Source organism: Pseudoalteromonas sp. SG43-1 (genome assembly GCF_014164415.1).
Lineage (GTDB): Bacteria > Pseudomonadota > Gammaproteobacteria > Enterobacterales > Alteromonadaceae > Pseudoalteromonas > Pseudoalteromonas distincta.
In genome coordinates this window covers 1-57,136 of the sequence record NZ_JACJFD010000004.1, presented here as the reverse complement: position 1 = coordinate 57,136, position 57,136 = coordinate 1, and the positions used below count along the sequence as shown (strand labels likewise).

General features: G+C 39.2%; 62 protein-coding genes (1 of these 62 cut by a window edge). 29 read left to right on the top strand and 33 right to left on the bottom strand.

The annotated features are described in order from the left end of the window. The 3 genes from H5159_RS05150 to H5159_RS05140 all read left to right on the top strand — a co-directional run. Positions 1-2,020: the 3' portion of a hypothetical protein gene (locus H5159_RS05150; RefSeq protein ID WP_182779843.1), read on the top strand. It extends 1,019 nt beyond the left edge of the window; only the last 2,020 of its 3,039 coding nucleotides appear in the window; the start codon falls outside the window, past its left edge; it ends in the stop codon at positions 2,018-2,020. Positions 2,021-2,082: 62 nt separating this feature from the next. Continuing rightward, the gene (locus H5159_RS05145; RefSeq protein WP_182779842.1) at positions 2,083-3,174 is read left to right on the top strand and encodes a hypothetical protein; all 1,092 of its coding nucleotides are present in this window, start codon (positions 2,083-2,085) and stop codon (positions 3,172-3,174) included. A 9-nt stretch (positions 3,175-3,183) separates the two neighbouring features. Continuing rightward, positions 3,184-5,064, top strand: coding sequence for a hypothetical protein (locus tag H5159_RS05140; RefSeq protein WP_182779841.1), 1,881 nt, complete (start codon positions 3,184-3,186; stop codon positions 5,062-5,064). 78 nt (positions 5,065-5,142) lie between these two features. Here the strand turns inward: H5159_RS05140 and H5159_RS05135 are convergent, their stop codons facing one another. Continuing rightward, positions 5,143-5,784 carry a CPBP family intramembrane glutamic endopeptidase gene (locus tag H5159_RS05135; RefSeq protein ID WP_002961594.1) on the bottom strand — a complete coding sequence of 214 codons (642 nt, stop codon included), beginning with the start codon at positions 5,782-5,784 and terminating at the stop codon, positions 5,143-5,145. Between the two features lie 66 nt (positions 5,785-5,850). After that, positions 5,851-6,426: an inner membrane-spanning protein YciB gene (locus tag H5159_RS05130; protein ID WP_033028426.1), complete on the bottom strand. Its 576-nt coding sequence runs from the start codon at positions 6,424-6,426 to the stop codon at positions 5,851-5,853. Between the two features lie 191 nt (positions 6,427-6,617). Between H5159_RS05130 and H5159_RS05125 the strand changes: the two genes are divergently transcribed. Then, positions 6,618-6,887 (top strand): HU family DNA-binding protein, encoded by a 270-nt coding sequence (locus H5159_RS05125; RefSeq protein ID WP_007375441.1) that lies wholly within the window; start codon positions 6,618-6,620, stop codon positions 6,885-6,887. Positions 6,888-7,245: 358 nt separating this feature from the next. Then, positions 7,246-7,824 (top strand): type 1 glutamine amidotransferase domain-containing protein, encoded by a 579-nt coding sequence (locus H5159_RS05120; RefSeq protein ID WP_024595007.1) that lies wholly within the window; start codon positions 7,246-7,248, stop codon positions 7,822-7,824. Between the two features lie 64 nt (positions 7,825-7,888). Here H5159_RS05120 and trpA read toward each other — a convergent pair whose 3' ends face one another. From trpA to H5159_RS05090, 6 genes are read right to left on the bottom strand one after another with little or no spacing between them, the layout of a single operon-like run. Beyond that, a complete protein-coding gene (gene trpA / locus H5159_RS05115) occupies positions 7,889-8,710 on the bottom strand; it encodes a tryptophan synthase subunit alpha (protein ID WP_024595006.1) in 822 nt (273 codons plus the stop codon). Then, positions 8,707-9,891, bottom strand: a complete 1,185-nt coding sequence (trpB, locus tag H5159_RS05110) for a tryptophan synthase subunit beta (protein WP_002961582.1) — start codon at positions 9,889-9,891, stop codon at positions 8,707-8,709. Before trpB ends, trpA begins: the two co-directional genes overlap by 4 nt. Positions 9,892-9,898: 7 nt before the next feature. Then, entirely contained in the window at positions 9,899-11,263 is a 1,365-nt protein-coding gene (gene trpCF, locus H5159_RS05105) for a bifunctional indole-3-glycerol-phosphate synthase TrpC/phosphoribosylanthranilate isomerase TrpF (RefSeq protein ID WP_182715309.1), read from the bottom strand. Next, on the bottom strand, positions 11,256-12,293 hold the full coding sequence (trpD, locus tag H5159_RS05100) for an anthranilate phosphoribosyltransferase (protein WP_182779839.1): 1,038 nt from the start codon (positions 12,291-12,293) through the stop codon (positions 11,256-11,258). Before trpD ends, trpCF begins: the two co-directional genes overlap by 8 nt. A gap of 11 nt (positions 12,294-12,304) precedes the next feature. Beyond that, positions 12,305-12,907 carry an aminodeoxychorismate/anthranilate synthase component II gene (locus H5159_RS05095; RefSeq protein ID WP_182715310.1) on the bottom strand — a complete coding sequence of 201 codons (603 nt, stop codon included), beginning with the start codon at positions 12,905-12,907 and terminating at the stop codon, positions 12,305-12,307. A 1-nt stretch (position 12,908) separates the two neighbouring features. Continuing rightward, on the bottom strand, positions 12,909-14,477 hold the full coding sequence (locus H5159_RS05090; protein WP_182715311.1) for an anthranilate synthase component 1: 1,569 nt from the start codon (positions 14,475-14,477) through the stop codon (positions 12,909-12,911). A 464-nt stretch (positions 14,478-14,941) separates the two neighbouring features. On the opposite strand from H5159_RS05090, the gene rnm reads away from it, so the two are divergent. The 5 genes from rnm (at position 14,942) to H5159_RS05065 (ending at position 18,537) form a co-directional block, all read left to right on the top strand. After that, positions 14,942-15,796, top strand: a complete 855-nt coding sequence (gene rnm, locus H5159_RS05085) for an RNase RNM (RefSeq protein WP_138488940.1) — start codon at positions 14,942-14,944, stop codon at positions 15,794-15,796. After that, entirely contained in the window at positions 15,793-16,413 is a 621-nt protein-coding gene (locus H5159_RS05080; protein ID WP_002961576.1) for an L-threonylcarbamoyladenylate synthase, read from the top strand. Before rnm ends, H5159_RS05080 begins: the two co-directional genes overlap by 4 nt. 6 nt (positions 16,414-16,419) lie before the next feature. Next, the gene (locus tag H5159_RS05075; RefSeq protein WP_039489969.1) at positions 16,420-17,256 is read left to right on the top strand and encodes a ScpA family protein; all 837 of its coding nucleotides are present in this window, start codon (positions 16,420-16,422) and stop codon (positions 17,254-17,256) included. Between the two features lie 146 nt (positions 17,257-17,402). Next, entirely contained in the window at positions 17,403-17,954 is a 552-nt protein-coding gene (locus tag H5159_RS05070) for a cytochrome b (RefSeq protein ID WP_002961572.1), read from the top strand. 1 nt (position 17,955) lies between these two features. Then, the gene (locus H5159_RS05065; RefSeq protein ID WP_182779837.1) at positions 17,956-18,537 is read left to right on the top strand and encodes a YceI family protein; all 582 of its coding nucleotides are present in this window, start codon (positions 17,956-17,958) and stop codon (positions 18,535-18,537) included. Positions 18,538-18,620: 83 nt separating this feature from the next. Here H5159_RS05065 and H5159_RS05060 read toward each other — a convergent pair whose 3' ends face one another. Further along, positions 18,621-19,463, bottom strand: a complete 843-nt coding sequence (locus H5159_RS05060; RefSeq protein WP_182674237.1) for a transporter substrate-binding domain-containing protein — start codon at positions 19,461-19,463, stop codon at positions 18,621-18,623. 139 nt (positions 19,464-19,602) lie between these two features. Next, the gene (locus tag H5159_RS05055; protein WP_002961566.1) at positions 19,603-19,770 is read right to left on the bottom strand and encodes a hypothetical protein; all 168 of its coding nucleotides are present in this window, start codon (positions 19,768-19,770) and stop codon (positions 19,603-19,605) included. A 371-nt stretch (positions 19,771-20,141) separates the two neighbouring features. Between H5159_RS05055 and H5159_RS05050 the strand changes: the two genes are divergently transcribed. Then, complete coding sequence (locus H5159_RS05050) at positions 20,142-20,693, top strand: hypothetical protein (protein WP_182779836.1); 552 nt, start codon at positions 20,142-20,144, stop codon at positions 20,691-20,693. On the opposite strand, the gene H5159_RS05045 is transcribed toward H5159_RS05050, so the two are convergent. Beyond that, positions 20,690-21,493, bottom strand: coding sequence for a hypothetical protein (locus tag H5159_RS05045; protein ID WP_182779834.1), 804 nt, complete (start codon positions 21,491-21,493; stop codon positions 20,690-20,692). The genes H5159_RS05050 and H5159_RS05045 overlap by 4 nt on opposite strands. Before the next feature lie 188 nt (positions 21,494-21,681). Between H5159_RS05045 and icd the strand changes: the two genes are divergently transcribed. Beyond that, positions 21,682-22,950, top strand: a complete 1,269-nt coding sequence (gene icd / locus H5159_RS05040) for an NADP-dependent isocitrate dehydrogenase (protein ID WP_138488944.1) — start codon at positions 21,682-21,684, stop codon at positions 22,948-22,950. Between the two features lie 12 nt (positions 22,951-22,962). Here the strand turns inward: icd and H5159_RS05035 are convergent, their stop codons facing one another. The 4 genes from H5159_RS05035 to H5159_RS05020 form a co-directional block, all read right to left on the bottom strand. Beyond that, positions 22,963-23,394, bottom strand: a complete 432-nt coding sequence (locus H5159_RS05035) for a hypothetical protein (protein WP_002961558.1) — start codon at positions 23,392-23,394, stop codon at positions 22,963-22,965. Between the two features lie 411 nt (positions 23,395-23,805). Further along, positions 23,806-24,012: a hypothetical protein gene (locus H5159_RS05030; RefSeq protein ID WP_007375422.1), complete on the bottom strand. Its 207-nt coding sequence runs from the start codon at positions 24,010-24,012 to the stop codon at positions 23,806-23,808. 29 nt (positions 24,013-24,041) lie between these two features. Next, complete coding sequence (locus H5159_RS05025; protein ID WP_182711346.1) at positions 24,042-24,491, bottom strand: N-acetyltransferase; 450 nt, start codon at positions 24,489-24,491, stop codon at positions 24,042-24,044. 82 nt (positions 24,492-24,573) lie between these two features. Then, a complete protein-coding gene (locus H5159_RS05020) occupies positions 24,574-25,521 on the bottom strand; it encodes a LysR family transcriptional regulator (protein ID WP_182711345.1) in 948 nt (315 codons plus the stop codon). A gap of 381 nt (positions 25,522-25,902) precedes the next feature. On the opposite strand from H5159_RS05020, the gene aceK reads away from it, so the two are divergent. The 3 genes from aceK to H5159_RS05005 all read left to right on the top strand — a co-directional run bounded on the left by aceK (position 25,903) and on the right by H5159_RS05005 (position 29,016). Beyond that, positions 25,903-27,675, top strand: a complete 1,773-nt coding sequence (gene aceK, locus H5159_RS05015; protein WP_182779833.1) for a bifunctional isocitrate dehydrogenase kinase/phosphatase — start codon at positions 25,903-25,905, stop codon at positions 27,673-27,675. A 64-nt stretch (positions 27,676-27,739) separates the two neighbouring features. After that, entirely contained in the window at positions 27,740-28,702 is a 963-nt protein-coding gene (locus H5159_RS05010) for a zinc-binding dehydrogenase (protein ID WP_024595341.1), read from the top strand. Between the two features lie 62 nt (positions 28,703-28,764). After that, complete coding sequence (locus H5159_RS05005) at positions 28,765-29,016, top strand: DUF2999 family protein (RefSeq protein ID WP_007582532.1); 252 nt, start codon at positions 28,765-28,767, stop codon at positions 29,014-29,016. 81 nt (positions 29,017-29,097) lie between these two features. Here the strand turns inward: H5159_RS05005 and H5159_RS05000 are convergent, their stop codons facing one another. Beyond that, positions 29,098-29,598, bottom strand: coding sequence for a fasciclin domain-containing protein (locus H5159_RS05000; RefSeq protein ID WP_007582534.1), 501 nt, complete (start codon positions 29,596-29,598; stop codon positions 29,098-29,100). A 184-nt stretch (positions 29,599-29,782) separates the two neighbouring features. Between H5159_RS05000 and lepB the strand changes: the two genes are divergently transcribed. After that, positions 29,783-30,433, top strand: coding sequence for a signal peptidase I (gene lepB, locus H5159_RS04995; protein WP_182768950.1), 651 nt, complete (start codon positions 29,783-29,785; stop codon positions 30,431-30,433). A 183-nt stretch (positions 30,434-30,616) separates the two neighbouring features. On the opposite strand, the gene metG is transcribed toward lepB, so the two are convergent. Continuing rightward, on the bottom strand, positions 30,617-32,638 hold the full coding sequence (gene metG / locus H5159_RS04990; RefSeq protein ID WP_024597613.1) for a methionine--tRNA ligase: 2,022 nt from the start codon (positions 32,636-32,638) through the stop codon (positions 30,617-30,619). Between the two features lie 187 nt (positions 32,639-32,825). Here metG and apbC point away from each other — a divergent pair, with 187 nt between their 5' ends. Continuing rightward, on the top strand, positions 32,826-33,902 hold the full coding sequence (apbC, locus tag H5159_RS04985; protein ID WP_182779832.1) for an iron-sulfur cluster carrier protein ApbC: 1,077 nt from the start codon (positions 32,826-32,828) through the stop codon (positions 33,900-33,902). 6 nt (positions 33,903-33,908) lie between these two features. Further along, entirely contained in the window at positions 33,909-34,493 is a 585-nt protein-coding gene (gene dcd / locus H5159_RS04980; RefSeq protein ID WP_002959670.1) for a dCTP deaminase, read from the top strand. 16 nt (positions 34,494-34,509) lie between these two features. Here dcd and H5159_RS04975 read toward each other — a convergent pair whose 3' ends face one another. Both H5159_RS04975 and H5159_RS04970 read right to left on the bottom strand, forming a co-directional pair. Further along, entirely contained in the window at positions 34,510-35,295 is a 786-nt protein-coding gene (locus H5159_RS04975; RefSeq protein ID WP_033021010.1) for a CLCA_X family protein, read from the bottom strand. A 24-nt stretch (positions 35,296-35,319) separates the two neighbouring features. After that, positions 35,320-35,916, bottom strand: coding sequence for a tRNA-uridine aminocarboxypropyltransferase (locus H5159_RS04970; protein ID WP_182715319.1), 597 nt, complete (start codon positions 35,914-35,916; stop codon positions 35,320-35,322). Between the two features lie 137 nt (positions 35,917-36,053). Between H5159_RS04970 and H5159_RS04965 the strand changes: the two genes are divergently transcribed. Together H5159_RS04965 and H5159_RS04960 are read left to right on the top strand one after the other, a co-directional pair. After that, positions 36,054-36,398, top strand: a complete 345-nt coding sequence (locus tag H5159_RS04965; RefSeq protein ID WP_002959674.1) for an Hpt domain-containing protein — start codon at positions 36,054-36,056, stop codon at positions 36,396-36,398. A gap of 367 nt (positions 36,399-36,765) precedes the next feature. Beyond that, the gene (locus H5159_RS04960; protein ID WP_024597609.1) at positions 36,766-37,983 is read left to right on the top strand and encodes a pyridoxal phosphate-dependent aminotransferase; all 1,218 of its coding nucleotides are present in this window, start codon (positions 36,766-36,768) and stop codon (positions 37,981-37,983) included. Positions 37,984-38,049: 66 nt separating this feature from the next. Here H5159_RS04960 and H5159_RS04955 read toward each other — a convergent pair whose 3' ends face one another. From H5159_RS04955 to H5159_RS04940, 4 genes are read right to left on the bottom strand one after another with little or no spacing between them, the layout of a single operon-like run. Then, the gene (locus tag H5159_RS04955; RefSeq protein WP_002959676.1) at positions 38,050-38,517 is read right to left on the bottom strand and encodes a glycine zipper 2TM domain-containing protein; all 468 of its coding nucleotides are present in this window, start codon (positions 38,515-38,517) and stop codon (positions 38,050-38,052) included. A 55-nt stretch (positions 38,518-38,572) separates the two neighbouring features. Then, positions 38,573-39,193 (bottom strand): penicillin-binding protein activator LpoB, encoded by a 621-nt coding sequence (gene lpoB, locus H5159_RS04950; RefSeq protein ID WP_182779831.1) that lies wholly within the window; start codon positions 39,191-39,193, stop codon positions 38,573-38,575. A gap of 11 nt (positions 39,194-39,204) precedes the next feature. Then, the gene (locus tag H5159_RS04945) at positions 39,205-39,630 is read right to left on the bottom strand and encodes a YcfL family protein (protein WP_002959678.1); all 426 of its coding nucleotides are present in this window, start codon (positions 39,628-39,630) and stop codon (positions 39,205-39,207) included. A gap of 8 nt (positions 39,631-39,638) precedes the next feature. Next, positions 39,639-41,003, bottom strand: coding sequence for a COG3014 family protein (locus H5159_RS04940; protein ID WP_024595111.1), 1,365 nt, complete (start codon positions 41,001-41,003; stop codon positions 39,639-39,641). Positions 41,004-41,227: 224 nt separating this feature from the next. Here H5159_RS04940 and H5159_RS04935 point away from each other — a divergent pair, with 224 nt between their 5' ends. The 4 genes from H5159_RS04935 to H5159_RS04920 all read left to right on the top strand — a co-directional run bounded on the left by H5159_RS04935 (position 41,228) and on the right by H5159_RS04920 (position 44,268). Further along, the gene (locus H5159_RS04935) at positions 41,228-41,686 is read left to right on the top strand and encodes a hypothetical protein (RefSeq protein ID WP_024595110.1); all 459 of its coding nucleotides are present in this window, start codon (positions 41,228-41,230) and stop codon (positions 41,684-41,686) included. Positions 41,687-41,756: 70 nt separating this feature from the next. Further along, a complete protein-coding gene (locus H5159_RS04930) occupies positions 41,757-42,587 on the top strand; it encodes a DUF692 domain-containing protein (RefSeq protein ID WP_182779830.1) in 831 nt (276 codons plus the stop codon). Continuing rightward, positions 42,584-43,357: a DNA-binding domain-containing protein gene (locus tag H5159_RS04925; protein ID WP_024595108.1), complete on the top strand. Its 774-nt coding sequence runs from the start codon at positions 42,584-42,586 to the stop codon at positions 43,355-43,357. The genes H5159_RS04930 and H5159_RS04925 overlap by 4 nt, the downstream gene beginning before the upstream one ends. Before the next feature lie 41 nt (positions 43,358-43,398). Then, on the top strand, positions 43,399-44,268 hold the full coding sequence (locus H5159_RS04920) for a DMT family transporter (RefSeq protein ID WP_182711338.1): 870 nt from the start codon (positions 43,399-43,401) through the stop codon (positions 44,266-44,268). Between the two features lie 6 nt (positions 44,269-44,274). Here the strand turns inward: H5159_RS04920 and H5159_RS04915 are convergent, their stop codons facing one another. From H5159_RS04915 to H5159_RS04885, 7 genes are all read right to left on the bottom strand, one after another. Continuing rightward, positions 44,275-44,973 (bottom strand): M15 family metallopeptidase, encoded by a 699-nt coding sequence (locus tag H5159_RS04915; RefSeq protein WP_182779829.1) that lies wholly within the window; start codon positions 44,971-44,973, stop codon positions 44,275-44,277. Beyond that, positions 44,973-46,103 (bottom strand): succinyl-diaminopimelate desuccinylase, encoded by a 1,131-nt coding sequence (gene dapE, locus H5159_RS04910; RefSeq protein ID WP_039489937.1) that lies wholly within the window; start codon positions 46,101-46,103, stop codon positions 44,973-44,975. The genes H5159_RS04915 and dapE overlap by 1 nt, the downstream gene beginning before the upstream one ends. Beyond that, positions 46,100-46,447: an ArsC family reductase gene (locus tag H5159_RS04905; RefSeq protein ID WP_154903257.1), complete on the bottom strand. Its 348-nt coding sequence runs from the start codon at positions 46,445-46,447 to the stop codon at positions 46,100-46,102. Before H5159_RS04905 ends, dapE begins: the two co-directional genes overlap by 4 nt. 4 nt (positions 46,448-46,451) lie before the next feature. Continuing rightward, positions 46,452-46,949, bottom strand: coding sequence for a PTS glucose transporter subunit IIA (locus tag H5159_RS04900; protein WP_002959694.1), 498 nt, complete (start codon positions 46,947-46,949; stop codon positions 46,452-46,454). 3 nt (positions 46,950-46,952) lie between these two features. Then, entirely contained in the window at positions 46,953-47,339 is a 387-nt protein-coding gene (locus H5159_RS04895; protein WP_002959696.1) for an ACT domain-containing protein, read from the bottom strand. 227 nt (positions 47,340-47,566) lie between these two features. Further along, a complete protein-coding gene (pta, locus tag H5159_RS04890) occupies positions 47,567-49,726 on the bottom strand; it encodes a phosphate acetyltransferase (protein ID WP_002959697.1) in 2,160 nt (719 codons plus the stop codon). A 1-nt stretch (position 49,727) separates the two neighbouring features. Beyond that, on the bottom strand, positions 49,728-50,942 hold the full coding sequence (locus tag H5159_RS04885; RefSeq protein ID WP_182779828.1) for an acetate kinase: 1,215 nt from the start codon (positions 50,940-50,942) through the stop codon (positions 49,728-49,730). A gap of 283 nt (positions 50,943-51,225) precedes the next feature. On the opposite strand from H5159_RS04885, the gene yfbV reads away from it, so the two are divergent. Continuing rightward, entirely contained in the window at positions 51,226-51,672 is a 447-nt protein-coding gene (yfbV, locus tag H5159_RS04880; RefSeq protein WP_182779924.1) for a terminus macrodomain insulation protein YfbV, read from the top strand. On the opposite strand, the gene H5159_RS04875 is transcribed toward yfbV, so the two are convergent. From H5159_RS04875 to xthA, 3 genes are read right to left on the bottom strand one after another with little or no spacing between them, the layout of a single operon-like run. Next, entirely contained in the window at positions 51,669-52,484 is an 816-nt protein-coding gene (locus H5159_RS04875; protein ID WP_182779827.1) for a putative RNA methyltransferase, read from the bottom strand. The two genes, yfbV and H5159_RS04875, sit on opposite strands and share 4 nt — an antisense overlap. Further along, positions 52,481-53,128: an energy-coupling factor ABC transporter permease gene (locus H5159_RS04870; RefSeq protein WP_182711335.1), complete on the bottom strand. Its 648-nt coding sequence runs from the start codon at positions 53,126-53,128 to the stop codon at positions 52,481-52,483. Before H5159_RS04870 ends, H5159_RS04875 begins: the two co-directional genes overlap by 4 nt. Positions 53,129-53,133: 5 nt before the next feature. Then, positions 53,134-53,940, bottom strand: a complete 807-nt coding sequence (xthA, locus tag H5159_RS04865; protein WP_182779826.1) for an exodeoxyribonuclease III — start codon at positions 53,938-53,940, stop codon at positions 53,134-53,136. 240 nt (positions 53,941-54,180) lie between these two features. Here xthA and H5159_RS04860 point away from each other — a divergent pair, with 240 nt between their 5' ends. From H5159_RS04860 to rluB, 4 genes are all read left to right on the top strand, one after another. After that, a complete protein-coding gene (locus H5159_RS04860) occupies positions 54,181-54,612 on the top strand; it encodes a hypothetical protein (RefSeq protein WP_007582577.1) in 432 nt (143 codons plus the stop codon). A 227-nt stretch (positions 54,613-54,839) separates the two neighbouring features. Next, positions 54,840-55,361, top strand: a complete 522-nt coding sequence (locus H5159_RS04855; RefSeq protein ID WP_002959711.1) for an EF-hand domain-containing protein — start codon at positions 54,840-54,842, stop codon at positions 55,359-55,361. Between the two features lie 151 nt (positions 55,362-55,512). Then, the gene (scpB, locus tag H5159_RS04850; protein WP_182672229.1) at positions 55,513-56,103 is read left to right on the top strand and encodes an SMC-Scp complex subunit ScpB; all 591 of its coding nucleotides are present in this window, start codon (positions 55,513-55,515) and stop codon (positions 56,101-56,103) included. After that, a complete protein-coding gene (rluB, locus tag H5159_RS04845) occupies positions 56,100-56,972 on the top strand; it encodes a 23S rRNA pseudouridine(2605) synthase RluB (RefSeq protein ID WP_182779825.1) in 873 nt (290 codons plus the stop codon). The genes scpB and rluB overlap by 4 nt, the downstream gene beginning before the upstream one ends. The last annotated feature ends 164 nt before the right edge of the window (positions 56,973-57,136 follow it).

Sequence of the window (57,136 nt, the reverse complement as noted above, 5' to 3'; positions counted from 1 at the left end):
TACAATGTTACAAACAGCAATTACAAATACTGCAAACATTTTTGTTGCTGTAGCAACGGGTGATGAAACTGCAATTGAAAACGCTTTAAAAACGGCATTCTCTATTAACAACCCTAATGCAACACAAGCACAAATTGATGCGTTTGCCGCTAATTCAGTAGGTATTGCTAAAAAAGCAAAAGCAGCTAAAGACAAAGCTGTTAAAAATGGTGCAGCAACTGATGCCGGCCTTGCAGCCGCTGCAGTAAAAGTTAAAAAAGCACTAGAAGTAATTGGTTGTACTGGTGCAGAGTGTACAGTTGGAGATGATTTTTATACAGCTCTAGCAGCTGCTTTAACAATAGAAGTTACAGCTTCACAGACTGCACTTACTGCATTAGAAATGGATATTGAAACAGCTCAAAGTTCACTTGCTGATGTTCAAGCAATGGGTGGCGATGCTCTTACGGCTGATAACGCAGCTGCATTTGTAAGCGCTGTAACATTACTGAAAAATGAAGCTGCTACTGCTGGTTTAACAGCTAAAGCGGGTTCTATTTTTGTTAAATCACAAGGTTATGTAACTGCTGCAAAAGCGTTAGTTACTCAAAGCTCTGATTACCAACAGATTCTTGATTCTGCAACGTCTTTACAAACAGACGCAGGTGTTGCTGTAACTGACACCGTTGCATACGACGCTGCATTAGCTGCACTAGTAGCGGAAGCAGAAGCAGCGATTGAAACGTTTGATATTGCTCTTGCTGCTGCAAAACTAGTTGCTGAAGACACTGCAGACGTTGCTGATGAGAAAAAATCAGCAGCAGACACAGCTGAAGCAGCTTCTACAAGCGCACTTGCTAACGCAGAAGGTGCAATGGTAGATACAGCCGCAAACGCAACTGAAGCTCTTGAGCTTGCTATGACTGCTGTTACTGCTGCGTCTGATTTTGCTGCTGCTGTTGATGCACTTGAAATTGCTATTGAGCAAGCACTTGTTGCTGCTAATGCTTACCTAGACCTTGAAGGCGAAGGCGCACAAGCAATGATTGATGCGCTTACAGCTATGCAAACAGCTGCTGTAGCTCAAGGTGACCTAGCTAGCGAGCAATTTGTAACAGCTTATAACCTACAACTTGTTGCTGAAGCGGCGGTTGCTAAACTTGAAGTACTAACTTCTGTTAAAGCTACATCAGAGTCATTATCGACTATGACTGTGCTTACTAACACTGGCGGTCAAGCGGTTATCGATGCAGCAGACGTTCTTGCTGACGTAATTGATGAACTAGCTGAAATGGGTAACTCAGGTGAAGGTACTTCTACTCGTCAACCTGATTGGTCATATAACTATGACTTAGATGCGTTAGTTTTAGAATTAGAGAACGAAACTACCGGTGAAATGATCAGTGCTTCAGCTTCATACCAAGGCGAGCAATTAGTTGTTGCTTGGGGCGCTACATTAATGGGTGAAAATGACGCAACTGTTTCACTTGTTACGGGTGAAAGTCGTACTGCAGCTCTAGAAGAGTGTGAACTGTTTGCTGACGGTACGATTATTGATCCTACGCAAATTGATTCATGTTTAATATTCACATTTGATGGTGCAGTAAATGCTGACACAGTTGATGACGCTGAAATTGTTAACACTGAAGCTTGGAACCACGTTGAAATTATGGACGGTGATTCTGGTTTCACTGGTATGCTAAACATTACTGCAACTGAAGAATCAGATTCTTCAAGTATTACACTTGAAGGTATGTCTGGCGACTTAGACTTTAAAGTAATGGGTATGGTTGACAGTAGTGGTGATGAAGATGAAAGTACATTAGAAGTTATGGTTAAAGGTGACGCAGCAATGGGTTACACATTATCTCTAACTGGTATGGAATCTACAGGTTACACTGGTGATGTTAAAGCTATGTACAATGGCGAAATGATGTCATTTGGTACTGCTTCTAAAGTTACTAACGGTGTATCTATCACTTACATCGATGGTGATGTAGTGCCTTACACTGATGTTGATTTAATTGATTCATCTAAGTAATATTTAAACTATAAAAGGGGAAAGCAGCGCTTTTCCCTTTTTTTATAGAAAGCGATTAAATTATGAAAAAAAAAATTCTCTTGTTAGGATTTTCAACAGCTTTTATTTCTCCTCTTGCTTCCGCAGATAACCAATTTCAAATATTTACTCATTTTGACGCAGAAATTTATACTGAAGCACAACCAGTACAAGCCTTTGTAGATGATTTTGATGCACCATTAAAATCGGGTGACAGTGCATTTACCTATAATATTTTTGAAGTGGGTGTTGGCTACGGTAATTTTAAAGTGGGTTTACAAAGTCGTTATGACTATGTTCTTAACTTTGATCCTGATACAGCTAAATATACTCATACCGAAAAGAATGATTTAGAGTTTGAAGATAGATTTTATACCTATTACCTCGATGCTAAACAAGCAACGTCTAATGGTGTATTCGTATCTTATGATTTTAAATTTTTAGATAAAAATGCATTAACAATAACACCTAAGCTTTCTGTTTTTGCCAGCTCACACTATCAAGATGCCACTGTAAATGGTGAAATTTTTAGTGATGAAGTTGAAGGTGCTGTAACTGTCGATTACAACTTTTCAAAAGATATTTTATTTAAAGAATTTACACCTTCACAAAAGCCTGAAGGGCTAGGCTATAGCCTAGATATTTTTGCCGATTGGCAAGTAAATGATGAGCTTAAAGTTGGTTTTAGCGTAAAAGATTTGCTGTATAAAATAGAGTACGAAGACAGCGGCTCTGTAAAGGGTCAAACGACTGAAATTCCATTTAGCGAAGATGATAACGGCGATATTATTACTCAGCCAACAGTTTCATTAAAAACATCTGCATTTGGAAATACGGTATCTCATGATTTCGAAATGGAAATGCGACTACAAGCATTTGCCGATTACAGAATAAACGACCGATTTTCGACTCAGTTAACTTTAAAACGTTACGATAAAGACACGTTTAGCCAATTAAAAGGCCGTATTCACTTTTGGGATCATTGGCGAGTACAAGCAGGCTACGAAACAAAAAGCGAAGCATTTTTAGTTGGTATAGAAAACGAATATTTTGGTCTTAATTTACAAACTGATAGCCTAGATTTAGATAAAGCCTATTATGCGAATGTGAATTGGTACGTGAACATTAAGTTTTAAGGAATGAAGATGTTAAAACAAATTATACCTTTAGGGGTCGCTATTGCATTGGCAGGTTGTGGTTCTTCATCAGACAGTGACAGTTCAGAATCTGTTGCAGTGAGTGAAATTGCTACATCTTCTTCTGTGAGTTTTTATGTATCTAATTGGCAATCACCACAGGGCACGCTTAATGTTTTAGATAGCGATGGGGTGGTGCAAGAATCAATTGAAGTCGAAAACATCAATACTGCGAGTGTAAGTGTAACTCCACTTACTTTTAATAGTTTTGAGTTTATACCTAGCGATACAGCTCTACCTTGTCCGCGATTTACAGGGTGTGGCAGAACTGTGCGTGGTGATGTAAATGACTTAAACGCAAACCGGTTAATCGACTACCAAGAATTGACAACCGTTACCCTTAATTACAAAGCGGATGCATTTAGTGCACCGGGAGTAAATAAGGTTTATTTATCACCATTGAGCAAAGCAATTACAGAAGAAGGCTTTAGTGCTACACAGGCGAGTTTATCAGCCACGCCTTTTTATCATTTAACGCACAGTAATTTAAATGCAAGTGTTGAAGCAGAAATGGTGACAAATGCCTTCACCTACGCGGCAATTTTAGCTGGTGTTGCTGATAGTTCGTTTAGTGTTGAAAGTGCTTTTAATGCATTTACTAACTTGGAGACTGACCAGCAAGCTTGGCAAGATTACAGCGACTTAGCAGCGCAGTATGTTACAGACAACTTATTTAGCGACCAAGGTAATGCTTTGTTGAAAAATGTAGCTGGTCAAGTTAAGCAAACGATTGCAAGTGTAACTACATTTACAAATTGGCAGGCTCGCTCAGCAGAAGTGCAAAGCTTAGACTCAAGAGAGTTACTTGTTGATACGCGAAATATAATTGGTGTTGCAAGACTTCAAGAAAAAAGCTATTCAGATGAATTAGACGCAAAATTTACTGAGCTTGAAGGTGCGTTTGATGAAGATACACAAAGAACCCTTGATGCACTTAGTAATGCTTTAAACGAAGTTATCACAAATTATTCACCACTAGCTGATGGCTCTACACCATCAGGGCAATATAAGCTTCGTGATTTAGATATTGATTACAACCAATCACCTTATACTTGGGCTATTACTGGCACATATGATGAGTTACCTATAACCATTGATTTATCAATTCCAACTTTCAGAGTAAGTGGTGTATTAGGTAATAAAATCGAAGGTGTAATGAGCGCAACGGTCACAAATGGTACTACGGTATTAAGTGTGGATGTAAGTGAGTTGCTGATTGAGTTTGATGGCATAGATGCTCAAAGTGAATTAAACCCAGAAGCCGATACGGGTATTACACAGGTAACGACCAACGTAATTATCAATAAAGCAGCGGGTAAACTCGAAGGTGATTTATCAGTAAACTTAAATCGTTTTGTTAATTCACTAGGTGAGGAGTCAACCACGTTATCTACTTTTGATTTTAATGGTGATTACGTAAGTGACATTCAAAGCACTGCATTTCATATCACAGCAGTAGAGGCTTCGCCTTTTGTTGGTGAAGATAATGACGATTTAGCATTTACTTTTGAATTAGATTTTCCATTGAGTGGTGCAAGCGATTTTAAATTTGCGTACGTAGGCGACGTGGAAAACTTATCAGAACTTACTTCTACAGATATATTTGTTAGCATACAAAATCGCGCGTTAGATTTACGTATTCGTGATGTTAGTGGCAACATTAATCTAATAGCGAAAGGCGAAAATGGACGTTGGTTAGATGTTAAGCAGAAGGGCCGTAATTACAGTGGCGGTTTATATTTTGGTGATACTAAACTAGCTGATGTTACTGCGGTACGTGGTATTCCTGGTGTTTTATTTCCAAATGGTGAGTTTGAGTCGTTATTTTAACCATTAGTTAAGTGGTTTTAGAAATATTCAAAATCCGATATTAGTTTTCTAGTATCGGATTTTTTAATGTTTGTTATATTAGTTAAATGCGCCTGAATCGAGGTAGCTGCCAATCCCGAGTGTAAACATCCATAGCCCCCATAAGCTGTGTTCAATAACACACACGACCGTTGAGCGGCTTTGTGCGTAGGTATACGCAAACAGTAAACCGCCCAAAAAGGCTAAGGCTACTGCAATCCAATTTGCATACACAATATGCGCCAGCGCAAATACACTCGCACTGACTACAATACGCACTGCTTTTTTTGGCATGATGCGTTTATAACGATGAAAAAAATACGTTCGGAATATTAATTCTTGAGGAATAACCGACAGTATTGGATACAGCACCAACAGTAAAAGCCAATCATTAAACGAGTTACGGGGAAGGGTAAACCAGTTGCCTTGATGAATAATCCCGTAAAACATGCCTGAGAACAGCGCACCTAAAAAAAAGAAGCTAAACACACGCCTTTTAACAGCAGAAAATTGCCCAAGGCTTGTGAGTCTAAACCGTTTAAAATGGGGATCGCCCAGTAGCAACATACAACACACACTCATAAGTATAATAAGCGCAGGGATAAGCCAATTAGCTAAATGCTCGCGTAATCCAAAACCCAACAAGGGCAGCAATATAAAAATGAGGGTAAATTCAAACCAGCGGTATTGGTTAGCGTTCAAGGTCGTCTCAACTTGCTTTTTTTAATAAGCTAACAAGCTAAGACGACACTTTTATGACGAGGGGGCTTACTTTGCTGTTTCCTCTTCATCAGGGAGGTACTTGTACAAGGCAATAATGGTGGCAAAAATGCTTACAAAAGTAATACCCATTAAACCAAACACTTTAAAGTTAACCCAAAAGTCGAGCGAAAAATTATATGCAATATAAATGTTTAGTGCTGCGATGCCAGCAGTAATTACAACCCACATTAAATTAAGCTTATCCCATAACGGTTCTGGGACAACAATGGCTTGCTTTGTATCATTAGCGTTTTCGAGGATTGAGCTAAGCGCTTTTTTAACGAGATTTTTATTAAGTACATAACGGCTAACAAGTAACGTTAAACTTAAACCTGCATATATCAGTGTTGCTTTCCATTTAATGTATTGCTCATCATGAAGTACCAGCGTTAGCGTACCAAACACGGCAGCAATGCCAAAAAATATCCAATGACGAGTAGGTACATTGCCATGTTTAAAGTAGCTATAAGCAACTTGAATAAGCGTAGTGGCCATCAATAAACCGGTAGCCCAATAAATATCGACGAGTTTAAACACTGCAAAAAACAGTATGAGTGGAATGTATTCAATTAATGCGTGCATATACTACCTAAATTATACAAAAAAGAGTCAAAGGCTTTTTACCACATAAAGCTTAGCAACTACAAGGTTGACTTGTTGCCCTGTAACCCTTAGCCTGCGTGGCTTTATTACCAATTTGGTTTGGTATTTTTCATATCATCATATTCCCACGCTTAACCAACACTGATTTGGCGTGTATTTAGGAGCCTAAAATGAATAAAGCAGAACTCGTTGCTGCCATTGCACACAAAAGTGAATTAACAAAAAAAGATTCTCAAGCGGCACTTTCAAGCTTGCAAAAAGTCATTACTAAATCGCTTTCTGAGGGCGATCAAGTTCAAATTAATGGCTTTGGTACCTTTGCGCTAAGTTATTACCCAGCGCGTACTGGGCGTAACCCACAAACAGGGGCTGCAATTGAAATAGAAGGCGCAAATAAAGCGGTTTTTAAACCAGCTAAGGCGTTAAAAGATCTGCTTTAAATAGCATTACTTAGCTTGGTCGTTGATTGAGCTTTGCGTGGAGTTATTAAACATAAAATTATGGGCTTTGCCCATCACGCCAACAAGTTGTGCGTCTACAAAATAAACATAATGCCGAGCGTTAGTTGTAGGCGTTGAGCTTGCTCACGCGAGAAGCGAAGCTTCTGTATTTAAATCACCAAGTAGCAAAGCTATGTCTGATCTATGTAGTTTTTTCATCCCTTCTAAATGATTTACATGGCATTATAAATCCTACTTAAATTAACTCCTTTATTTTCAATTGCTTGTTATCGGCACGCATCGTGCTTTTTTGATTGTGTATTTTAAATATACCTTTTAAGAAAATAAGGAGATCTCAATGAGTACATTACAAACAAGCACACGTTTACAAGGCAAAAAAATCGCAATTTTAGCCACTGATGGATTTGAGCAAAGTGAGCTTTTATCTCCACGCAGCGCATTACTTGATGCTGGTGCAAACATCGAAATAGTATCAATTAAAGAAGGCCAAATTACTGGCTGGGATGAAGACAAGTGGGGCGATAAAGTAACAGTAGATAAACTAGTTACAAACGCGGATCCTGCTGATTACGACGCGCTTATGCTTCCTGGTGGTTTATTTAATCCAGACAGTTTACGCCAAGATAAAGATGCTAAAGCATTTATTGATGGATTTTTTGGTGCAGAAAAAAACAAACCCGTTGCTGCTATTTGCCACGCACCGTGGTTGTTAGCTGAAATTAATAAATTGCGCGACCGCACTATTACTTCTTTTCCTAGTATTAAAAGCGATTTAATTAATGCAGGTGCTAATTGGGTTGACCAAGAAGTATGTGTAGACCAAGGTTTGGTAACAAGCCGAAGCCCAGCTGATTTAGAAGCATTTAATGCTAAATTTATTGAAGAGATTTTAGAGGGTAAACACCAAGCTCACTAATTTGCTTTTAAAAAACAAAAAAGGGCATTTAATTGCCCTTTTTTAATGCGTAAATTTACACTTTTTATAATGCGGTTGCGGCTTTCATTTCACTAACAAATGCTTTTAACTGCGTTGTCATTGCGTCTAAATCGTTAAGGTTAGCTTCAATAATTTTAACTACAGCAGAGCCTGAAATAGCACCTGCTGCGCCTGCATTAAGAGCCGCTTTTACATCATCTGGCGTTGAAATACCAAATCCTAAAAGAGCAGGAGCTGCATGGTATTCTTTTAATTTAGTAACAATATTACCCGCTGGCATTTGTGCTTTAGTATCGGTACCGGTAACACCTGCGCGCGATAGTAAATACGTATAACCACGACCGTAAGAGGCGCATTGGCGAAGTGTGTCATCATCTGCATTAGGTGTTGCTATAAAAATTGGGTCTACACCGTTATCCATTGCCGATTTTCTAAATATTTTAGATTCATGCAGAGGCACGTCAGCCACTAAAATAGAGTCTACACCTACCGCTTTTGCATCTTTATAAAATGCTTCTATGCCGCGCTTAAAAACAAGGTTTGAGTAAAGCAATAATCCAATTGGAATATCGGCGTTATACTCGCGTATCTCTTTAATAACATCAAAGCAATCTTGCGTGTTAATGTGCACATCAAGTGCGCGAATATTTGCTTTTTGAATTACAGGGCCATCCGCAATCGGGTCAGAAAACGGAATACCAAGCTCAAGTGCATCAGCGCCGCCGTCAATTAGGCTTTTAATAATCGCAACACTTTGCTCTTTACCTGGGTCGCCAATTGTTACAAATGGTACAAACGCACCTTGTTTTTTCTCGTTAAGCGCTGCAAACATTTTGCCGTAACGATCCGTTTTTACTTGGCTCATAGCTGACCTCTTTCAGATAGTACATTGTGAACGTGTGCTAAATCTTTATCGCCACGACCACTTAAATTAATAACTAAAACGCTTTCCTCGGTTTGCTCTTCTGCATACTTAAGTGCATAAGCAAGCGCATGGCTTGATTCAAGCGCCGGAATGATCCCTTCGTTTTTAGCAAGTGATTGAAACGCATCAAGCGCTTCTGTATCTGTGATACCCACGTATTGCGCTCGACCGGTTTCGTGTAAAAATGCGTGCTGAGGACCAACCGCAGGGTAATCAAGACCCGCTGATACAGAGTAAGACTCTTCAATTTGGCCATCGTCGTTTTGCATAATGTACGTGTAAGTACCGTGTAATATACCTTTAGTGCCTTTACAAATTGTTGCACCGTGCTCATTTGTATCAAGCCCTTTCCCAGCAGGCTCAACACCAATTAATTTAACGCCTGGCTCGTCAATAAAGTCGGTGAACATACCAATTGCGTTTGAACCACCACCAACACAGGCAATTACAGCGTCAGGTAAACGACCTTCGGCTTTAAGTACTTGTTGTTTAGCTTCTTCACCAATAACTTTTTGATACTCACGTACAATTGTTGGGAATGGGTGAGGACCAGCAGCTGTGCCTAGTAGGTAGTGCGCGTCTTGATAATTAGCTGACCAGTCACGCAGGGCTTCATTTACTGCATCTTTTAATGTGCCAGAACCCGCTGTTACCGGAATAACCTCTGCGCCCATTAACTTCATTCTAAATACGTTTGGTTGCTGACGTTCAACGTCTTTTGCGCCCATATAAATTCGACATTTTAAACCCAGTAATGCACATGCAAGCGCGGTTGCAACGCCGTGTTGGCCTGCGCCTGTTTCAGCAATTACTTGTTTTTTACCCATGCGCTTAGTAAGTAACGCTTGGCCAAGTACTTGGTTGGTTTTATGTGCGCCGCCGTGTAATAAGTCTTCACGCTTTAGATACAGTTTTACTTTTGGGTTTTTAACTAAATTGCGCGTTAAAGTAAGTGGGGTAGGACGACCCGCATACTCGTTTAATAATTTACTTAGCTCAGCCTGAAACTCAGGATCTTTTTGTGCTTTGTTAAATTCGTTTTCTAACTGCTTAAGCGCAGGGACAAGTAACTCGGGTACAAACATACCGCCAAACTCGCCAAAATAAGCTGGATTTTGCATTTTAACCTCAATAATTTCTGATGCTTGTAAAAGCATTATGTAATTTGTTAGGGCACTTTTTACCCGCAGATTCTTCAACGCCTGAGTTTAAATCAAGGCCTAAGGCACCTTTAAAAAGCGCATCTTTAATATTGTCTGGATTTAAGCCTCCAGCGAGCATAAACGGAGTGGTTGCATCATGAAGCACCGACCAATCAAATGCTTTACCTGTACCGCCAGCTTGTGTATCGCTGTGTGTATCGTAAAGGTGTCGGTCAACGCCATTTACAGGTGTTGGCAATGCATCTTTTATTGCTTGGGCTTTCCAAATCTCGCAGCCGGTAGGTAACTGTGTACGCAACTGAGCGATGTAATCGTCACTTTCTTGACCATGTAATTGAACTGCCGCCAATTTTAGCACACTTGCGTATTGAGCAACTTGATCAATTGGGGCATCTACAAACACACCCACAAAATTAAGCGGGGCACTTTGGCTAAGCTCTTTTGCGCAATCTAAATCAACATAGCGTGGCGATTTAGGATGAAAAATTAAACCACCATAAACAGCACCGTTTTGATATGCCGCTTGTGCATCTTTGGTACGTGTTAAACCACATACTTTATTGTCACCTAAAATAACACGGCGACATGCTTGCTCTAAATCACGCTCGCCCATAAGTGAGCTGCCAATTAAAAAACCATCGCATAATGGAGCTAAACGTTTTACGTCTTGATGGGTGTAAATACCCGATTCCGAAATAACCACTTTATCAGCCGGAATAAGTTTGCGTAGCTTTTCGGTAGTGGCTAAATCGGTGCTTAAATCGCGTAAATCACGGTTATTAATACCAATAATTTGTGCATCAAGCGCAAGTGCACGGTGTACTTCTTCTTCATTACTTACTTCGGTTAATACCGACATGTTCAGAGAATCGGCAACTGCGTGCAGTGCTTTATAGCTTTCGTCATCGAGTACTGAAAGCATCAGTAATATAGCGTCACCGCCATAAATACGCGCCATATACACTTGGTACTCATCTATAAAAAAGTCTTTACAGATAAGCGGTTGTTCTACTTGGCTGCGCACAAATTCAAGATAGTCAAAACTGCCTTGAAAATATTTAGCATCAGTTAACACGCTCATGCAGGTAGCGTATTTTTTATAAACCGATGTGATTTCGGTTAAATCAAATGGCTCTCTAATTAGCCCTTTTGAAGGCGATGCTTTTTTACACTCTAAAATAAACTGTGTGCCTGGGGCGGCTAATGCTTTGTAAAAACTACGGCTTGTAGGCACTGCAAGGTGTTTAAAGCTTTCAAGCGGGCGTGCGGCTTTACGCTCAATTAGTTCTAATTTTTTATCAGCAACAATTTTGTCTAATACATTAGCCATTACTTACCTCAATAATTGCATTTAGTGTGTTCATGGCTTGCCCTGAACTTAATAATGTTTGTACTTGCTTTGCCCCTTCTTTTAACGTTTCTGCTTTACCTGTTAGGTATAAAAGGGCAGCTACGTTAACCACAATGGCAGCATTATGTGCATCTGTGCCTTTGCCTTGTAAGATGGCAAGGCTAGCATTTGCGTTGTATTGTGGGCCTTCACCAGCGAGTTGTTCAAGTGAATAGTTTGCAAGGTCAAAGTCGCTTGGGTTTAGTGTGTACTGTGTAAGCTCGCCATTATTCAGCTCAACTACCGTTGTTGGACCGTGTAGAGCTATTTCGTCAGTGCCCGAGCCGTGAACAATCATAGCGCGCTTTGTGCCAAGGGTATTAAGTGTTTGTGCCATTGGCATACATAACGCTTCGTTGTACACACCTAACAATTGCACATCAGGTGCTGCTGGGTTAGCAAGCGGGCCTAAAATATTAAAAATAGTGCGTGTTTTAAGCGCTGTACGCACGCCCATCGCATGGCGTACGCCACTGTGATAGTGCGGTGCAAACAAAAAGGTAAAATTGGTTTGCTCAAGGCATTTTGCTGCCTGCTCTGGGCTCATATCTATATTAATGCCCAGCGCTTTTAGTAAGTCGGCAGAGCCTGAATTACTCGATACACTGCGATTACCATGTTTTACCATGTTAATGCCGGCAGCAGCGGCAACTATGGCTGCTGTTGTGCTTATATTTATTGTGTTTGAACCATCGCCGCCAGTGCCACAGCTATCAGCAAGTTGTGTACTGCTGGTAGTAAAAGCAACAGCGTTTTCGCGCATTGAGGCTGCAGCACCTGCTATTTCATCGCTTACTTCGCCTTTAATTTTAAGGCTTATTAGTAGGGCGGTTAGCTCAATCTCGCTCATGTTACCTTGCATTATTTCATCAAACAGTGCTTTGGCGTCTGCATAGCTTAATGATTGCCCTGTAATTAGTTGTTCAATAGCGTGTTGAACATTTATGGGTTGTTCTGGTTGTGTACTCATAATGTCCTCTATTATTTGGCACGTGTTAAGTAAGCGACACTTTGCTGAAGTAGCATTGCGCCGTTTGGCGTCAGTATTGATTCTGGATGAAATTGATAACCCAATGCATTGTCATCATGATGATAAATAGCCATAGGGATATCTTCATACTGGGCAATAACCTTTATATTACCAGGCACTTTTGTTGCCATTAATGAATGGTAACGTGCTACAGGCATTGTATTGCCCATACCATCAAATACAGGATGTTCGCCTAAATTAATAATTGAAGACTTACCATGTACGGTTTCACCCGCGTGACCGATTACTCCGCCATAGCTTTGTGTTAACGCTTGTTGGCCTAAACAAATGCCTAGCATTGGGAAGTGGCCTTTAGAGAGCTCAATAAGCTCCATTAAACAGCCTGCATCGCTTGGTGTTCCAGGGCCAGGCGAAAGTACTAATAGTACTTGTCCTTGCTCTTGGCGCATTTTATTAAAAATAACCTCAGCGCTAATGTTGTTTCTGTAAACAACCAGTTCGCAGCCAAGCATCGTCAGCTCATCAACAAGGTTGTATGTAAATGAGTCAAAGTTATCTAAAAAATAGATTTTGATAGGATTTACTTTGCTCATTTTATACCGCCTTATACGTAGATTTTATGGCGGTGATAACCGCTTGTGCTTTAGCGCGAGTTTCGTTTGCTTCTGAAATAGGATCTGAGTCAAACACCACACCGGCACCGGCTTGCACATACGCTTTGTTATTTTTAACAAAAGCTGAGCGAATAACAATACAACTATCCATTGCGCCATCACCAGTTAAGTAACCTACTGCGCCGCCATAACTGCCACGGCGCTTACCTTCTGTTTGACGAACAAGCTCAGCAGCACGAACCTTTGGTGCACCAACAAGCGTGCCCATGTTCATACACGCTTGGTAAGCGTGCAGTGCATCAAGCTCGGGTTTTAGTGTACCAACAACGCGTGACACCAAATGCATTACTTGTGAATAGCGGTCTACTTTTAATAGCTCTTTAGCAAAACGAGTACCTGCAACACTAATACGTGCTACGTCGTTACGGGCTAAATCAACCAGCATTAAATGCTCGGCGCGCTCTTTTTGATCGTTTCTTAGTTCAAGCTCAATACGGCTATCTAGGTCTGGGTTTATTTGCCCATTAGCAAATTTACCACGCGGGCGAGTCCCCGCAATTGGGTATACTTCTACTTGCTTATTACTTACGTCGTACTTAAGGGCCGACTCAGGAGACGCGCCAAATAATGCAAAGTCTTCATCGCGCATATAAAACATGTAAGGGCTTGGGTTTTGCTTTTTAAGCTGACTATACGCATGTAAAGAATCAGGGCAAGGTAGTGAAAATGTACGCGACGGCACTACCTGAAAAATATCACCATCTACAATGTTCTTTTTAAGCTTAACAACTTGCTCGCAATACGTTTCGTCGCTTATATCAACGCTTACTTCACATTCGCCACTTTGCATATCCGCACTAAATTCTGCTGCGTTATCGCACAGCGTATTTAACCGCTCAAGCTCTTTACCTACTTCAAAACAGTTAGCGTGTACGTCTGGGCCGTTAAATACATTACCAATGAGTTCGGTTGTTTGCTTTTGATGATCAATAACAACTAACGTTTCAGCTAAATAAAATACGTAATCTGGGCAGGTGTTTTCGCCATCAGGTACATCACTTAATTGCTCAAAGTTTGCCACCATATCGTAGGCAAACACACCGCCTAAAAATACCGAAAACGGATTTTCGGTAGTGCTTTGAATGCTGTTAATACAGGTACGAAGAGCGCTGAAGGCGTTATCGGCAACAAGCTTACTTGCTTCGTCTATATCGCTGCTGGTGTCTTGGTAGTTAAGTGTAAGCGTTGTGTCGTTTAATTGTGAATCACAGCTCTTAACATTTGCTTGTAAGTAGCTTAATAATTGCTTGCCGTTATTAGATTGTGCGCTAACAGTTACCGTTTTACCCTTACATACAATGCGCAGGGCGCTATCAACTAAAATTAAACTTTTTACACTGTCTTTAGAATCAATCTCAGCCGATTCAAGCAGTAGTGAGTTAGGCTTATCAAGTGCCGCGTATAATGCAAGAGGGCTACTAATATAGTCGCGTACTTGCGTAATGCTTGTTACTTCGCCTGGTGTGGTAGTTATATGACTAAAAATCAAACCTCATTCCCTCAAAAAATTAAACCCCGCAGTGCTTTTGCAATGCGGGGTTTGAATAACGATATCTAAATTACAAACAGATCATTACCGTCCCGCTATATCAGGCGCCACCACCAACGATGTGTAAGAGTAAGACCGTTATTCATGTTTTTCTGCCTCAAAATTTATTAAATATTTTTAACGTATATGTTTCGTAAAATTTAGTTATAAAAAAACCCGCATAGTTGCGGGTTTTGAATTTTTGCTAGACACGACAATTCATCACCCGAAAATTACGAGTGCCACCACCAAATAGTGTTTAAGTTTGAATTGATCATTATTGTTAATTCTTAATGTGTCTGAAAGTGGCTACAGTAAAACGTATCTTATGCTTTTGTGTCAAGTGTTTATTTAAAACAATTTAGTCAAAAAAGTTGTTATACTTACATAAACACCAGTAACCCTTAATTTTAAGCAGTTTTCTTTTGATAAAATATGATTTACATAGCCATACCACACATTCAGACGGGCGTTTAACGGTTGAAGAATTATTGCATCGCGCTGTTGATAAAAATATTGATGTGTTTGCTATTACCGATCATGACACTGTGGCGGCTATTAAGCCTGCTCAGCAATTTATTGAAGCAGAAAACTTACCGCTTTCATTAATAACGGGTACCGAAGTGTCTACCAAATGGGAAAGCTTCGAAATTCATATTGTAGGTTTAAATATTGATATTAATAATATTGACCTTACTTCTTTATTAACTGCTCAGCAGCAAAAGCGAGAAGAGCGTGCACTAGAAATTGGCGCACGCCTTGCAAAAAATGGCTTTGATGGCATTTACGAGCAAGCTAAAGAGCTGGCAAAAGACGCGCAAATTACGCGCGCACATTTTGCACGCGCTCTTATTGAGCGCGGTGTAGCTAAAAATTTCCCGGGTGTTTTTAAAAAGTACTTAGGGCGCGGCAAAACAGGCTATGTACCTAGTTGCTGGTGCACCATGCAAACCGCTGTAGAGGCAATACATGCTGCTGGTGGTGTTGCTGTACTTGCGCACCCAAGTAGCTATCAAATGTCAAACAAGTGGCTACGCAAATTATTAGTAGAATTTAAAAGTGTAGGAGGAGACGCAATGGAAGTTGCACAACCTCAACAGGCGCCAAGCGAACGTCAATTTTTAGGTGAACTCAGCCGTGAGTACGAACTACTTTGCTCGCAAGGGTCTGATTTTCATTTTCCGACAAGCTATTTAGAGCTTGGCAAAAATTTATACTTACCGAAAGACTGCCAAGGTGTTTGGCAAGTTTGGGAAGGACAAGAAGGGGCATTAACATGAGTCAATTATTCCATATTCATCCTGATAACCCGCAACCAAGATTGATTAGTCAAGCCGTTGATATTATTAAACAAGGCGGTGTTGTTGTTTACCCAACAGATTCGGGCTATGCCATTGGCTGTAACATTGGTAATAAGCAGGCCAAAGAGCGCATAGAGCGTATTCGTGGTATTGAAAAAAACGATAATTTCACGCTAGTTTGCCGTGATTTATCGGAGCTATCTACTTATGCACGTGTAGATAACCAGCTATTTAGATTAATTAAAAATAATACGCCAGGGCCTTATACCTTTATTTTTAAAGGCACAAAAGAAGTCCCTAAGCGTTTATTAAACGACAAGAAAAAAACCATTGGCATGCGTGTAATTGAACACCCAATTGCTTGTGCGTTACTTGCCGAACTTGGCGAGCCATTAATGTCGTGTTCTTTAATTTTACCCGGGCAGCAGTTTACTGAATCTGATCCGGATGAAATATTAGAGCGATTAGATAAACACGTTGATTTAATTATTCACGGTGGCCATTTAGCCGAGCAAGCAACCACAGTAATCGACTTGTCGGAAGATGAAGTTAAAATATTGCGTGTTGGCTGTGGTGATACAAGCCCGTTTGAGTAATAACAAGTGAGCGAAAGTACTGCTGATACAAAAAGTAGTGAAAAGCCAGTGCAGCAGAAGCTGCCACTGGCTTTTTTGCATGGTAAAGCGGTTGTAGATAAACCAGAAGACTTATATATCCCGCCCGATGCGCTCGAAATAATATTAGAAACCTTTGAAGGCCCGCTCGATTTACTGCTTTATTTAATTAAAAAGCATAAGCTTGATGTGCTCGATCTTTCTATTTTTAGTATTACAGAGCAGTATGTAAGTTACGTTGAAATGATGACCGAGTTTCAACTCGAACTTGCCGGTGAATATTTAGTTATGGCTGCGTTACTTGCACAAATTAAGTCGCGCTTATTACTCCCTGTTCACGAAGAACTTGAAGAGGAAGAAGACCCTCGCGCTGAGCTTATTAAACGCCTGCAAGAATATGAGTTATTTAAAAAAGCCGCCGAAAACCTCGATGATATCCCCCGTGTTGGGCGTGATATTTTTATAGCGCATGCCGCTATGCCAATAAATGAAGACACAAGTCATAACCTCCCTGATATTGAACTTAAAGACTTAATGCTGGCGTTGAGTGATGTTATGGCGCGAGCAAAAACGTTTGAACATCATCAAATTACTGCTGAAGTACTCTCAACCCGAGAGAGAATGAGCCAAATATTACAACAGCTATCGAAAGCAAATTCAGCAGTGGTATTTAATGCGCTTTTTACGCCTGATGAAGGGCGTAGTGGTGTTGTGGTTAGTTTTATAGCCATGCTAGAGCTCATTAAAGAAGGACTTGTTACCTGTTTGCAAGTAAGCCCAGAGAGCTTAATTTATGTCAGCTTGAGCGAGCAATCAACCCTATAAACTTATCTGTTTAATCCTCAACTTCTAAAAACTGACTTTAATTATCAAAGTTCTGTGCGTATACGCACGTAAAGTGTTTGTAAATGCTATTTTCATTTACGGCTATGCACTATATTGTAACGTCATAGCATAATAGGACTTTAAACATGTTTAAAAATACACCTTCATCTTACGGACTTGTCGCCATTATTTTACATTGGCTCATGGCGTTGACTATTTTTGGCCTGTTTGGTTTAGGTTTATATATGGTTGAGCTTACTTATTACGATAGCTGGTATAAAGGCTCGCTCGATTTACATAAAAGTATTGGTATTACGCTTGTGGCCGTATTTTTATTTAGAATTTTATGGCGTGCTTTATCTACACAACCTAAACCATTAGGTGAAAGTAAAGGCATGAACCAATTAGCACATACTGCGCATATTGCTATGTATATTATTTTGGCCGTTATAGTTGTTGCAGGGTATTTAATATCAACCGCAGACGGACGTCCAATAGAAGTGTTTACCTTATTTAACGTATCAGCGCTTGATTTTGCATTTGATGACCAAGCCGATATTGCAGGAAAAGTACATTATTATGGCGCGTGCACATTAATCGGGTTTGCAGTATTGCATGCACTAGGGGCGTTAAAACATCACTTTATCGATAAAGATAAAACCTTAATCAGAATGATCAAACCATTAAAGGATGATTAAAATGAAAAGATTATTAGTAAGCACAGCCGTTTCGGCTGCAATGATGTTATCGGCAACAGCCGTTAATGCAGCTGATTATGTAATTGATACAAAAGGCGGGCACGCATCTGTTAACTTTAAAATTAAACACTTAGGTTACAGCTGGTTATATGGTCGTTTTAATACTTTTGACGGCACATTTAGTTACGATGCTAAAAATCCTGATGCATCAAAAATTATGGTAAATATTGACACCACTAGCCTTGATTCTAACCATGCAGAGCGCGATAAGCACTTACACGGTAAAGATTTTTTAAATGTGGATAAATACCCAAAAGCGACATTTAAAAGCACCAGCATTAAATTTGATGAAGATGGTGAAGAGGCTGACGTAACCGGCGAATTTACGCTGCATGGCGTAACTAAAACTATTACCTTTGAAATAGATAAAGTGGGTGAAGGGAAAGATCCGTGGGGTGGATACCGCGTAGGTTTTGAAGGCGAAACCAGCCTTAAACTTACCGACTACGGTATTGATTACAACTTAGGGCCTGCATCTACTCATGTTGATATTATTTTATCAATAGAAGGCGTTCGTAAGTAATACAGTTATTGAATATAAAAACGCCACTTACTGTGGCGTTTTTTTGCTTAACAGAAACTCAAATTAAGCGACTTTGAATTTGCTTATTTTGCGCTATTAATGCGCGATTTTAATAGAGGCCTTAAATCCTCAGGCAACCAGCGCATAAGTAAATCGTTATAAGCCTGCGTTTTTTTAATAACTTTAAGCTGCTCATTAAGAATAGCGATGTCTTTTGCGCCTTGCTCGTTTTTAGTACAACCAATAAAGCCATAGCTGAGCGCTGGGGATTCGGTTAATGGACGCTGCGTTAAGTTTTCTTCAAAGTGCATTGATTTAGCTAAATAGTAATGCTCGCTTGGGTAACCCAACAAAATATCAATTCGTTTTAGGTTAAGCATATATGTAAGGCTCGCTAGGCTATCGCGTGTGGGTCTAATTACTAAATCAATGTTGGGTGTACTGTTTATTAAAGTATCTATCTCTTGGCCGTAAGAGCGGCTCATAGAAACTCCAAGAGTTAGTTTTTTATCTTGTATTAAATTGAGTAGTGATACTTCTTTTGATTCCGCTATATTTAGCGCTTTGGCCAGCTTTTTATGCATTGCTATTGAAGGCGAGAGGCCTGTTGTTGAGCTTTCGTCTGTGAAATAAATATGCTCTTTTCTGTAATCATTTTTATAAAGCGATAACGCACAAACATTATTTGAAGTATTGGACAGCTCTTGAATTACTTTACCTGAGGGGATAAGCATGCGGTTAAAGGTAATATTAGGAAGTTGTTTTTCAAGTAAAGAAATTATGCTTTCGTCACGGCCTTGGTGTTGATATTGACCATTTAAAATATAATAGGGTGCAAAATCGTGCGCTAGCCAGTTTATGGTTCTAGCATTGCTTATTGAGCTCAGACAGAAAAAAAGTAAGAAAGTTAAAAATATACGGAGCATTACAACAGCTACCAGTAATTATTATTGTAAAACTATTGTAACCAATAAAGGGCTAAAAAGTAAAATGCCAGCAACAAGGCTGGCATAATATCTTATCAATAATTGCAATAATAGAATGGCAATTAAAGTTATATGTTGCTTAGTTAGCTTTTAGCCACTTAACAAACTGGCGTGCATCACTCGCTTTTTGAAATAATGCATTTTTTAAACCTTGTGTATCACTGAAGATTACACGATGTTTGTTTACTGAAATTGATTGCACTGGATGTGCTATTTGGATCATAGACCCGTTATATTTATAAGACATAATAAAACTCACTTTATTCTTGTTATTTATTCTGCGCTATATTTGTATAGCAAATTGCAGTCAATAAATTAACGATGTTGTGTTTAGCTTCATTACAGTGTTGACGATCTTTATGACACTTTTGCGATGATAGTAAAAAATCATCTCGGTATTATTCAAGGGGTTCTCGCCGTACAATAACTTAGCTTTCAAATATACGTTTTGCGGGGCTTACTGGATCAGGGTAAATGGTTAACCGCGGCGGTTTCTTTAAACCAGAGAGGGAAGGTAACTTATATATAAATTGTGTGCAAGCTATTTATTATAAAAATATTTATAATAAATCTTATCAACTGCTTACAAAGCCCATTTTTAGTTACCAAAGGATAAGTATGAATTACCTAATAGTGAGTGATATTTATGGTTTAACCCCTGCTTTAAGTAAGTTATCACAGGCAATTAGTTCAAATTTAGTGATTGTTGACCCATACAATAACAAGATTCAAGCTATTGAAAGTGAACAAGATAGTTATAATAATTTTATACAGCAGTGTGGCCATGACAAATACACGGACAAACTTCTAGAATGCTTTGAGAGTTTAAAAGTGCCGACCACATGTATTGCGTTTAGCGCAGGGGCAAGTGCAGCATGGCGGGCACAGTTATTAACAGGCAATACACACCTTAAAAAGTTAATTGGCTTTTATCCGTCGCAAATTCGTAATCATTTAGCGTTAGATGCAAATGTACCCTGTGAATTCATATTCCCAGCAAGTGAGAGTCACTTTAATGTTGATGAAGTTATTAAAGCTTTAAGCACCAAAGCAGGTGTTAAGTGCTATAAAACCAATTTTTTGCATGGTTTTATGAACGAGTACTCAACCAATTTTAATGCGCAAGGGCTGGTTGAATATAGTAGCTATATAAAACAGAGCAGCCGTTAAAGCGTGTTTAGCTGCTTTTTATTAATATCAGGAAAATCAGTACGGGTATTATATTTTGCATACAGCGTTGTAAAAATGCTGCTGCCGGATAACTTATCTAACTCTTTTATAAAGGTTTTAGCGCTAGAACGAGCGGGTCTACAGCATGTTTGATACTGTTTTATTATACCCGCGACAGATAAACCTTGTTTTTGTAGCTTAAGGTCGGCCTGTGCAAAAAAAGCCGCACCCGTCCAATAAACACGTTGCTGGGCGCGTTGTTTCCACATATCGGCAGAGAGCTTATTAAGTGGCTGTGTTTTAGTTTTGGTTTGCAGGCGGGCACGATCAAATCCTGCATTTAAACGTTGTACAAACTGTGGCTGGGTGATTATACCGCTGTCACGCATTATTACGTTTTGCATATAACTGGCAAAACCCTCGCTTAGCCAAAAACCGGAGTAGGGAAGTAGCGGCAAATATAAATGCGAAAGTTCATGGTATAGCGTCCAATCTTTAGTGAATGCATTTAAACTGGCGTAGCGATCTATATGTAGTTCAATCCCATCGGGGTTATTGCGCTTAACTGTAGCCCAAGGTACAGGCTCAAAAGCAAAGTATTGCGGTTTTAAATATATAGGCAAAGTGGTTTGCTTTAAAGGCCCCAGTGTATTTTGTGTTTTTTCAACACTTTGATTAACCCATGTAGACACCGTATTTTGAGCATTACTTGAGAGCGAGCTAAGGTTATGTATGACTACTTCAACGGCTAATAAGTTAAAAGAGCTGATTGATAGTAGCAGTACAAAAAAGTATTTCATTAAAATGCTCCACTGTAATTTAATAACTGGTACGCCAGGCTTAATATACAAGACCAACTAAATGGATAAATAATCACGCCTAATTCTTTATTTTTTAAAATGATAGTAACTATAAAAGTACAAATACAGACACCTCTAGCTAAGCATGGTTTAATCAATTAATCGTTATTTTAAGTTAGGTTTTAGCCATGACGTATCAGCATATTCAAGTTCCTGAGCACGGCCAAAATATCACTATTGATGCACAAGGACATTGGCAAATACCGTTAGAACCAATCATTGCTTTTATTGATGGCGATGGCGTGGGGCTGGATGTTATGCCGGTGATGCGCCACGTTGTTGATAGTGCAATTGAGCATTGTTATAAAAGTGCACGGAAAATTCATTGGATGCAAGTTTATAATGGCGAGCAGGCCGCAAAGCTGTATGACGGTGACTGGTTTCCACAAGAAACAATTAACGCGGTACGTGCCTGCAAAATTGCCATAAAAGGGCCGTTAACCACACCACTGGGTGGTGGCTTTAGATCGCTTAATGTTGCACTCAGGCAAGAAATGGATTTGTTTGTAAATATGCGAACTATAAAAGGCTTTAGCGCACTTCCTTCTCCTTTAAAAAATCCTTTTTTAACAAACATAACAGTGCTTCGTGATAGCAGCGAAGACGTGTACTCAGGTATTGAGTGGCAAGCAGGGAGTGTAGAAAGCGAAAAAATGCTCGATTTTTTATGTGAGGAAATGGGCGTAACCCGCTTAAGGTTTTCACAAGAATGCGGTATTGGTATTAAAAATATATCTAAAGAAGGCTCTGAGCGACTAATGCGCTTTGCCATTAACTATGCACTTAAAAACGATAGTGAATCATTAACGCTAGTGCATAAAGGCAATGTACTTAAATTTACCGATGGGGCATTTAAGCGTTGGGGGTATGCACTTGCACAAAGCGAATTTAATGCCACTGCACATGAAAATGGGCGTTGGCTGCAAATAGAGCGAGTAAATCAAGCACCTCTAATTATTAAAGAAGTTATAGCCGACAACATGCTGCAGCAATGTTTAATGCACCCAGAGCAATTTGATGTAGTGGTGACGACTAATCAAAATGGTGACTTTTTAGCGGATATGCTGAGCGCACAAGTTGGCGGTGTTGGCATAATGCCTGCTGCAAATTTAAATAACGATGTCGCATTTTTTGAGCCTACACACGGCACGTTTGAACGTATAGCAGGGCAAAATAAAGCAAACCCCAGCAGTAGTATTTTAAGTGCGGTATTAATGCTTAAATTTATGGGATGGGACGAGGCCGCATTACTAATAGAAAATGCGTTAGAGCAAACATTTAAAAGCGGTGAAGTAACCTTTGATTTAGCGCAAGAGCAGAGCGATAACTCAAGTATTCATAACTCGACAACCTTAACTTGTACTGGCTTTGCAAAGAAGGTTATCGAGCACTTTTAAACACATTCATTATTAAGCTGCTGAGGCAGTTTTTACTCTGTGCATGCAAGGGCGGTTGGTTAACTGCGCTGCACGATGGTAAATCTCATGTGCTTGAGGTTCATCGCACTGCGTACCACTAAGCGTATCCATTAACGCAACAACAATAATTGCAGGAACCTGGCAGCAATATTCGTCTAAAACGGCTTCTGTCGTTTGTGCATCAACATGGCAAAGTGGGTGGTTTTTAAGTTGGTATGCGTTTAGCAATGTATCCACTTCTAATACATCATTTGGTTGGTGCTTTGTTTTACGGCATTTACAACCAAACTCATCAACTAAAGTAGCTAATGCTTGGTAAGTTTCAGTGGTGTTAGTTTTTGCGCATAACTGCTCTTCAATAAACTGATGTAAGTTAGCATCAATAAATAACCCGTCTTGTTGTGTGAAGCTTGATGTTGTCATAATTATTACTCTTAGTTTGTTGGCTTAACTTCACTCTAGCGCTAAGTGTATTATTAATGAAATTGTTGTTTTCAATAACTGACATTGATTTCATCAATAGTAAGTTTTAAAACTAAATAAAAAATAGAAAACATACCTAAATTATACTAATTAATTTGGTGCAGAGCGGTAAAAACGTGCACAAAACTGGAACAAGGGGATTAGTTGATGAGTTAAGGTGGATGCTTAGTTAATTGTTTTTATTGAATTTTAATTGTTTTATGAAGTTGGTACTAAGCTTGCTAATCTTACACTGTAGGTAGACTCCTATATCGACGATTTCCAAAAGCGCCATGGTATTTTCCCAAAGTTGAATACCACGGCGCTTTTTTATTTTCTCGTGTATTTTATTTAGCCGTAACAATAGTAATATTAAATTTTAATAAAGTAGGGAATAGCCACTAAAATAGCGCCTACAATCAACAGCATGCTAACACTGCTCATAAAATACGGAAATACCAATAGCGACAAACCAATACAAAGCGGTACTACGGCTTTTTTTCTTCGCCCGTAAGTAAGGTAGCCAATACCTATGCCTCCAAACAAAACACTCCACGCAATTATTGATGCACTATCCATTTGTAAATTACCTATTTTGAAATACTGATTTAAATTACGACCGACATAGCCAGCTTTTCAATACCATGTGAAGGAGTCCATCTTTTAAATTCCACGAAGCCATGCTTTTTATATAAATTTATTGCAGGAGTATTAGCAACCGCAGTCTCCACTATTGCATGAGAAAAATCATCCATCGCTAAAACATAACTTATTAGCTTACTTGCGATACCTTTTTTAAAATGACTAGGATCAACGGTTAAACTACAAATATCTAAACACTCGTTGTTTGTATCTACTTCAATAACGGCTGCTAAACATTCATTTTCGCTGTAGCCATAAAAGGTTGTTTCTGATTTTTTTATACCTTTAATATTACGCGCTAAAGGAGGAAAGTTATGCGCGCCAATCAGTTTAGCCTCTATAGCATAGGACTTTTGAAAGACAGCAAAAATTATATTTGCAGTATCGTTATTCTTATTATTAAGTTTGTTTATCATTATATTCTTCTAATGAAAGTAAAGCTTGGACAGTATGCGCGATAGTAAAATACCTAGTGTTTGATGTGATGAAAATAATAATTTATCTATCTGCGATCGTTTTAGCAAACGCTAATAACTCACGCCTTAACCATTGGTGCGCTGGCGCATGGTGCAGCAGTGGGCTCCATATCATTTTTACTTCAATAGGCACTATTTGGAATGGCACCGGGCTGATTACCAAATCAGTATGAGAGGTTAATAATTTAGCTTGCCTGCGCGGTAGGGTGGCAATAAGTTGCTCTGATTGGCAAAGCAGGCTTGCGACCATGTAGTGGCGAGTAAAAACACGTATTTTACGGGTTTGTTCTAGTTGCCAAAGCGCTTCATCTACCCAGCCTAATTTTTGCTTTCCTGATTTATTAGTAACAGCGGCTTCAGGCCCCCAGCCGGCACGATTTACCCAAATATGCTCTTTTTTTAAGTAGTCGTCTAACCCTGATTGTTGTAAAAATGTATTTTTAGGATGGGTTAAACAACAGTAATTATCGCGCCATACACTGGCTTGATGAAACGAGCGTGGCAAACCATTAAAGCGATTTATTGCTAAATCTATAGTGCCTTTTTCCATGTCTTGCAGGTTTATGTCGCTTGGACTTAATACATCAAAATTAATACCGGGATTTTTACTAAGCTGCGCAGTTATAAAAGGGGCTATTAAGGTCGACTCTATGTAGTCATTTGCCATTATTCTAAAGGTAACTTCAGCGGTTGCAGGGTTAAATTGCTCACTAGGCTGCGTAATAGCTTCGGCCATTTTTAAGAGCGCCTCAACTTCAGGCTTTAACGCAAGTGCCTTTGCCGTTGGCGTCATAGAGCCTGCGGCACGCACAAGTAGCGGGTCGTCAAATAAATCGCGCAAACGTTTTAATGCGTTACTCATAGCCGGTTGCGTAAGCGCGAGTTTATTTGCAGCTTTCGACACACTTTTTTCATCTATTAACACATTTAAATAAACGAGAAGGTTAAGATCGACATTTCTTATATTCATATGGGCGTGTTGGCCTTTCAGGGTTGAAATTTGTTCAATCTAGGGGCGATTTAATCGCGGCGCGAGGTTTGCCACCTAGTGGGCTAAGTAAAAATCGAGCAACAAAGAGTTAATCGTCCCTAGAAAGAACCCTATGGGCAGTGTGTATTTGGCCTTTATGCAGCGTTAAAGTACATTTATGGGGAGCCACCACACTACATGTACTTTGCCTTGCTTATAAACCAAATACACGGCTGCAAAATTAACCTCGAAAGGTCAATACGCCCAATAAATTCTATTTATATGCTGTATTAATTATCTAAATTAAAGCCTGCTTGCTAAGGTGTAAACAATTAATAAAAAATAACCGCCATAACTGGCATCAATATAAGTGCTGTATTTATGCAAAATAGGCTAACACATCAATCTAATAATACGCTGCAAAACGTTATTGCCAGTAAGCTTGCACGATCTGTTTTTGCTGGATTTGAGGCGATGTTTTCGCAATTTTTAAATATTACACTGGGTGCACAAAGCCGTTTTGAACAACGACAGTACCACAGTGTGCAAAGTGCTATGCGTGAACGTTTACAAGTGTATGAGCGCGAAGTGAAAAACGTGAGTGAAGCCGTGAGAGTTATTGCTTATGCTGAGCTTACTTGCCCGCAAACGTGGCAGTTAGCTAAAAATATTTACGGCGATATGGTACAAAATCACGAAAACAAACCTATTGCGCATACTTTTTTTAATTCAACGTTTGGCGCAATTTGGGACGATAAAAAAATTCGTACTGTGCATTTGTTTGTATTAAAAGCAAAGTATCGTAGTGAGCCACGCTCTTATGAAAGCTTAGTGAGCAGGGTATCGCTACATAATGGGTTTAATAACGCCGTTAAAACGCTTATCACTAATCAAGTATTTAGAGTGCCGTTTAGTCATTTAGAACGCGATGTAGCCACATTACAAAGTACGTTAATGCAAGGCGCTAAGCAGCAATGCAAACAGGTGTACGAACTTATAAATTTAAACGACGGTTATATTGAATACGCCAACTCATTATTTTTTAGAAACAAAGCCTGTTATTTAATTGGGCGCTGCATTGCTAAAAATGGCGACAATATGCCTTTTGCTATCGCTATTTTAAATACCGATGAGGGACTAAAGCTTGATGCTGTAATGATGGGCGCCGATCAATTAAGTTTATTATTTGGCTTTGCACGCACCTATTTTATGGTTGATACCGATAAGCCCGCTCGTTATGTAGATTACTTAAGTGTGTTAATGCCACACAAACAACGCTTTGAGTTATTTAACGCCATTGGTTTTATAAAGCACGCCAAAACTGAGTTTTATCGGTATAAGGTCGATACGACTAAAAATAGCCCAGCCAACTTCAAGTATGTCACAGCACCAGGGACGCCAGGTATGGTAATGCTGGTATTTACTATTGAAGGGCTAGATTACGTTTATAAAGTAATTAAAGACAAATTTAGTGCGCCAAAAACAGCCACCAAAGCACAAGTGATAGACAAGTATAACTTTGTAAAACAAGCCGATAGGGTTGGGCGTTTGGTAGACACACACGAGTTTAGATATTTAGCGTTTGATTTAAGCCGTTTTAGCGACGAACTGCTTGAGCAGATGAAAAACCAAATTGGTAGCAGTATGGTTATATCGGGTAAGGCACTCATTTTAAAGCACGTTTATGTTGAGCGTAAAATGACCCCGCTTAATTTATATATTAACCAATGCGATAACAAAACCCTAGAACGAGTAATGCATGACTACGGTAAAGCAATTAAAGAGTTAGCGGGCGCTAATATATTTCCGGGCGACATGCTAATGAAAAACTTTGGTGTAACGCGATGGGGGCGAGTGGTGTTTTACGACTTTGACGAAATTTGCCCACTAACCGATTGCAACTTTAGAGACGTTCCACAAACCCAAAATGCACTCGAAGAGCTAAGTAGTAACTCGTATTTTGATATAGCTGAAAACGATATATTTCCGAGCCAATTTAAGGTGTTTTTTAGTGCCAACGATATTGCGTTTAACTATTTTAATAATGAGCACAGTAACTTGTTTTTAGCGACGTTTTGGCAGAGTTGTCAGCAACAAGTACATAATGGTTATCTACCCGATGTTTATCCTTATAAACAAAGTTGGCGCTTTTGAGGTTGTTTGAATCTGTGATCATCCCCATCTATATGTTATTACAGTTTTTAAACTTGGAGCAACAATGAAATATATTTCTCATGAAGATGGCAACCTTGCATTTAGTGAAACCGAAAAGCCGGTTTTAAAGAGCCATGAAGTACTTGTTAAAGTTGCAGCAATAGGTGTAAACCGTGCAGACAGTATGCAGCGCCAAGGTAAATACCCGGCCCCTGCGGGAGATAGCCCTATTTTAGGTTTAGAATGTGCGGGTACAGTTACTGAGCTTGGAAAAGATGTAGATAAAAGCTGGCTAAACAAGCGTATTTTTACATTGTGCTCTGGTGGTGCTTATAGCGAATATGTAGCAGTTGATGCAAAACAGCTTATGGAATTACCCGATGATGTAACAATGGCTGAAGGCGCTGCAATAAGCGAAGTGTATTTAACGGCATTTGGCGCGTTATTTGAGCTTGGTAAATTACAAAAAGGGCAAACAGCGCTTATTCATGCAGGTGCTAGTGGTGTGGGCGGTGCAGCAATTCAAATGGCTAAAAGCGCAGGTGCTACCGTAGTTATTACCGCTGGTACGGATGATAAATGCCAACACGCAAAAGAACTCGGTGCCGATCATGCAATTAACTACAAAACCACCGACTTTGTAGAATATATGAAAGCAAATGAGTTAACAGCAAATGCAATTGTAGATCCTGTTTCGGGTAGTTACTTAAATAAAAATGCCGCTATTGCAGCCATGGATTGCCAAATTGTGATGCTTGCATTTTTAGATGGACGTTTTGCAGAGGTTGATTTTGCGGCGCTTTTACAAAAGCGTATTTCGTTTCATGCCTCAACGCTTAGAAATCGTAGTATTGAGTTTAAACGTCAGGTGCGCGACGACTTTGTAGCGCGTTTTTACAATGATATTGCCACTAAAAAGTACGACTTTAACTTGTATAAAACATTGCCTTGGAGCGACGCAAACGAAGCCCATGCTATTTTAGAGCGTAATGAAAACGCAGGAAAAGTGGTTTTACTTGTAGAGTAACTCTTTAATTTTAGGGTTTAGCCCATATACTAAGCCCTATAAAAAACACTTAAGGTTTAATAATGAATCCAATACTAGCAATACTTAAAGAGCACAATGTAAGCGACGAAAAAGTAAAAGCATTGTTTGAAGCGTTTACTCAAAACCCAATGATGGCAATGGCGCTTGTTCAAGAGCTTGGTATTCCGCCAGAAAAGCTACAGCAACTAATGGCAGTCGTGATGACTCAACCGCATCTTATTAAAGAAGCGACTGACGAACTTGGTTTAGATTTTGAAAAAGTAAAAGAAGCGAAAGAAAAACTAAATCAATAATTTGTTATGTCATGAAACAAAAATAAATAAAAAAGCATAAGTATTTACTTATGCTTTTTTAGTTGGCTTATTCTTTTATGACTACTCTTTTGGAAGTAGTACGGTGTCGATAACATGAATTACGCCGTTGCTTGCTTTTACATCAGCTTTTACAACTTTAGCGTCATTTATCATTACGCCCATGCTGTCGGCTTTAACCATAACTGATTGGCCTTGTAGTGTTTTCGCACTATCTACCTTCATTACATCGGCTGCCATCACTTTTCCAGACACTACGTGATAAGTTAATACCGCCGTTAGCTTATCTTTGTTTTCAGGCTTGAGTAACATTTCTACAGTGCCTTCAGGTAATTTAGAAAATGCAGCATCTGTTGGTGCAAAAATAGTAAAGGGTCCTTTACCTTGCAGTGTTTCAACTAAACCTGCGGCTTTAACAGCAGCAACAAGAGTAGTGAACGAACCATTTTCAACGGCTACTTCAACAACGTCTTTTTTCATACCATGATGATCAGCATAAGCCATTGTAGTAAATCCAAGGCTTGCAGTTGTAAACAATAATGCAGTAGTAATTTTCTTAAACATTTTATTTTTCCTTTAAGTTAATACCCGTTGGTTTCGTTAAATGTTACGACGCTCTAAATTTAATCGATCAATTAAAATTAGTAGTCAACATGTTTTGTTACATCATTGATTGAACTGCAGCTAAATAGCAAAGTCATATAAACAGTTACTTAATTAAAGACTTGTTCAATTGAAGGGAATAGGCATGAAATTAGTTTATAAGTTTTGGAAAAACAACCGCTCTCTTATCGTATTTATTGCACTAATGAGCGTATTTAGAAGCGCTGTAGCCGATTGGTACGAAGTGCCAACAGGCTCTATGAAGCCAACAATTCAAGAAGGTGACAGAATACTTACCGATAAAATGGCCTACGATATTCGTGTCCCATTTACGCATATAAAACTACTTAAACTAGCGGACCCACAAACCGGTGATATTATTGTTTTTGACTCACAAGCTGCCGATAACCGTTTAATTAAACGTGTAATTGGTGTGCCAGGAGACACCGTTGCGCTTGAAAATAATGAGCTCATTATTAATGGTAAAAAACTTACTTATGCAGATCAGCAAAGCAACATAGACTCGCTTGATAAAATCGAAGATTTAAACGGGTTAGCGCATTCGATAAGAGTGGCAAATATTCCTTCACGTTTATCGGGCTTTGATGCAATTACAATTCCTGATGATTATTATTTAGCAATGGGCGATAACCGCGACAATAGCGCTGACTCGCGTGTAATAGGTTTAATTCCGCGTAATGAGTTATTAGGAAAAGCAGAGCGCGTTATAGTGTCTCTTGATTACGATAACTATTACCTACCAAGAAAAGACCGCGTATTGAAAAAGCTCAATTAAATAAGATAATTAATTTTAGAGTTAAAATATAACTGCCTATTTAGGCAGTTTACTTATATATTTTTTTACAAGCTTGGTAAGAACACTACGCTCTTGTTCGGTATTTAATATACGACTAAACATTACTTTAGCCCATAAAAAAACCGCTGACATATCAGCGGTTTTTTTATTGTATGAATAATATTACATTACGCGCATACCAGGCTCTGAGCCGTCATCTGGGTTAAGAATATAAATTTCTTTTCCGCCAGGGCCTGCTGCCAATACCATGCCTTCAGACATACCAAAGCGCATTTTACGAGGCTTAAGGTTAGCAACCATAACGGTTAGCTTGCCTTCGATATCCTCAGGTGCATAAGCCGATTTAATACCCGCAAACACTTGGCGAGTTTCGCCGCCTAAATCAAGTGTTAGCTTAAGTAGTTTATCTGCGCCTTCTACGTGCTCTGCTTTAGCAATTTTAGCTACGCGTAGGTCTACTTTTGCAAAATCATCGAACTCAATCTCGTCGCTAATTGGCTCTTTTGCAAGTGGGCTGTTAGGGTCAATTGTTACTTTTGGTGCTAAGCTTTCTTTAGATTCTTCAACCATTTTGTTCACTTTATCCATTTCAACACGTTGCATTAACGGTTTAAATTTATTGATAGGGTGGCTTACTAGTGCATTTTGAACGCCGTCCCATGCAAGGTCGTCATTTAAAAACGCTTGTACGTTGTCTGCCATTCCTGGTAGCACGGGTTTTAAGTAAGTAATTAAAACGCGGAACAAGTTAAGACCAAGAGAACACACTTCGTGTGCTTCTTGTTGCTTAGTTTCGTCTTTAATTAATACCCAAGGCGCTGCGCCATCAATAAATTGGTTTGCTTTGTCGGCAAGCGCCATTATTTCGCGAATTGCGCGGCTGTAATCGCGGTTCTCGTAGTGTGTTGTAATGCTCGGTGCAGCAGCTTGAAACTCTGCTAACAGCTCTGGTTGCATAATAGTGTTGCTTAGCTTGCCATCAAACTTTTTAGTAATAAAGCCAGCACAACGGCTCGCTATGTTGACTACTTTACCTACTAGGTCTGAATTTACGCGCTGTGCAAAGTCTTCTAGGTTTAAATCCAGATCAACAATACCGCTGCTTAATTTTGCTGCGTAGTAGTAACGTAAGTATTCTGGGTTTAAGTTATCTAAATAAGTACGCGCTTTAATAAACGTACCCTTAGATTTAGACATTTTTTCGCCATTCACAGTTACAAAACCATGAGCGAATACGTTAGTTGGCTTTCTAAAATTAGCGCCTTCTAGCATTGCTGGCCAAAATAAGCTGTGGAAGTAGATAATGTCTTTACCAATAAAGTGATAAAGCTCTGCGTCTGAACCTTCAGCCCAAAACGCATCAAAGTCGAGGCCTTTTTCGTCACATAGGTTTTTAAAACTCGCCATGTAACCAATAGGTGCATCTAACCAAACGTAAAAATATTTGCCTGGTGCATTTGGGATTTCAAAACCAAAATAAGGTGCGTCACGGCTAATATCCCACTGTTGCAAGCCATCGGTAAACCATTCGTCTAGCTTGTTAGCCATTTCTTGTTGAATAGTTCCCGAGTGTAACCACTCTTTGAGCATGCCTTCAAATGCTGGCAGGTCAAAAAAGTAATGCTCAGAATCTTTAAGTACAGGCTCAGCACCTGACATTACAGAACGCGGGTTAATGAGTTCGGTAGGGCTGTATGTAGCACCACACGAATCACAGCTATCGCCGTTTTGGTTTTCAGACTTACACGTTGGGCAAGTACCTGTTACAAAGCGGTCTGGTAAGAAAATACCTTTTTCAGGATCGAATAATTGCGAAATAGTGTGCTTTTTAATATGACCGGCATCGTTTAGGCGGTTATAAATAAGTTCGCTTAATTCTTTGTTTTCTTGGCTGTGCGTGCTGTGGTAGTTATCAAATTTGATATTAAAGTCAGCAAAGTCGCGTTGGCGCTCTATGCTCACTTGTTTTACCATTTCTTCAGGCGTGATCCCTTGCTTTTGCGCATTAAGCATAATTGGCGTGCCGTGGGCATCGTCTGCGCAAACATAATAAGCTTCGTGGCCTTGTAGTTTTTGAAAACGTGACCAAATATCAGTTTGAATATATTCCAATAAATGACCTAGGTGAGTAGGGCCATTTGCATAAGGTAATGCGCTGGTAATCAGGATCTTTCGCTGCGTCATAATCATTCCGAATTGAGGATAAAACGCCGTTTTTATTATACAAACGGCAATTATCATTAATTTATCTACAAGCTATCTGCTTAGAGTGCGCACAGCTTATGGATTTTTATTAATTGACTGGTGTTAATGCCCTGAATGTTACATAATTCCGTGGCACTTTTCATCAAAGAAACGCTATTTAATTGCTATGTTTGGACTGTCGAAATTATTCTCTTCTAAATCGGTGCAAAAACAACCGATTATAACTGCCTTAGCGGCATATCGTAGTGCGGCTTTTGCCGTCGGTATTGACGAAAGCTTCATTGATACTATTACTCAAAATGACGATAAATCACTACACATTAAATTAACTCTGCCATTTGCTGGGCAATCAGAAATGCCTTTAGTTGAGCAACACGTAAGTGAAAGCTTAAATGTGCCTGTAACAATTAGCGCCAAGGTTATCATTAAAGAGGCGGCTAAGTTTAAGACGATTAAACATATTGTACTTATTGCCTCAGGCAAAGGTGGGGTAGGTAAGTCGACTACTGCTGTTAACTTGGCAGGCGCGCTTAAAAATGAAGGCGCAAAGGTGGGTATTTTAGATGCTGACATTTATGGCCCATCTATCCCAATGCTTTTAGGATTAGTGGGCGCAGAGCCCGTCACTAAAGATAACAAACAGCTACAGCCTTTTGATGCAAATGGCATTAAAGCGCAGTCAATTGGCTTTTTAGTTCCAAGCGATGATGCCACGGTATGGCGTGGACCAATGGCGTCAGGCGCGCTGAGCCAGTTACTTAACGAAACCGATTGGGGCGAGCTTGACTACTTAATTGTTGATATGCCACCGGGCACCGGTGATATTCAGCTTACAATGAGCCAAAAAGTACCCGCTAGCGGCACCGTTATTGTCACTACACCGCAAGATTTAGCGCTAGCCGATGCGCAAAAAGGTATTGCTATGTTTAATAAGGTAAACGTACCGGTGCTTGGCTTAATAGAAAATATGAGCCACTACATTTGTACTCACTGTGGTGAAGCTAACCACGTTTTTGGTAAAGACGGTGCACAAAAACTGGCGCATAAGCACGGCGTGCCTGTACTTAGCCATATTCCACTTGCAATAGATATACGCGAGTATTCTGAGCAAGGTAAACTTATTGCAAGCGATAACGATGCCGCAATAAGCAAAACATACAGCGCAGCAGCAAGGTTAATAGCCAGCACGCTTTATTATCAACAGCATCACAATGCAATTGAAATTGTGATTACGGAAGATTAATAAATAATGAGACTTTCAGACACACATATTAAAGAATACTTAAGCGATGGCCGCATTGTTATTGAGCCTGCACCAACGAGCGAGATGATTTCAGGCGTGACTGCCGATTTACGCTTGGGTAATAAATTTAGAACGTTTAATGCGCATAACGCGGCATACGTCGATTTAAGTGGTCCAAAAGATCAGTTAAATAAGGCCATGGAATCGATCATGAGTGAAGAAATAGTGCTTGATGAAGGTGAAGCATTCTTTTTACACCCAGGTGAACTTGCACTAGCTATTACCCATGAAAAAGTAACTCTACCAGCAGATATAGTAGGCTGGTTAGATGGACGCTCATCGCTTGCGCGTTTGGGTTTAATGGTGCATGTAACCGCGCATCGAATAGACCCAGGCTGGAGCGGTAATATTGTTTTAGAGTTTTACAACTCAGGTAAATTACCACTGGCACTACGCCCACTGATGAAAATTGGTGCTATGAGCTTTGAAATGTTATCGGGCCCGTGTGAAAACCCATACAATATTCGTAAAGATGCAAAATATAAAGATCAAAGCAGCGCAGTAGCAAGTCGTATTAGTGACGATAAATAATCACCAAATATAGGCATTACTCGTCCATTTTATGAAGCGCATAACCCAGTAGTTCAAAGTACTGGTTAAGCGCTTCATTTGCTTTATTAATATGCTCACTATTTGGGTATATTAAATTACTACTTTTTAAGCCTCCCACCAAAAAGCTATTTTTTATATATGTGTGGCCTTCAATACAGGCTTCAAAACACCGTGCTGCAAGCTCTTCTGGCATGCTCATATAATTCATATTGTGGGCTTTATCGTGTTCTATACACGCTTGTACAAAGTTATTTGCATCAATACCATCTTCATCTAAAAATACATGTTTATAAAAACTGTTCAAAGCATTATTAAGTGGATGCGATAAATTAGGCGTGTTTGAAAGCCACAATTTTGAGGCAAAACCAAAGCGGGGTTTTGCTGCAAATAAGTGCTCGCTTATATGATGGTCAAACGCATGGAACCATTCATGAGCAAGTGCACCACCGCCTGCATTTTTTGCAAGAGCAAGTGTTTGAGAGGCTGCATTATAATGCGCTTGCACGCCTTTTTGACCACCATGGCCAAATGCAAAGTTAAGCTTGCCGCGCAGGCCAATTGCTTTAGGTGGTAAATGCAGTATTTGCGCAAGGTCGGCCAGTGCATCGTAAATTAAATTGGCGCTAATGTAGCGCTCTTCTTTAGTTACCCATTTACCAACGACCATTGACCTAAAGCCGAAGGTATCTCTTATATCGCTAAAGTCGACTTGGTCGTCAAAGCGATAGTCGGGTCCTTGGCGAGTAAAGCCACGTTTTAGTCTGTTAGGGTAGTTACGCATTGCAAGTTTCATATAGTAACGAATTTAATCTAAGTAACGTGCTTTTACGTGCTCGGGCATGTGTTGGGTTTGTTTTTGTATTAATTCATTAAGCGTATTATAAAGTGGTGCGGGATTTAGCTGCTCTATTAAAAACAAACTATGCGCTACAGCCTCAAGTGTGGATAGGCTGTCGGCCCGAGGGGCTTTACGAATAGCATAACGATTTTTAGGTAGCTGTTTAAAACTGACCGTTTTAAATTGATTTAGTAATGTGGTGAGCTGCAAAATTTTGTAGGCTTTTTTCCATGTACCATCAACCACGATTAAATGGGTGATTTTTTTTACATTTGGTTGCTCAGTGTTATCGTCTAAATTTACAGCGTGTTCGTTAGGGTAGAGTAAAACAGTTGAGCTTACTGGCAGTGTTTTTAGTATGGAAAAGTCATCATTATTTTCGCCTTTGATTATTTGGCAATCAGTTAGGCATAAATTGAGTAGTTTAGCGGTATTTTTTGCTATTTTTTCTTCACTCGGGTGCTGTAGAATAATAACCGTAACTTTGTTGTTTATATTTGTAATTGCGTTGCAAATACAGGTGTTTAGTGAAAAGTTACAATGATTACAAAGTGTGCGTGCCATTTAATAAACTTTTTGTTGCCAGTATGATCCTCGCAATTATACATTTATAAGGTAATTAAGTTGGTTTTTTTTACGCATCAATATAAAGTAGTACTATTAAACTGTAACTTACATGGATTGTTTTAAGGGCTTAAAATATGACAGAAATAAATATTGATACATCAGCATTAGAGAGTATGGAATCGTTATTGGGTGAGCAGTTTGCTGATACACTTGATTTTTGCTGCTCAGAGTTTGAACGTTTAGGCTCAGAAGTGTTAGCAACCATTGGTAAAGATAAAGAAGCAGCTATTCGCCACTCCCATAGCTTAAAATCGAATGCGGCGCAGTTTGGTGCTTCAAGCCTTGCTGAAGTATCGCGTGTTATTGAACAAAATTTAAACCTAGATAACTTAGCTGAAGCTATCGACGCATCTAATAGCTTAATGGCTCAAGTAACAGGCTCTCAAGCTAAGCTAAATGAATGGTTAGCATCTCGTTAATTATTGAAGCTGAAACGTGAATTTATTTCAGTATTAAGCACCTAAATTGACTGGCATTTTACGCCTTTACTAGGTTAGTCTAAAGATTCACTAGGGCGTGTTGATCTTTCGGGATTGAATTTGCAACGAGTGTCTGGTTTTTAGGTTAGGCAGAGCCTATGCAGTGTGGTTTTTCCACATAAATAGGCGATAACAACACATAAAATCCAAACACGCATTGCCCAGAGGGTTCTTCCTAGGGGCTATTTTCTCTTTGTTACTCAATTTTTACTTAGCCCACTAGGTTACAAATCTCGCGCCGCGATTAAATCGCCCCTAGGTTGAACAAATTTAATCCATAAAGTCAATACGCCCTAAAGAGGTAAAAATGTCTGATATTAAAAAGAGTCACAAATTAGAAGGTGTATGTTATGACATTCGTGGGCCGGTTTTAGCACAAGCTAAAAAAATGGAAGACGAAGGTCAAAAAGTATTAAAATTGAATATAGGTAATCCGGCTGCTTTTGGTTTTGATATGCCAGAAGATATGCACCGCGATATTATCCGCAACTTATATTCAGCCCAAGGTTACTGTGACTCTAAAGGCCTCTATTCAGCCCGCGTGGCTATTTATCAGCACTATCAACAACGTGGATTACATAATTTAGATGTAGATAGCATATATATTGGTAATGGCGTAAGCGAACTTATTCAGATGATCACCCAAGCGCTATTAAATAATGGCGATGAAGTGCTTATTCCAGCTCCAGATTATCCACTTTGGACTGCTTCTGTAACATTATCGGGTGGTAATCCGGTGCATTATTTATGTGATGAAGAGCAAGATTGGTTTCCGGATATTGCCGATATAAAAAGCAAAATAACGTCTAAAACTAAAGCTTTGGTATTAATTAATCCTAATAATCCGACAGGTGCGGTTTACAGTGATGATTTGTTAATGCAATTAATTGATATAGCGCGTGAACATAAACTGCTGTTATTGAGCGATGAGATTTACGAAAAGATTTTATACGATGGTATAACGCATACTTCAATCGGCTCACTGTGTGATGATGTACCAATCATTACTTTCAATGGTTTAGCAAAAACCTACCGTGCAGCGGGGCTAAGAATGGGGTGGATGGTTCTAAGCGGTCGTACCTCGGTAATGGATGATTTACGCAAAGGCCTTGAAATACTTTCATCTATGCGTTTGTGCGCCAATGTACCTGCGCAATATGCAATTCAACAAGCGTTGGGCGGCGTGCAATCAATTGATAATTTAATTAACCCAGGTGGGCGCTTATACGAGCAGCGCGATATAGCATGGCGCGGGTTAAACGCTATTGAAGGCATTAGTTGTAAAAAACCTAAAGGCGCGCTCTATGCGTTTGCCAAAGTAGATACAGCACTTTTTAACGTTAAAGATGATGAAAAGATGATGTACGATTTGCTAAAAGCCGAAAAAATATTACTTGTACATGGCAGGGCGTTTAATTGGCCCGAGCCGGATCATTTTAGATTGGTATTTTTACCAAGTAAAGATGATTTATCTGATGCGATGTTAAAAATGAAGCGCTTTTTTAAAGACTATCGCCAAGTATAGTTATTTAAAAAATAAAAAAACGAGCCAAATTTGGCTCGTTTTTTACATTAGTCATGAATATATTGGCTAATACGCTTTATCTACACGCACCGTGTTGTCGTTCAAGTACACTAATCTTACGTTATCGCCTTTGCTAAAGCGCATTGATTGGTCTTGATCTTGAACAACCATAAACTGGTCGCCGTTTTCAACTTGTATTAATAACTCTACAAAATGATTTTGCTGATAATGACTTTGCTGCTGCCTATTATGTGCAACACTGCCGCCAATTACCGAGCCTAATATTGTTGCTACTGTGCGGCCGCTACCGCCACCAAACTGGTTGCCTACAACACCACCGAGTAATGCACCGCCGAAGGTTTTCCAGCCGTTGTTTTTGTCTTGAATGATTTCTTGTTCGGTAATATTGCGTACCGATTTTACGTCACCAAATAAAACTTGCTGCACAGGGACTGCTTTATTGCGCTCGTATTGAGCAAAAGTTGGCGCGCTCACACTAAGTAGGGCACACATTATTAATATTATAGCTTTCATAATAATCTCCTATTGGTAGCCTTTATGGGCTTATTAGCCCGTAAAGGCTTAGTAACTACCAACCAAATGTCGATTTTTCTTTAGTTTTACGAATTTCAGTTTCGTCAGCCCATTCAACTAGGCCGCTTTCCATATCCATTAAACGCATCGTAAATTTATAGTATACGTCTGATTTATCGGCATTTGATTTAACTATGCTCGATAAATTTCCGTATAACATATATTGCGCGCCAATTTGTTTACCAAATGCAACGGCTGTTGCAGGGTTAACAAGGGCATCTTCGTTTTGAAACGTTAATTGCTCACGCACTGACTCAACACGCGTCATATCTACAAAACGGAATTTACCACTGCGTAGCATTTGCGTTGAGATTGAATCGGTGATTGATTCAGTATCAATGTGCTCACTAGTTTTGTTTTTAATACGCTCAACAAATACTACAGGGCGTTTATTAGCGGTCATTGTGCCAACAACGGGTGAGCTGAGTAATGAATCGGTCATTTGGCTCGCTACTTTTTGTAAATCGGTAGAGCCAAAATTAATATCGGTTGTTTCTACTGCTTGTGCATCGCCATAACTTACTACGGCTTTATTAGCACAGCCACTTAATACTAAAGCGCTCAAGCCAACTAAAGCGTAAGTTGATACTGTTTTAAATTTGTTACTCATGATCATGGTTGTTTCCTTTAATCTTTAAATTCTTGTGATTCGGTAGACACTTCTCTTACTGCTAAAGAAAAGGTAACCGCATCAGAGCTCGGTGCTAAGCCCGGTAATTGTGTTTTTGCAAAACCAAATAAGGTGAGTGCTTGCCAAGGTGAATGGTTGCCTTTAATTACAAAGCCGTCTTTATCAAACCAATTAAACTGATACTGTAAATATTGTGATTTTTTATACTGGCTCGAAAGTGTCACTACTACATCGGTTAACTGGTTGGTTTGACGTGTTTTCACATCAGTAATGGCCAGCTTTTTACCAAGCTCTGGGTTATCTACACGTAATTGCTCATTAAACTGGTTTTTATTTTGTTCAACAGAAATACCCGATGTAACCGGTTGGCTGGAACATGCACTGAGCATTAAGGCTGCTAATAATGGCGCTATGTATTTCATGATGGCTCCTAAAGTTGAACTACGTGGTAATTAAAGTAGTTATTAATAGAGGTTAAGTAAATTAACGTTAACCCTTGCTTACTAATGGTAAAATTTATGGGTGCTTGTGTGCCTATATGCACAGAATGCTCACCTGTATTTAGGCTTTGCCTTGCGACACTTATTTGATTTGGAAGTGTAAGCCAGCTGCGTGTATCAGCTTGCTCAGACGCCAAATTATAAATATTAGCAAGTATGTTACCTACATCACCGGCACTGCGAGCAAGTTCTGCCCGTACTTTCTCTTTGGCTACTAATCTGAGTACTTGGCGAGCGACTTTTGCAGGTATTTGATCTTCTAGAGTTTTAGCTGCAAGTGCCTCAATGTGTACCAGTGGGCTAAGCGCCAAGCTTTGTGCATCTATATTTATATTGTTAAGGCGGCGCACATAGGCATTATCTTTATATACCGGCATCGCCAAGCTGTAAAAGCGTGCATCGCCACGTGATGAATAAATTGGCAAGCGCAGTTTAAATTCATCTTGTTTTGGTACTAATCCTTGTTCAAATAAAACAATTACTTCGCCTTGTGATGAAGAAATAGTGGGCGTATCGCCAAAGCGTTTTTTAAATTCATTTAGATCTTGGTCAAACCCTTGTTTTTTAGCAAGGCGCATCACATCTTGCTGTAAATAAATATTGTTAGGTTGTATAGCCAATGCTTTTTTATAATCGATATAGGCGTCGTCGTATTGTTTAGCACTTTGGTAAAGCAAAGCAGATAAGTAAAATGTGTAGGCATTTTGAAAGCCATTTTTTATGTTTCTGGTTACATTGCTCATGCTTGGGTAGTGTTGCTGAGCTTCTTTAACGGTTGAGTCTACTTCTGCTTCATTCTCGCTAAGCGCATCAACTTGTACTTTATTAGCTCGGCGAATTTCGACCAATGCGCCTTCAACATCATTTTTATACACGTAGTTAAGTGCTTTATAACTATGAAGCATGCTCATTTCGTAAGCGGGTGGCACATAAGTTATTGCTGAGTCGTTGGTAAATAAAGCGTTACTTTGTTCAAGGCCCGCACTAACTTGTATTTTGGCGGCTTCACGCTTTTTTTGCATTTGCGTATACACGTTCTCAAATTTACTTTGTGCATCATCTGGTGTATTTGCTAAGTCGTTTAAACGAGCTTGCTCAAGTTGGTTGAGTAAGTAGCTGCTGTGCAGGGTGCTATTATTAGCAATAAGGGATTGCGCTTCTTCGATGTTGTTTTTCTCGATCGCATTTCTTATTGGTGTCATTTGTGTGGCATAGTCATTAAATAGGTCATTAAAACCCATTGTGCTACACCCACTTAAAATAAAACAAAAGCTTAAAATTATACTGCGGCGCACTGAGCACTCCTCTTAATTTACCTGTATACATTAACATACTATTTTTAGCTAAATGTGTGAAATATTGTAAAAAATCGTAGAGTAAAACTGCCTGCTAATAAAGAAATATAAAGTGACATTAGTGAACAAAGTGTGAATTTTTTTGGTTTATTATCACTCCACTGAAATAGTATTTTCGCTTTAGCGGTCTTGCTAAGAGTTATATCACTTAGAGGAATTAAAAAATGAAAAAGTTTACAGGTGCAGCAATGGCTGTAATGGTAGCAGGTTTAGTTGGTTGTAATGCAACAGAGGCAGAAACGGCAACATCAAGTGCAGTTGCTAGTAATGGCGCAACAACTGATTTAGTTCATTGTTATGATGCGAATGTATGTGGTGGCCATAACGATTGTAAAACAGCTGAGAATGCATGTGCAGGTCAAGCGTCATGTAAAGGGACTGGTTTTGTAGCAATGCCTGCAAAATCATGTGCTGACGTTGGCGGTACAGTAAAAGATAAATGGGTTGGCAGTGTAGCTAAAGCAGATTTAGTACATTGTAACGATGTAAATGTGTGTGGCGGTCATAACGATTGTAAGACTGCTAATAATGCTTGTGCTGGACATGCATCATGTAAAGGCACCGGTTTTGTATCAATGCCTGCAAAAGCATGTGGTGATATTGGTGGTTCTGTAGGTAGCTAATACCAATTTATCGAACGCATAAAATAAGCTTGAACGATGTGTTTATTATTCAGGCTTATTAAGGAAGTTTATGACAAATCGTTTTTTAGGTTTTGGTTTAGGACTAAGAGCCCCGCATTTTGAGCAAATTATTGCAGATAAACCAGCTGTAGATTGGTTTGAAATTATTTCAGAAAACTATTTTGTAGCCGGTGGAAAACCTTGGCATTATTTAAATAAAATAAGAGCAGATTATCCGATTGTTATGCATGGGGTATCAATGTCAATTGGTAGTATTGACCCTATTGATAAGGACTACTTAAATCAGTTAAAAAACACAATTGCGAGGGTTGAGCCGCATTGGGTGTCTGATCATTTATGTTTTACCCAAGTGGGCGGTATTAATAGCCACGATTTACTACCAATGCCTTACACCTCAGAGGCGCTTGATCATTTAGCAAATAAAATTTCGCAAGTTCAGGACTACCTAGGGCGCGAAATGATTTTTGAAAATGTATCGAGCTATTTAACCTATAACGATTCACAAATGAGTGAGTGGGAATTCTTAGCGCAATTACATAAGCAAACAGGCTGTAAGTTTTTAATGGATGTAAATAATGCTTATGTAAGTGCGCGTAATCACGACTTTAATGCAATGGATTATTTATCAGCTATTCCGAGTACAGCTATTGCACAAATTCACTTAGCAGGACATCAAGACTTTGGTACGCATATTATAGATACGCACGATGAAGATGTTCCCGATGCGGTATGGGACTTATATGCTCAGTATGCAAAAACATTAAATCCGGTAAGTACCATGATTGAACGCGATGATAATATTGGCTCCCTTGATGATTTAATTACTGAGCTTGAGCATGCCAAAGCGCTAGTGAAACCGTTTTGGGATATAAGGTCATGAGTGGTTTAGCAAAGCTGCAACAACAGTTTATGGATTTACTGCAAGGAGAAAGTTCGGATATTAGCGAGCAAATTGCGCAGCAAGGGCAGTTAAATACACAACAGCGACTCTCTATTTATCAAAGCGCTTATAAAATTCGCTTAAGAGCCGTGATTGAGCAAGATCACGAACAGTTGGGCATTTACTTAGGTGATGATTTATTTGAGATGATGGTTGATGGTTATTTAGCTTTATATCCTTCAACTCATACGTCACTACGAATTTTTGCAGAGAAGCTACCAGATTATTTAGCCGCTAATACTCCTTTTAGTGATTACCCCATACTTGCAGATATAGCAAAATTTGAACGACTATTACTAAGTACTTTTGATGCAAGCGATAAAACATTACTTAATGTATCAGAGCTTGAAAGTATTGAACCTCAGCAATGGCCAACTTTACTATTAAAATTACATCCAAGTGTTCAGTTAGTTGTGTTTAATACGTTGGCGGTTGAAAGTTGGCAGGCAATAAAACAAAAGCAAACACCGCCAGAGCCAAGAGTCTCAGAACCTCGCTTTTGGGTTGTAGCACGTGATGCTCAAAGGCGTACACAATATTTAAGCGTTGATGCACAAGAATACCGCTTACTGAGTTTATTAAAACAAAACACACCCTTTGCACAGTTATGTCAATCCTGTTTAAATGAACTCCCAGGCGAGAAAATCGCTGGGTTTTTAATTACTAAAATTAATCAATGGCTTGAACGTGGTTGGTTAATTAGCGAGTGAGTTAAAACAATATAGTTATTTTTCGTTGCGAAGGAATTTTTTTGAAAGCCACCATATACACATTAATTGCTTTAATTGCGTTTGCCGCAAATTCTCTTTTTTGCAGAATGGCCTTAGCAGAAGGTTATATAGATGCTTGGAACTTTACTGTTATTCGCTTACTTAGCGGGGCTGCATGTTTGGGCATTATAATGGCTATTTATACCCATAATTTAAAACGTAAAGGCACATTCAATCCCGCTATTTTAAGTGACAGAGGAAGCTGGCGAAGCAGTATTAGCCTGCTTGTTTACGCGCTTTGTTTTTCGATTGCCTACGTAGAGCTAGATACCGGTACCGGTGCACTAATTTTATTTTCTGCTGTGCAACTTACTATGATTGGCTGGGGTATTTATCAAAAAGAGCAATTAAGCGTACTCCAGTGGTGTGCATTTATAGTGGCGTTATCTGGTTTTGTATATTTAATGCTGCCATCTGCAGCGGTGCCTTCATTATTAGGTGCATCACTTATGGCACTCAGTGGTGTGGCATGGGGTATTTACAGTATTCGCGGTAAAGTGTGCGTATCGCCACTGCGTACTACTGGGTTTAACTTTATAAGAAGCTTAGTTGCTATCCCTGTTTTATTACTTGTAGGTATGAGTTATTTAAAAAATATGAGTATTGAAGGGGTATTACTTGCGTGTGCCTCGGGGGCAATAGCGTCTGGAGTTGGTTATAGTGTTTGGTATGTAGCAATGCCACTACTTAAAAGTACCCAAGCTGCGGTTGTGCAACTTTGTGTGCCGGTACTTGCTGCCATTGCTGGTGTTTTGTTTTTATCAGAGCAGGTAACAATGGAGTTTATAGTCGCAAGCTCGTTAATATTAGGCGCTGTGCTGGTGTTTATTTTAAATAAAAAGAAGGCTTAATATAACCTAACCTTCTTTTAGGTGTGGGCTCACGTTTGTTACAAAGCGTTTATAAATAGCTGGTAAGTTATCAAGTATTGCCCGCTTACCCTGTAGTTCACTGTTTTTTATGCATTCAAAAAGTACTTGCTCGCTAAGTTTATTCACTAATAATTGTGATTGCTTAATATGGCTTATATGCCAAAGCTCAGGTGCTACGCCACCTAAATCATGCTGGTAAGGGCGATAAAAACCAAATTTAACTAAGTTAGTATCAAGCCAATTACTTAAAGGTGCAAACGGCCCACCTTGCAGGTATTCATCAGGTGTTAGCTGTAGCTTATAATCATCACTCACCGTAGCTTTATCAAACACATCTAAGTCAGTCCCTAAATGGTGCCTGCTTGCACCAGGTAGTGCAGAGTAGAGCATTATTGCTATGCATTTATCTACATCATTTAATTTAGTTAAATCTACAACCTTTTGCTGTTTATTATAAACAGGTCGAATACCTAAAAACTTATTATTCCAAATAATTGACTGGCGTTCAAAGTCGCGAAAACTTGAGGCAATAGTAAGATCAAATCCCGCTTTTTTAGCTGCACTTTGTAGTGCTAAAAAGTCGCTAATAATAGCGCTGTGCAAGCGATGATTTTGTATGTCAGTTAAATGTGTATCACTTTGCCCTGTGATACACATTATCGATGTTGGTTTAGTTACATTCATTATGCTAAAAGTTGCTCTAGTATTTGCTCGTAAATGTCGGTAAGGGCTATTAAATCATCGGTACTTACGCATTCATCTACTTTATGAATAGTTTCGTTACGTGGGCCAAGTTCAATTACTTTAGCACCTGTTTGTGCAATAAAGCGACCATCTGATGTGCCGCCGGTAGTTTCTAGGTTTGTGGTTAAACCGGTTACTGATTTAATCGCTTTTACTGTGGCATCAACAAGTGGGCCGTGCTCGGTAATAAAAGGTAAGCCATTTACTATCCAGCTTAATTCATAATTTAAGTTATGCTTTTGTAGTATGTCATTTACACGTTGTTGTAATTGCTCATGTGTTACTTGCGTGCTAAATCTAAAGTTAAACTGTACTTCTAGCTCACCCGGGATCACATTACCTGCACCTGTGCCGCCATTAATATTTGAAATTTGAAAGCTGGTAGCAGGGAAGTATTCATTTCCGTTATCCCACACCGTTTGGCTAAGCTCTGTAAGGGCAGGGGTTGCTAGGTGAATTGGGTTTTGTGCTAAATGTGGATAGGCGACATGCCCTTGGACACCCTTAACGGTTAAAAAAGCGGTAAGTGAACCTCTTCGGCCATTTTTAACAACATCACCTAATACATCCCGTGATGAAGGCTCGCCTACTAGGCACATATCAATTTTTTCACCGCGCGCCTCTAGCGTATCAATTACACGGGTAGTCCCGTTTATAAACGGGCCTTCTTCGTCGGAGGTAATTAAAAAAGAAATTGAGCCTTTATGATCTGGATGTTTAGTAACAAACCGCTCGGTTGCAACAAGCATTGCAGCTAACGAGCCTTTCATATCGGCAGCGCCGCGCCCATGTAATAAACCGTCTTTTATTAATCCTGAAAATGGCGGGTGTTGCCAATTTTTTTCAGGGCCTGTTGGCACAACATCAGTGTGGCCTGCAAAACAAAAGTGCGGTGATTGTGTGCCTTTTCGAGCCCATGTATTTAATGTGTCGGTAAAAAATAATGACTCAATATTAAAACCAACCGCAGCAAGGCGGTCGTTCATCATCTGTTGGCAGCCAGCATCCTCGGGCGTTACTGACTCACGTTGTATTAGTGCTTGGGCGAGTTTAATTACATCATCTTTCATGATTTAAATATCTCATCGTATTGAGCTGCTTTAAAACCTAAATGGTAACTGCCATTGTTAATAAGTACTGGGCGTTTGATCATGGCAGGTTGGTCAACTAACAATGGGATAGCACTTTCTTTCGTCAAACTCTGTTTTTGCTCATCAGTTAGTGCGCGATAAGTTGTGCCACGTTTATTAACAAGCTGTTCCCAATCGAGTTTATCTGCAAAATCACTTACCATTTGCTCATTTACGCCATCTTTGCGGTAATCATGAAACGTAAATTCGATGTTGTTGTCGGCTAAGTATTTTTTTGCTTTTTTTATCGTGTCGCAATTGCTAATACCGTATAGAGTGATCATAAATCTAGTTCTTCTTAATAATAGTTAATAAGGTATCTACATCCGCATTTACATGCGAATGTGAGTAATGAAATGTGCCGAGATTATGGCCGTTAAGTAAGATTAAACTGGCCAGCATAGGCGTTTCTAGTTCGCGTAAATCAAAATAAGCGAGGCGCTGGCCTTTACTTATTTCACTACCATTTAATTGTGCAATATGAGTATGTGTAATTGATTGCGAACCGGTAATAGTTAAGTTGATTAAAACTTTTAAACCATTTTTAGCCTGTAAAATAAACTCAGTACCTGCGTTTTTTACTTGTAATAACGTGCCATCAAACGGCGCTAAAATTTTGTGGCTACTGAGCTTTACAGTAATACCAGGACCGAGAATACCAAACCTAAAAATAGGTTCGGGGTGTTCTTGAAGCGGTATTACTTTACCTGTAAATGGGCTTGTAATAAGGATGGCACTGCGGGGCGTTTTATTGAGTGCTAGATATTCAATTGTTTGTGCTTTCATATGCTATTGGGCCACCACGTTGTAACCATCTTTTTTTAAGGCGTTAAGTGCTAGTGAGGCCGTTTGCTTTTTTACTAAAATATAATCGGTATCGTAGGTTGAGATTGAAAAAATAGAAATTTTAGCGCGTGCTAATACACCCGATATATTAGCCATTATTCCGGTCAGCGAAAAACCAAGTGGGCCAACCACCTCAAGTGCTTGCCAATCAGATTCGGTATCTAAACTCTCTATTTCAAAGCTACTAGGGCAAACAATAGATAGTTCATCCTGGGTTTTAGATATAAAAAATAAAGGAAGCTTGAGTAGCGCCGCAGGTATATCGGCGTCAACATCTAAACTGTGAATAGATAAAACCGTGCTGTGTAATTGTAATGTTTGTTTTGACATTAAACGCCTGCGATACAGCATTATTGATAGCTTTATAGTATAGATTATTGCCTTCAAGTTAAAGGTGTAAGCGTGACTAAAATGAGCATTTGGAAGTGGGTTTTAATAGAGATTAAAAACTTACCCACAATTTCTGTGGATAAGTATGGGGGTTGCAGGGTATAAATAGCCTAACTAGTTAATTATTAAATAAATAATAGCTAGGCTATAAAAAGCACACGTTGTGTTTAATGTGCTATTAGCGCTTCTGCTTGGGCTGCCTGAATTGCAGTTAAGGCGATTGTATACACAATATCATCGACTAATGCACCACGGCTCAAGTCGTTTACGGGTTTGCGCATACCTTGAAGCATAGGGCCGATACTTATTAAGTCGGCACTGCGTTGTACTGCTTTATATGTTGTATTACCTGTATTTAAATCTGGGAATATAAATACAGTCGCTTTACCAGCTACAGGGCTGTTAGGTGCTTTTTTAAGTGCTACATTTTCCATTATAGCGGCATCGTATTGTAGTGGGCCGTCGATAATTAAATCAGGACGTTTTTGTTTTGCTATTTTTGTGGCTTCACGTACCTTTTCAACATCGGCACCCGTACCTGATGTACCCGTGCTATAGCTTATCATTGCTACACGTGGCTCTATGCCAAATGCAGCTGCAGAGTCGGCAGATTGAATCGCTATATCAGCAAGTTGTTCAGCATTAGGGTCGGGGTTAATTGCACAGTCACCGTAAACTAACACTTGGTCAGGTAGCAGCATAAAAAATACGGAAGATACCAGCGATGATCCTGGCGCTGTTTTAATTAACTGCAGGGGCGGGCGAATTGTATTGGCAGTGGTATTAACCGCGCCCGATACTAAACCATCTACTTTACCTTGCTCAAGCATCATTGTGCCAAGTACGACGTTATCTTGTAGTTGCTCTTGTGCTACAACGGCAGTTAGGCCTTTGCTTTTACGAATTTCGACCATAGGCGCAATATAATCATTTATAATACTTTTTGGCTCGATGATACTTACATGTTCGTTTAGCTCAATACCTTGCTGCTGTGCAATACGCATTATTTCTTCGCGATCGCCAAGCAATATAGTTTTAGCAATGCCACGTTGACCACAAATAGCAGCCGCTTTAATTGTACGAGGTTCATTCCCTTCTGGTAATACTACGGTTTTATCTGCTTTACGTGCTTTATCGGTTAATAAATAACGAAATGCAGGTGGTGATAACTTACGCGTTTTGCCTACACTTTGAGCTAGAGTATCGAGCCAGCTTGAATTGATATGTTCTGCGTTGTGATCTTTTACTTTTTCAATGCGTTGGTCATCATCATTTGGTACTTCCATATTAAAGTTATGCAGTAATAGTGATGTGCGCCATGTGTCGGCATCGGTTGCGAGTATTGGTAAACCGGTTTGCATGGCTTGTTCACACAAAGCCATAATGCGTGGCTCTGGCTCAAAGCCACCGGTGAGTAATATAGCGCCAAGTTTAGTGCCGTTCATAGCAGATAAACACGCAGCAACAAGTATGTCTGAGCGATCGCCTGGTGTTACTAATAAAGCCCCTGGCGTAAAATAATTTAAAATATTAGAAACCGTACGAGCACAAAAAGTAATACGACGCAGGCGACGATGAAGCATATCGCCTTCGTTAATTATTGTTGCTTTCAAATACGCGCTTAAGTCTTTTACGCGTGGCGCTACTAAGTCAAAATCCCACGGGATTGCGCCAAGCAACATAAACGGATTTTTTTTAAAAATAGGTAAAGACGCTAAACGATTTAACTCGTTTTCAAGCTCTTCGGGTTTGTAAGCGTCGACTAAATCGGCGCGTGCACGGCCTTCTTCATCAAGTGGCGCATTTACTTTATTAAAAATACAGCCCAGTACACGAGGATGATCGATTCCACCGTAATTACCTGCTGCAATTTCTAGGCGGTCTTCTATTTGAGTAATGGTGTAATTACCAGGGGTAAGTACAAATACAATTTCAGCGCCGAGTGTTTGCGCAATTTCGCGGTTTACACGCCCAGCATAAGGTTGGCGACGAGTAGGCACCATACCTTCAATAATAGCTACTTCATCGTCGTTTATTTTACTTTCAAAGCGTTCAACAATTTCCTCTAGTAGATCATCACCTTTACCGTCGCCAATCATTTGCTCAGCATAATCAAGAGCAAAAGGGGTGGGTGGGTTAATAGGTGAACCTTGAGTGACTATTTGTGTTGATTTTTCAGGACCTGTTTCGCCTGAACGAGGCTGAGCGATGGGTTTAAAAAAGTTAACTTTAACTGTTTTTTGCTCAAGAGCGCGAACTAAACCAACTGATACCGACGTTAAACCCACACCGGTAGACACAGGAATTAACATAATACGACGTGCCATATTAAAGCTCCTTTACGATGTTAGCGGCATCAAGTGCAATAACCCACTCTTCGTTGGTCGGCATTACTACCACTTTGGATGAAGTATTGGCTGAACTAATAATACCTTGATTACCAAAACGTGCATCAAGATTGCTCTTCTGGTCACAACTGAACCCTAAAAAAGCTAATTGATTAATGACATTTTCACGTATGATATCGGAGTTTTCGCCAATGCCGCCAGTGAATATAAGTGCATCTAAACGTTGTAATGGTACCATGTAAGCTGCAATTTGTTTGGCTAGTCGGTAGCAAAAAATATCCAGCGCTAAACGTGCTTGTTTATGTCCGGCAACAGCGGCTTCTTCAATCGTTCGACAATCGTTAGAGAGTTCGCTAATACCTAGTAGGCCGCTTTCTTGGTTTAATAAATTATCTATTTGCTGAGCGTTGTAACTAAGCTGTGTGGTTAAAAAATTAAATAAACCGGGGTCAATATCTCCACTGCGAGTACCCATAACAATACCAGCCAATGGCGTTAAACCCATACTGGTATCAACACTTTTACCATTCTTTATTGCAGTAACAGAGCAGCCATTACCTAAATGAGCACTAATGAAATTACTCTTCTCTATAGGCTGATTTAATAATTTAGCAGTTTGTCCTGCTACATAGTAATGACTTGTGCCGTGCATACCATAGCGTCTTACACCGTAGCCTGTATAAAGCTTATAGGGTAGGGCGTAAAGGTAGGCAACTTCATCCATAGTTTGATGAAATGCTGTGTCAAATACTGCTACTTGGGGTAAACCTATAAATGAAGCTTGTGCAGATGAAATACCTAACAAGTTCGCATGACCATGTAGCGGCGCTAAAGAAGACGCTTTAGTAATACCGTTAATTACATCTTCATCAATTAAGACTGACTTTGTGAAATGCTCTCCGCCATGAACAACACGGTGCCCAACAGCAATAAGGTGCTCATCAAGGTTATGATCCTTTATTAAGCTTACAAGCGTATTTATAGCCTCAGCATGTGCTTGATTAGCCGCTAAGTCGATAACCGTCTTAGCCCCATTAAATTTGTATTTAATGGAGGGGGCTTTGGCTCCCAAGCGTTCAGCAAGGCCAGATATAATTTCGTGACCGTCGTTTGCATCAATAATGGCAAATTTTAAACTAGAGCTACCACAGTTTAAAACTAAAACATGTTGGGATTCAGGGGCGGTTGTTGGCATAGATTCAATTTCCATAAACAAATTTAGTAAGTGAACATTAATACGTGATAGTTACACTTACGGTATTAAATAAAGCTAAAACAATTAAATGTTCAACTGCAAAGTGGTTAACTCAATGTTAAATATTTTACCTTAATTATGATGTTTAAGTTAGGATTGTTCGCCATTAAAGGGTAAATTTAAGCTCTTTTACTGAGAAAGTGTAACTCCCTCATTTTGTGTTACACTTTAGGTATAGCTCGTTTTCTATTGTATTTAAAAGCAGTATCTGTGAGGAGTCATGATGCAAAAAAGTGTGATGTCACAACTACAAACAGGCCGTTTGTATGGTAAAAAATGGCCAATGCGTAAAGAGCTTGCACCTTTGTTTTTAGAGTTCAGAGTGATTAGAGCGACTGAGCTTGCCATTACAGTAATGCCAATCTTGGCTATGCTAACGTTGTTTTTTCAGCTTAATTACTTAGGTTCTGATTTTTTACCGCAAGCTATTGCGAGTGCATTATTTTTTATATCGTTACCTTTACAAGGTTTATTTTGGTTAGGCAAACGAGCTCAAACGCCTTTAGATCCTGCTATGCAAAAATGGTACAACGAGCTGTACATTAAAATGGCGGCTAATGGATATCAAACGCAGTTAAGTGAAAGCAAGCCCCGTTATATGGAGCTTGCTAACTTACTTAAAGATATGTTTGAAAAAATGGATAGAGCATTTACTAAAGAGCAGTTTTAGCGGGTTATACCATTATCTATTTTGGTAAACTGAGTAATATAAAATGATAAGGTGACATTGTGTTCACCTTTTTGTTCGAGTACTGTCCAGTGCTCGGGTCTAAATTTCCATGCAAATGGCGTCATCATTATTAAGTTTTTAATATCAGTAAAGCTAAGCGCTATATGCTCTGTTAAAAGAGCCTGTTCTGCTTTTTGAAACCCTTTTGGCGTGGCTATTTCAGTATGTTCGTTTACTTCTGAATATATATACGATTTTAGCTCTTTTAAATGATAAGGGCCTGGGCTTGCTACCACTAATGTTGCGTTTTTATTAGCAAGACGTTCAATCTCTTCCTCAAACAAAGGTGCAAATACGCTAATAAGTATATCAGCAAATTGACTTTTAAAAGGTGCTTGGCTAATTGATGCAACACTAAAATGGCAATTAGGGTAGCGCTTTGCCGCATATTTAACGGCAGATTTTGAAATATCGACGCCGTACACTATAGCGTCTGTTTTACTTGCTATAGCTTGGGTATAAAACCCTTCACCGCATCCTAAATCTATAACCGTATTCGCACTTATTCGACCGACTAGATCGCTAAGATTTTGTTGTAAAAAGCGGTAGTATCCACGCTCTAAAAATGCGCGTCTAGCTTGTACCATTTCAAGGGAGTCGCCTGGTTGTTTTGAATTTTTTTGTTGCACAGGCAGTAAATTAATATACCCTTCTTTGGCAAAATCAAAGCTGTGGTTATTAGCACAACGAAGTGTTGAATCAGCTTTCAAAAGTGCGAGATTACATAGCGGGCATTGATATTGTAGACTCATGAGTCTAGGTAGTCCTTATCGTAAAAAGTTTTTACCCAATGCGGGCGATAGGTGATCATAATTGTTATAGCCATGCCGTTGAGCATTGCTTCAGGAAACCAAATTATGGCACTTAAATAAACGTAGTTATCTGCAAGTTCTTGCCAATTGTATTGCCCTATAGCTAAGTAAAATAAAGCACCTAGGCCTATTTTTATACAGGCTATAAACCCTGCAGTTATAAACGCACAAACAAATATATAAACAAAAAAATGACGAGGTAAATACTGGTAGCTAATTATAAAGCCAAGGTAGCTTAGTAAAATAGGAATAAACGCACCAATAAGCAGTTGTACTGGTAACAGTTCAAGTTCAATTTGACCAAATGCAGTTAGTAGCGCTGTGGCAAGTAGGCTACTTAAAATCGTTAATCGCCAACCTAAAATTAATGTAGCGGCGGTAACACCTAGTATGTGTAAATCAAGGCCCGTTAAAATTCCTGCTTTTATTCGCCAAAGCACTGCAAACACTAACGCACATGCAAGAACTCCAGTTTGACGGGCTGGCGTATTAAGCAATGTTTTATATGTTTTTTTATCAAAGCTTAGTAGGGCAATAATAATTACAAGGGCCCAAAGTAGCCCTTGTATTGTTATGCTGAGCATAGTAATTACTTAAATGTTGACCATATAGGGGCATGATCTGAGGGTTTTTCAATACCGCGCAGTTCGTAGTCAATACCAGTATCTATACAGCGTGCTGCAAGCTCATTAGTTGCAAGTACTACATCTATTCGAAGTCCTCGGTTATCTACAAACCCTTTTGAGCGATAGTCAAACCACGAATATTGATCGTCTGTTTCTGGGTTTTGTTCTCTAAAGGTGTCTTTAAAGCCCCAATTAAGTAATGTTGCAAGCCATTCACGCTCTACCGGTTGGAAAGAACATTTACCCGTTTTTAACCAACGCTTTGCATTAACTTCGCCAATACCAATATCTAAATCGGTGGGTGATATGTTGATATCGCCCATAACAATGACGTCTTGACCGGGGGTGTGGTTGGTTTCAAGGTGTGTCATCAAATCTTTATAAAATTGTCGTTTATAAGGAAATTTAGTTTCGTGATTAATATTTTCACCTTGTGGGAAATAGCCATTCATGACGGTAAGGTCGCGACCGTTATCTTGTTCAACAGTGACGCTTATCATGCGTTTTTGCGATTCCTCTGTATCGGTAGCAAAGCCTTTTAAGACCGATTTAGGCTCTTTTTTGCATAACATAGCTACGCCATAATGGGCTTTTTGGCCATGAAAGTAGACGTGATATCCCATTTTTTGTACATCTTCTAGTGGGAATGCTTCGTCATGAACTTTAATCTCTTGCAAACCAATAACGTCTGGTTGATGTTTGTCGATAATTGCTTGTAATTGGTGAAGACGAGCACGCAGACCATTGATATTGAAAGAAATCACTTTCATAAAATTTACCTTAAAATTGGATCTATTTAATGAATTAAATTGTATCAGTAAATACGCGTACATAACATGACTGAAATGAGAAAATAGCTGCACAAATGTTGATCAATTGGTGAGTAAAGTTTAAACATTGTAAATGCAGTATTAATTTTTTAAATAAATAAAAAATTCAATTGAACTTAACTTTATTGAATATATAATGCGCGAAATTCACTTGTTTAGCTCGTTCAAATAGGATCTCTCATGAAAACACAACTACTTTTAGCTACTGCTTTATTAGCATCTGCAACTGCTTCAGCACAAAGCAATACTTACTTCAGTCAAGATAATAAAATTGAGTCTAAGTTATGTGTACTAAGCGCAAACGAAGGCTTTAGTGTTGCTCGTAAAGAAGCTGCTCAGCACGGTGTTTACTTATCTCGTTTTTCTAAAAGCATTTTATGTAATGGTGAAGATATTCGCGATATTGCTAAAAAAACGACATTAAGCAACGCATCAGTTGAGAAAGTAGAAGTATTTGCAAAAGACGCTCAACAAGAAACTCAATTATGTATGACGGCTTTAAAACAAGGTTTAGCACCTGTTCGTCAAAAAATTGGTAACTTAAACTCATTAAAATGTAATGGTCAAAACGTTACTGAGTTTGTTAAACGCTACCAAAACGCAGCAATCTAATTATTAGCTGAACTATATAACTAAAATTGAGATACCTGGTTTTTTACCGGGTATTTTTTTGCAAAAATTACAAGGTTGTTTGCAAAGCTTGCAAGCTTAACTTGTTGAAACTGTTCAATAAATGCACCAACCAAGATTAAGTTATTGATTCTTATAAGTTAACTATTATTGGCATTGGATTTGTATTAGTTAAAGTGACATTTAATTAATTACGAAGGATACGTCTTATGAAAAAGTTAACATTAGCAGCCACTATTTTAGCATCATTAAGCCTAGCGGCTTGTTCATCTAATCAGGGTCTTGAAAGAATAGACAGTGACTTTGCAAGTTTAGATAATGACAGCGATGGCTACATCTCAAAAGTTGAAGCTGATGACGATAGCATTTGGGGCCATTTTTCAAATATTGATACCAATATGGATAACGAAATTAGCCGCAAAGAATTCAACACTTACATGAAGTTAAACAATGGTAAAGTAGCCACTGATTCTGAAGTAAGTGAGTCGGCATTTAAAGCTGAAATCGCTAAATTCGATAAAATTGAAAGCAGCTTTTCAAGCTTAGATAACGACAGTAATGGCTATATTTCGGTAGTTGAAGGTAACGATGATGATATTTCAAATCACTTTGGTTACATGGATAAAAACCAAGATAAGCGCATCAGTAAAAGCGAGTTTATGGGTTACATTAAAAAATACGGTAACGCAGTAGCTGAAGATGATGCATTAGAAGCCATTAAACACAGCTAATATTTGTTGTTTTAAAGAGTAAATTAGAAGCCAGTGATAATCACTGGCTTTTTTGTATTTAAAATCTAGTTATTTAGTAGATATATTTTCCTAGTTTGGTGTTGTTCTGTCATAATAGATGGCTGTGTATTTTTATTTGTTAAGAGTGTGTATGGCGGGTCGGCGAATTAGTGATGAACAACTAGTTGAGATCATTGAAGCAGCTATTTTTGTTGCAGATAAGCCTGTGAGTAAACGCCACCTTAAAGATACTGTATTAATAGATTTAGCTATTTCTATGGCGCGAATAAACGACGCAATAGATACAATACAAGAACATTTTCAAACTCGTGGTATTCGCTTAGTTGAAGTTGGTAGTGGGTATCGTTTTCAGGCATGTAGTAGTTTAAGCCCTTGGTTAAATAACTTGTGGCAAGAACGCGCACCAAAATACTCACGTGCTTTACTGGAAACATTATCACTTATTGCATATAGGCAGCCCATTACGCGCGGTGAAATTGAGCAAGTAAGGGGTGTTACTACGGGTTCGAATATTATTAAAACCCTACTCGAAAGAGATTGGGTTAAAGTGGTAGGGCATAAAGAGGTTCCGGGTAAGCCGGCTTTATATGCAACTACTAAACAATTTTTAGATTATTTTTCGTTAACTGGACTTGAAAACTTACCTGCGCTGCCAACAGAGCAGCAAAGTAAAATTAACCAGTTATTGAGCGATCCTTCTGTGAGAGAACCATCCGAATGAGTATTATACAAGGTGAAAAGTTACAAAAAGTCTTAGCCCGTGCAGGCGTAGGCTCACGCCGTGAAATGGAAAAATACATTGACGCAAACCGCGTTAGTGTAAACGGTAAAGTGGCAAAGTTAGGTGACCGTGTTGAAGAAACCGATTTGATTCGTGTTGACGGGCACACTGTAAAGATTGAAGAAAAAGCAGATAGAATCTGTCGTGTGATTATGTATAACAAACCCGAAGGTGAGTTAAGCACACGTAAAGATCCAGAAGGACGTCGTACTGTATTTGATCGACTTCCGCGTATTGATGGCGATCGCTGGATTGCGGTTGGTCGACTAGACGTTAATACATCAGGTTTGATGCTCTTTACAAACGATGGTGAACTGGCAAACCGTTTAATGCACCCAAGCTATGAAGTAGAGCGTGAATACTCTGCGCGTGTATTTGGTGAAGTAACCAATGAAACGGTTAAAAACTTACTACGCGGTGTTGAGCTTGAAGATGGTCCAGCCAAATTCACGACTGTAACCCCTATGGGTGGTGAAGGCGTTAACCGATGGTTTAACGTAACGTTAAATGAAGGACGTAACCGTGAAGTTCGTCGTTTATGGCAGTCTCAAGATGCGGAAGTATCTCGTCTTATTCGTATTCGTTACGGTAAACTAGAGCTTGATAAGCGCGTGCCACAAGGTGGTTGGATGGAGTATGATTTAGAAACAGTAAACTACTTGCGTAAAACCGTTAAATTAGGCCGCGAGACACAAACTAAGCTTTCTGTTATGCCTGAAAAACGCAAAGATAAACGCGCTAAAATCAACCAAATTCGTAAAGCAGTTAAAAAACACAATCAGCGTGTTAAGCCGACTAAACGTAAATAATCAATTAGTTATTTATTGAACACAAAAAAGCCGCTAATTGCTGTCTCTTATACACAAATCCCTGCTAAGAAATTAGCGGGGATTTTTTTGAACTAAATCTCAATGTCATGATCAGATCTTCAAATCTTGTTTGAGGGCACATTATGATTAACGAACATACTCAT

Bases quoted from the DNA above. Each gene is read 5' to 3' on its own strand.
- H5159_RS05050 (WP_182779836.1), top strand. From the start codon at position 20,142: ATGAATTACCTAATAGTGAGTGATATTTATGGTTTAACCCCTGCTTTA.
- H5159_RS04965 (WP_002959674.1), top strand. From the start codon at position 36,054: ATGACAGAAATAAATATTGATACATCAGCATTAGAGAGTATGGAATCG.
- H5159_RS04870 (WP_182711335.1), bottom strand. From the start codon at position 53,128: ATGCTCAGCATAACAATACAAGGGCTACTTTGGGCCCTTGTAATTATT.
- H5159_RS04925 (WP_024595108.1), top strand. From the start codon at position 42,584: ATGAGTGGTTTAGCAAAGCTGCAACAACAGTTTATGGATTTACTGCAA.
- H5159_RS04900 (WP_002959694.1), bottom strand. From the start codon at position 46,949: ATGAAAGCACAAACAATTGAATATCTAGCACTCAATAAAACGCCCCGC.
- H5159_RS04860 (WP_007582577.1), top strand. From the start codon at position 54,181: ATGAAAACACAACTACTTTTAGCTACTGCTTTATTAGCATCTGCAACT.
- H5159_RS04955 (WP_002959676.1), bottom strand. From the start codon at position 38,517: ATGAAAGCTATAATATTAATAATGTGTGCCCTACTTAGTGTGAGCGCG.
- H5159_RS05045 (WP_182779834.1), bottom strand. From the start codon at position 21,493: ATGAAATACTTTTTTGTACTGCTACTATCAATCAGCTCTTTTAACTTA.
- H5159_RS05030 (WP_007375422.1), bottom strand. From the start codon at position 24,012: ATGGATAGTGCATCAATAATTGCGTGGAGTGTTTTGTTTGGAGGCATA.
- apbC (WP_182779832.1), top strand. From the start codon at position 32,826: ATGTTTGGACTGTCGAAATTATTCTCTTCTAAATCGGTGCAAAAACAA.
- H5159_RS05145 (WP_182779842.1), top strand. From the start codon at position 2,083: ATGAAAAAAAAAATTCTCTTGTTAGGATTTTCAACAGCTTTTATTTCT.
- aceK (WP_182779833.1), top strand. From the start codon at position 25,903: ATGCAAAATAGGCTAACACATCAATCTAATAATACGCTGCAAAACGTT.
- H5159_RS05055 (WP_002961566.1), bottom strand. From the start codon at position 19,770: ATGTCTTATAAATATAACGGGTCTATGATCCAAATAGCACATCCAGTG.
- H5159_RS04970 (WP_182715319.1), bottom strand. From the start codon at position 35,916: ATGGCACGCACACTTTGTAATCATTGTAACTTTTCACTAAACACCTGT.
- lepB (WP_182768950.1), top strand. From the start codon at position 29,783: ATGAAATTAGTTTATAAGTTTTGGAAAAACAACCGCTCTCTTATCGTA.
- H5159_RS05000 (WP_007582534.1), bottom strand. From the start codon at position 29,598: ATGTTTAAGAAAATTACTACTGCATTATTGTTTACAACTGCAAGCCTT.
- metG (WP_024597613.1), bottom strand. From the start codon at position 32,638: ATGACGCAGCGAAAGATCCTGATTACCAGCGCATTACCTTATGCAAAT.
- H5159_RS04935 (WP_024595110.1), top strand. From the start codon at position 41,228: ATGAAAAAGTTTACAGGTGCAGCAATGGCTGTAATGGTAGCAGGTTTA.
- H5159_RS04875 (WP_182779827.1), bottom strand. From the start codon at position 52,484: ATGAGTCTACAATATCAATGCCCGCTATGTAATCTCGCACTTTTGAAA.
- H5159_RS05140 (WP_182779841.1), top strand. From the start codon at position 3,184: ATGTTAAAACAAATTATACCTTTAGGGGTCGCTATTGCATTGGCAGGT.
- rluB (WP_182779825.1), top strand. From the start codon at position 56,100: ATGAGTATTATACAAGGTGAAAAGTTACAAAAAGTCTTAGCCCGTGCA.
- xthA (WP_182779826.1), bottom strand. From the start codon at position 53,940: ATGAAAGTGATTTCTTTCAATATCAATGGTCTGCGTGCTCGTCTTCAC.
- H5159_RS05095 (WP_182715310.1), bottom strand. From the start codon at position 12,907: ATGAGCAAAGTAAATCCTATCAAAATCTATTTTTTAGATAACTTTGAC.
- H5159_RS04975 (WP_033021010.1), bottom strand. From the start codon at position 35,295: ATGCGTAACTACCCTAACAGACTAAAACGTGGCTTTACTCGCCAAGGA.
- H5159_RS04915 (WP_182779829.1), bottom strand. From the start codon at position 44,973: ATGAATGTAACTAAACCAACATCGATAATGTGTATCACAGGGCAAAGT.
- lpoB (WP_182779831.1), bottom strand. From the start codon at position 39,193: ATGATCATGAGTAACAAATTTAAAACAGTATCAACTTACGCTTTAGTT.
- icd (WP_138488944.1), top strand. From the start codon at position 21,682: ATGACGTATCAGCATATTCAAGTTCCTGAGCACGGCCAAAATATCACT.
- H5159_RS04905 (WP_154903257.1), bottom strand. From the start codon at position 46,447: ATGATCACTCTATACGGTATTAGCAATTGCGACACGATAAAAAAAGCA.
- H5159_RS04855 (WP_002959711.1), top strand. From the start codon at position 54,840: ATGAAAAAGTTAACATTAGCAGCCACTATTTTAGCATCATTAAGCCTA.
- trpB (WP_002961582.1), bottom strand. From the start codon at position 9,891: ATGCAAAATCCAGCTTATTTTGGCGAGTTTGGCGGTATGTTTGTACCC.
- H5159_RS05070 (WP_002961572.1), top strand. From the start codon at position 17,403: ATGTTTAAAAATACACCTTCATCTTACGGACTTGTCGCCATTATTTTA.
- H5159_RS05020 (WP_182711345.1), bottom strand. From the start codon at position 25,521: ATGAATATAAGAAATGTCGATCTTAACCTTCTCGTTTATTTAAATGTG.
- H5159_RS05035 (WP_002961558.1), bottom strand. From the start codon at position 23,394: ATGACAACATCAAGCTTCACACAACAAGACGGGTTATTTATTGATGCT.
- pta (WP_002959697.1), bottom strand. From the start codon at position 49,726: ATGGCACGTCGTATTATGTTAATTCCTGTGTCTACCGGTGTGGGTTTA.
- trpA (WP_024595006.1), bottom strand. From the start codon at position 8,710: ATGAGCCAAGTAAAAACGGATCGTTACGGCAAAATGTTTGCAGCGCTT.
- H5159_RS04930 (WP_182779830.1), top strand. From the start codon at position 41,757: ATGACAAATCGTTTTTTAGGTTTTGGTTTAGGACTAAGAGCCCCGCAT.
- dapE (WP_039489937.1), bottom strand. From the start codon at position 46,103: ATGAAAGATGATGTAATTAAACTCGCCCAAGCACTAATACAACGTGAG.
- H5159_RS05130 (WP_033028426.1), bottom strand. From the start codon at position 6,426: ATGCACGCATTAATTGAATACATTCCACTCATACTGTTTTTTGCAGTG.
- dcd (WP_002959670.1), top strand. From the start codon at position 33,909: ATGAGACTTTCAGACACACATATTAAAGAATACTTAAGCGATGGCCGC.
- H5159_RS05080 (WP_002961576.1), top strand. From the start codon at position 15,793: ATGAGTCAATTATTCCATATTCATCCTGATAACCCGCAACCAAGATTG.
- trpCF (WP_182715309.1), bottom strand. From the start codon at position 11,263: ATGGCTAATGTATTAGACAAAATTGTTGCTGATAAAAAATTAGAACTA.
- H5159_RS05005 (WP_007582532.1), top strand. From the start codon at position 28,765: ATGAATCCAATACTAGCAATACTTAAAGAGCACAATGTAAGCGACGAA.
- H5159_RS05010 (WP_024595341.1), top strand. From the start codon at position 27,740: ATGAAATATATTTCTCATGAAGATGGCAACCTTGCATTTAGTGAAACC.
- trpD (WP_182779839.1), bottom strand. From the start codon at position 12,293: ATGAGTACACAACCAGAACAACCCATAAATGTTCAACACGCTATTGAA.
- H5159_RS04960 (WP_024597609.1), top strand. From the start codon at position 36,766: ATGTCTGATATTAAAAAGAGTCACAAATTAGAAGGTGTATGTTATGAC.
- H5159_RS05025 (WP_182711346.1), bottom strand. From the start codon at position 24,491: ATGATAAACAAACTTAATAATAAGAATAACGATACTGCAAATATAATT.
- H5159_RS05120 (WP_024595007.1), top strand. From the start codon at position 7,246: ATGAGTACATTACAAACAAGCACACGTTTACAAGGCAAAAAAATCGCA.
- yfbV (WP_182779924.1), top strand. From the start codon at position 51,226: ATGCAAAAAAGTGTGATGTCACAACTACAAACAGGCCGTTTGTATGGT.
- scpB (WP_182672229.1), top strand. From the start codon at position 55,513: ATGGCGGGTCGGCGAATTAGTGATGAACAACTAGTTGAGATCATTGAA.
- H5159_RS04885 (WP_182779828.1), bottom strand. From the start codon at position 50,942: ATGCCAACAACCGCCCCTGAATCCCAACATGTTTTAGTTTTAAACTGT.
- H5159_RS05065 (WP_182779837.1), top strand. From the start codon at position 17,956: ATGAAAAGATTATTAGTAAGCACAGCCGTTTCGGCTGCAATGATGTTA.
- H5159_RS04895 (WP_002959696.1), bottom strand. From the start codon at position 47,339: ATGTCAAAACAAACATTACAATTACACAGCACGGTTTTATCTATTCAC.
- H5159_RS05125 (WP_007375441.1), top strand. From the start codon at position 6,618: ATGAATAAAGCAGAACTCGTTGCTGCCATTGCACACAAAAGTGAATTA.
- H5159_RS04945 (WP_002959678.1), bottom strand. From the start codon at position 39,630: ATGAAATACATAGCGCCATTATTAGCAGCCTTAATGCTCAGTGCATGT.
- H5159_RS05060 (WP_182674237.1), bottom strand. From the start codon at position 19,463: ATGCTCCGTATATTTTTAACTTTCTTACTTTTTTTCTGTCTGAGCTCA.